The sequence below is a fragment of the Bradyrhizobium sp. USDA3516 genome, assembly GCF_057651995.1.
Genome location: NZ_JBYGYN010000005.1, coordinates 364,531 through 421,301, shown reverse-complemented (window position 1 = coordinate 421,301; position 56,771 = coordinate 364,531). Strand labels below are relative to the sequence as shown.

Sequence of the window (56,771 nt, the reverse complement as noted above, 5' to 3'; positions counted from 1 at the left end):
CCCGCGCCGGCCTGGGGCGAGAAGCCCGCCATCCCCGAAGCGAAATCGCAAGGCGCGATCCCGACCTTGAAGATGCCGACCGCACGCGGCTGGCGCGACGGACAGAAGCCGATCGCTGCACCCGGGCTCAAGGTCGATGCGTTCGCGACCGGCCTCGACCATCCGCGCTGGATCGAGGTGCTGCCCAATGGCGACGTGCTGATCGCGGAAGCAACCCAGATCGCAGGCGCCCCGCGCAGCGTGTTCCACTATGCGATGCAGGCAACGATGCGCCGCGCCGCCGCGCTCGGCGTCTCCGCCAACCGCATCACGCTGTTGCGCGACAAGGACGGCGACGGCGTCGCCGAAGTTCGCGGCGCCTTCATGGAGAACCTCAACCAGCCGTTCGGCATGGCCTTGGTCGGCGACACTTTTTACGTCGGCAACACCGACGGCGTGATGGCTTTCCCGTACGTTGCCGATGCGGATCGCATCACGGCGCCGGGCAAGCGGCTCACGACGTTCAAACCGGGCGGCCACTGGACGCGCAGCCTGCTCGCCAGTCCCGACGGCAAGAAGCTCTATGCCGGCGTCGGCTCGCTCAGCAACATCGCCGAGATGGGCATGGAGGTCGAGGAAGGCCGCGCCGCGGTCTACGAGCTCGATCTCGTTGCCGGCACGCATCGCATCTTTGCGGCCGGCCTGCGCAATCCCGTGGGCCTTGCCTGGGAGCCGACTACGAAAGTGCTCTGGACCGTCGTCAACGAGCGCGACGGTCTCGGCGACGAGACGCCGCCCGACTATCTCACCTCCGTGCGCGACGGCGGCTTCTACGGCTGGCCCTATTGCTACTGGGGCAAGACGGTGGACGACCGCGTGCCGCAGGATCCGGCGATGGTCGCCAAGGCAATTCAACCGGACTATGCGCTAGGCGGCCACACAGCCTCGCTCGGCCTGTGCTGGATGCCCGCAGGCACCCTGCCCGGCTTCGGCGAAGGCATGGTGATCGGCCAGCACGGCTCGTGGAATCGCAGCAAGCTGTCCGGCTACAAGCTGGTGTTCATCCCGTTCGCGAACGGCAAGCCGTCCGGCCCCTCGCACGATATCCTGTCGGGCTTCCTGTCGCCGGACGAGAAGGAATCCTACGGCCGTCCGGTCGGCGTCACGATCGGCCCCGACCAGAAGTCGCTGCTGATGGCCGACGACGTCGGCAACGTGATCTGGCGCGTGACAGGGGCGTAGGAGCTCACGTCCCGACGCAGAGCGTGGCACGCTGCTTGCGGAGCAGCGCGATCACCGACAGCGCGGTGATCAAACCGGTCTTGGGATTCTCGGACGGGATGTTCTCGATGCCCATCGAGAAGCGCGCCGAATCCGCCTCGACCTCGATGCGGTGAACGTTGCGCGTCACGGTCGGGTCGGCCCAAACCTGGATTTGGGTGCGATCAGGCCCGATGCCCGCCAGCGACAACGCAACCGCGACGTTGACGTTGGCCGGAAAGCCCTTCGCGGCTTCGCGCGCGCTGCCTTCGAACAGTTTCAGCGGCTCGCGCAGATTGTCGATGTCGATGTCGTTCTGGACGATGAACGGCGCGCCCTTCAAGCCGTCGATCGGCTTGCGCGTGACCATCTTCACGGAGTGGATGGTGCCGATCGCGGCGGCGTTGACGGCGTCGAGACCGATCAGCGCGCCGGTCGGCACGAGGATGCGGCCGCCATTGGCACGGGCGAGATCGACGAGATCGAAATTGTCGAGCAGGCCGCCGACGCTGACCACGACAGCGGCCTTGCCGCGCTTCACCGCCGGCTCGACGATCGCACGCAGCTGGCTGCTCGGCGCGCACTCGACGACGATCTCGGCGGCCTCGCCGAGCTGGTCGAGCGGCAGGATTTTCGGCGGGCGGCGCAAGCTGTCGATGAAGGTTTGGTGCTTGGAGGGATCCCGCACTGCCACGGCGGCGAGCGACAGGCCCTCGATGCCCTGATCGAGCGCGGTTGCAATCTTGGTACCGATCGAACCCAGCCCTGCAATGGCCACCCGCAATTCGCTCGACGCATTCCGATCCGTCATCACCATCCCTCTGTCCTGACCGATGTCATAGCCGCTCACGCCTCCCGCGCATAGCTGCGCAGGCGGGCTTCCAGAACCGCCAGCATGGCATCGCGGGCCGGATCGCGCGAGCCGCGCAGCCAGGCGGCGGCAAGCGGCAGCCGGCCGACCGGCCCGCTCTGCCTCGGCCGAAGCGGCACGAAGCGCACACCGGTCGCCGCCATCCGTGCGGTCCAGCGCGGCACGATGGCGACCCCGAGTTTCGTAGCGACGAGGTTGATGATGGTCTGCTTCTCGTCGGCGACCTGAACGACGCGCGGCGTCAGGCCGGCCTGCTCGAACAGCTTGACCGTGAGGTCGTGACTATGCGGCCGCGAGCGGCGGTCCGGCACCAGCATCGCCTCCTGGGCGATATCCGCCAGCGTGATCGCTTTGCGTCCGGCCAGCGCGTGCCGCCGCGGGAACGCGACGATCGCGCTCTCCTGAAGCAGGTCGCGGAATTCAAGCCGCTTGTCCGGCCGGTCAGGCGGACGCACGAAGGCAAGATCGAGCGCGCCGGTCAGAATCTTCGGCAGCAGCCGGACCGTCTTGTCTTCGAGGAGCTGCACCGCGATGTCAGGATGCCTGGCGCGGAAATCGCGCAGGAGCGGGGGCAACAGTCCCGCCGCCGCGCTGTCGATGGCACCGATCCGCAGCCGCCGCGGGGCCCCCGCGCGCGAGCGATTGCGGAGGTTGCTCTCGACCGCCTCGACCTTGGCGAGGATGGCGCGGGCATCGCGCAGCAGCGTCGCGCCGTCCTCAGTGAGCGACACCGCGCGCGTCGTCCGCGCGAACAGCCGCGCGCCCAGGTCTTCCTCCAGCAGCCGGATCTGGCGGCCGAGCGCAGAGGGCAGCATCTGAAGCTGCTGCGCCGCGCGGCCGAAATGCAGTTGCTCGGCCGTTGCCACGAAGCATCGGAGCTGGTGCAATTCCATTTTCGGAAAATCCTCTCGTCTCGCGGCGAGGATTGTATCATTTTTTTGTATAAACCAGCACCAATTGAATGTGCCCTGCACTCTCATCTAGATTCGCCGCCGACGCAGACGGTCAGACAGGCCGGCACTTTCTCAAACGGAGCCTCCCATGCGCACCCATTCGATCGCAGCCATTCCCGCCGACGGCATCGGCCCCGAGGTGATCTCGGCCGGTGTCCGCGTGCTGGAGGCACTGGCCAAGCGCAGCGGCGACCTCGCCTTCAACGTCAAGACGTTCGACTGGGGCTCGGACTATTACAAGAAGCACGGCGTGATGATGCCGGCCGACGGCCTCAACGAGCTGAAGAAGTTCGACGCGATCTATTTCGGCGCAGTCGGCGCCCCCGATGTGCCCGACCACATCACCCTATGGGGCCTGCGGCTGCCGATCTGCCAGGGTTTCGACCAATACGCCAATGTGCGGCCGACCAAGATCCTGCCGGGCGTCGCCTCGCCGCTGCGCAATGTCGGCGTCGGCGATCTCGACTGGGTGATCGTGCGCGAGAATTCGGAAGGCGAATATGCCGGCATGGGCGGCCGCGCCCACAAGGGCCTGCCGGAAGAGGTCGGCACCGAAGTCGCCATCTTCACCCGCGTCGGCGTCACGCGGATCATGCGCTATGCGTTCCAGCTCGCGCAGTCGCGCCCGCGCAAATTCCTGACTGTCGTGACCAAGTCGAACGCACAGCGCCACGGCATGGTGATGTGGGACGAGATCGCGGCCGAGGTCGCCGGCGAATTCCCCGACGTGACCTGGGACAAGATGCTGGTCGACGCCATGACGGTGCGCATGACGCTGCATCCGAAGAGCCTCGACACCATCGTCGCGACCAACCTGCACGCCGACATCCTCTCCGATCTCGCCGGCGCGCTGGCGGGAAGCCTTGGCGTCGCGCCGACCGGCAACATCGATCCGCAGCGCCGCTTCCCCTCGATGTTCGAGCCGATCCACGGCTCGGCCTTCGACATCACCGGCAAGGGCATCGCCAACCCGGTTGCGACGTTCTGGACCGGCGCGCAGATGCTCGAGCATCTCGGCGAGAAGGATGCCGCCTTACGCCTGATGACCGCCGTCGAGCGCGTCTGCGCCGCGGGCGTGCTGACGCCCGACGTCGGGGGCAAGGCGACCACGAAGGAAGTGACCGATGCCGTGATCGATGCGATTCACGGATCGAATGTGTAGCCGCAGGCGGGAGAGGCGAAAGCCCTACCTCCGCGCCGCCGGTGGCGCCGGCGGCGTGGCCATCGCGGCGGCCGGCTCGGGCGGTGTCAGGTGGCGAGGGACGATGATGGTCTGGCCCGGCGTCAGCTGCGCGTTCTCGGGCAGCGAGTTGCTCTGCGCGAGCGTCCACAGCGGCACGCGGTTGGCGGCGGCGATGCTCTCCATGGTGTCGCCGCGGCGCACCGGCACCCGCACGCCGCTGTCCCACAATTCGACCAGCGTATCCGCCGGCACGAGATAGCGCAGCGGCACGGCATCGACCTGCGTCTGCGGCGGAATGCGCGGCAGCTGCGTCACCATCTCGACGATCTGACGATGGATATCGTCGGACTTCTCGATGTTGATGTGGCTGACGCGCGCATTTTGCTTGAGGTCATAGCTGGCGTAATGGCCGCGGAAGCCCGGAACAGCCACGACGTCGCCGCCGCCGAGCACGCTGTCGGACAGGAAGATGTTGATGAAGCGCTCGACGTTGAGGGGCACATCGCCGGTCGCATGCGCGGGATCGATGGCGATGACGAGGCTGATCGGGACGTTCTCCTTGGCCGCCATCTCGGAGATGACGATCGAGCACAGCCCGCCCATGGAATGGCCGATCAGCACGATCGGGGCCGGCGATTCCTTATAGCTGGAGATGGCGCGATCGCCGATCCACCGGCAGATGGTGAATTCGTAGACGTTGGCCGAGAAGCCAGCCTTCGCTAGCTTCTCTTCGAGCCGATCCATGCCGGTCGAGAAGATCGGGCCCATGGCGCCGCGAAACAGGTAGATCTTCGGCGGCGGCAACGGCTCGAACGGCGGAGGCGGCGGCGCGGCGGGGGTCGCGGGTGCGGCGGCGGTGGCCTTGGACTTGGGCGGCGAAGCCGCGGCCGTGCCCGTGCCGAGGGCAAGCAGCACGACTGCTGCAAGCGCGACCAGTCGCCTCGAATGAATCATCAGTCCAGCAGTCCCACCACGGGAGGCAACGGCCTCCCCTGACGGGCTTAGTGACCACCGATTGGGTGGATTTTGGGGCACGGGGAACCGGCCGTCCCCCTACCCGGCGACCCTTCACGCTGACTCGCTCTGAAGCCGCCTTGCGACGATTGGTCTCAGACTGACCTCGCAAAGGACCTAAAGCGGCAGCATCCGGTTCAGCAAGTCGAGCAGCGTGCGCTGCTCGGCCTCGCTCAGTCGAGCCAACATCTTCCGATTATACGGCTCCGTCAGGCTTGCCCCGTCGTGAATGAGTTTTGCGCCCTTCGGCGTGAGCTTCAGCTCGACGGCGCGGCGATCGGACTTCGATCGGTTGCGCTTGATGAAGCCGGACGATTCGAGCCCGTTCAGGATCTTGATCAGGTTCGGCAGGCGCAGCCGAAGCAGGCTGGCAAGGCTGCTGGGGGGAACGCCCGGATTGTCGCGAATGACGACGAAGATCGCATAGGTCGCGGGCGTCAGGCCCAAGGCGGCGAACTCCTCATAGAACCCTTCGAAGAACTTCAGCTGCGCGAGGCGCAGCATGAAGCCGGGCGTGCGCTGGAGCGCGCGCAGGTCCAGCGAACTCTCCGGCGGCGATGCGGACTTTGCTCCGGGTCTGACGGTTTTCGGGCTCATGATCCTCAATCCGCGGCCACAGATCGGCCGAATTGACACTCTCAAAAATAGCTATAAAATATAACTATTATTCAGCGGCACCAAGACCGCGCATGGGAGGGACACAATGAACAGCAAATTCCTGCATAAATTATGCACGTTGGCGGTGGTGCTCACGGCCGCGCCGGCATTCGCCCAGGACGCCGTGAGGATCGGCATCCTGAACGACCAATCGGGTCCGTTCGCGAGTTATCAGGGCATCGGCTCGGTCGTCGCCGCCAAGATGGCCGTCGAAGACTATGGCGGAAGGGCTGCCGGCAAACCGGTGGAAGTCGTCGCGGCCGATCACCAGAACAAGACCGACATCGGGATCGGCATCGCCCGGCGCTGGTACGAGAACGAGAGCGTCGATGCGATCTTCGACATCCCGAACTCGTCGATCGCGCTCGCGGTGGCCGGCATGAGCGCCGAGAAGAACAAGGTGTTCGTCGGATCCGGCGCCGGCACGGTTCTGCTGACCGGCGAGAAATGCACGCCGAACACCGTGCACTGGACCTACGACACCTATTCCTACGGGCGCGGCCTCGGCAAAGCGATCGTGCAGCAGGGCGGCAAGAAGTGGTTCTTCATCACTGCGGACTATGCCTTCGGCCACGATCTGGAGAAGCAGGCTGCGGAGGCCGTGAAAGCCTCCGGCGGCGAGGTGCTCGGCAGCGTGCGGCATCCGCTGGGGACGGCTGATTACGCCTCATTCCTGCTCCAAGCCCAGGCGTCGGGCGCGGGCGTCATCGCATTCGCCAATGCAGGGGACGATACCATCACCTCGATGAAGCAGGCTGCCGAGTTCGGGCTGACGAAGGATCACAAGCTGGTCGGATTGATCCTCGGCATGAACGGCCTTCCCGCGCTTGGGCTCAAGTTTGCGCAGGGCGCGCAGATCATGAATCCGTTCTACTGGGATCTGACCGACGGCACGCGTGCTTTCGCGAAGCGCTTCGCCGAACGGATTCCCTCGAAGGCCTATCCGAACGACATGCAGGCCGGCGTCTATGCCTCGGTCATTCACTATCTCAAGGCCGTCGACAAGGCTGGCAGTGCCAAGGACGGCAAGGCCGTCGTCGCTGCGATGAAGGCGATGCCGACCGACGATCCGCTGTTCGGCAAGGGCTATATCCGCAAGGATGGACGCAAGATTCATCCGCTCTATCTTTTGCAGGTCAAGGCTCCCGATGAGTCGACCTCCACCTGGGATCTGCTGAAGGTCGTTGCCACGATCAAGGGCGAGGACGCGTTCCGGTCCGAGAGTGACGGTCAGTGCCCGCTCGCAAAGCAATAGCAGTTCGGAACTGACCATGAGCGGCGTTGCATCCAGTCCGGCCGATCCGTTCGCGCCCGGCTTCCTGACGGATCCCTATCCCGCCTATGAGGCGCTGCGCGCCATCGGGCCGGTGTTCGAGGTGGAGCGCTACGGCGTGTGGGCCATGGCCCGCTATGCCGAAGTCGAAGCGGCCCTGAAGGACTGGAAGACGTTCATCAGTGGCGAAGGTGTCGGCCTCCACGGCATGAACCCTGCGCTGCCAAAGCCGCTGACGCTGCAGATCGATCCGCCCGACCATGACAAGGGCCGCCGCGTGCTCGGCCGCACGCTATCTCCGGGCGTCGCAAGGAAGCTGCGCGAGACGTTCCAGCACGAGGCGGAGAAGAAGGTTTCGGAGCTGATCGACAAAGGCACGTTCGATGCCGTGACCGATCTCGCGGAAGCCTATCCGATGAAGGTGTTTCCGGACGCGATCGGCATCCGCCCCGATGGACGCGAGAAGCTGCTCGCCTGGAGCACGTTCGTATTCAACAGCTTCGGTCCGGAGAACGAGATCCTCGCGGCGTCGCGGCAGGACGGCCTCGCCGCGCAGAGCTGGATCATGGAATGTTGTGCGCGGGACGCGCTTCGGCCCGACAGCCTCGGCATGATGATCTACCAGGCGGCCGACGAGGGCGAGATCACCGAGCACGAGGCGACGCATCTGGTGCGGCCGTTCCTCACGGCGGGGATCGACACCACCGTCAACGGCATCGGCAACACCCTGCTCGCACTCGCCACCCATCCCGACGAGTACCGCAAGCTGCATCACAGGCCGGAATTGGCACGCAACGCTTTCGAGGAAGGTCTGCGCTACGATTCACCGGTGCAGACGTTCTTTCGCACCACCTCGCGCGATGTCGAGATCGGCGGCGACGTGATCCCGGCGCACCGCAAGGTGCTGCTGTTCATGGCCTCCGCCAATCGCGATCCCGCGCGCTGGGACAGAGCCGATCGCTTCGAGGTCGAGCGGCTCGCAACCGGCCATGTCGGCTTCGGCACCGGCATCCACGCCTGCGTCGGCCAGATGATCGCGCGTCTGGAGGGCGAATTGATCTTCGGCGAGCTCGCAAGGCGCGTGAAGACGATCGAGCTCACGGCAGAGCCGAAGCGCAGGCTCAACAATTCCTTGCGCGGGCTGGAGAGCATACCGATACGCGTGACGCCAGCCTAGGCGGCATCACGCGGGAGGATGCGCGACGACTCAGTTCCTCGCCGGCGCCGTCGCCGCCGCCGCGCGCGCGGGCCGCGGTGCGCCGGGCTCGGCAACGGGGACAGCCGGGGCGCGCGAGCGCATGATGGCGGCGTCGATCTCGGCGATGACGCGGCGCTGGATCGCCTCGTTCTTGTCGATCGAGATGTGGCCGACGCCGGTGCCGCGGACGTCGACATTGTCGAGCTTGCCGCGGAACCCGGCCGCGGCCCGCACCGGCTCGCCGGGGCCGTCACCGATATAGATGTTGATGTAGCGTTCCGCGCCGGTCGAGAGCTTGGTCTTGAACACGGAGTCGAGGCCGATCGCGAGCTTCACGGGCACGCCGAGCTGGTTCAGCTTGGCGATCATGTCGGGCAGCGCGGTCGCACCGGAGGAGTGGCCGACCAGGACGATGGTCTTGAGCCGGCCGGCCTTGTAGGCAGCCGCCGCTTCATCGGCGAGCGAGGACCAGGACACGAAATTGGCGACGGTCACGGGGATACCCTGCGCCTGGAGGCGGGCGCCGATCGTGTCGAGGCCGAGCGAGAAGATGTTGAGCACGCCGCGGAGCAGATAGACATGCGTGGTCGCGGCCGCAGCCTGGCTCGGCGCGGCCTTGGCGGTGGTCGGGCTGATGGCAACAGCTGACAGCAGGAGCAGGCCCACCGCCCACGCACGGAGGGCGGACAGCTGGCTGGCGCCCGCGGTGTGACGGCCGTTCGGTCTCATCGATGTTTTCCCTGGAGACAATACGCTTCGCGATTGGCCGGAATCGTAGCCACGGCGCGCTCGCAGACGCAACAAAGAGCCGCGTGAGCGACAATCTTAGCGGCAAGCCGTGACCATCGCGCAACACTTGCCCGGAACATGCCATTGAACCGCCCGTTTTGAGACCATTTTTCTCCGGGGAATTGCGGAGGGACAATGGCGTTCCTATTTCAGGGCTCCGCCGACCTGCCCCTCCTGGGTGGTCCGGCCCCCTCCCCAGCCTTTGCTCCTCAGCCTCGCGGCCATCATGTCTTCCATCATCTCCGTCGCCAATCTGTCGAAGACCTATGGGTCCGGCTTCAAGGCGCTCAACAACGTCAATCTCGACATCAAGCGCGGCGAAATTTTTGCGCTGCTCGGCCCCAACGGCGCCGGCAAGACCACGCTGATCTCGATCATCTGCGGCATCGCCAATCCGAGCGAGGGCCGCGTCCTGGTCGGCGGCGAGGACATCCAGACCTCCTACCGCAAGGCGCGCTCGCTGATCGGCCTCGTGCCGCAGGAATTGCACACCGACGCCTTCGAGAGCGTGTGGGCGACCGTGAGCTTCTCACGCGGCCTGTTCGGCAAGCCGAAGAACCCCGATCACATCGAGAAGGTGCTGAAGGACCTCTCGCTGTGGGACAAGAAGGACAACAAGATCATCACGCTCTCCGGCGGCATGAAGCGCCGCGTGATGATCGCCAAGGCCTTGTCGCACGAGCCGCAGATCCTGTTCCTGGACGAGCCGACCGCCGGCGTCGACGTCGAGCTGCGCAAGGGCATGTGGGAGGTGGTGCGCGGGCTTCAGCAGTCCGGCGTCACCATCATCCTCACCACGCATTACATCGAGGAAGCCGAGGAGATGGCCGACCGCATCGGCGTCATCAACAAGGGCGAGATCGTGCTGGTCGAGGACAAGACCACCTTGATGCAGAAGCTCGGCAAGAAGCGCCTGACGCTGCATCTGCAGAACAAGGTGACGGCGTTGCCGGAAAGCCTCAGCCATTACGAGCTCGAGCTCTGCGACGGCGGCGCGACGCTGGTCTACGATTACGACACCCAGGGCGAGCGCACCGGCATCACCAGCCTGCTCGGCGATTTGCGCGCCGCCGGCATCCGCTTCAACGACCTCGATACGACGCAATCATCGCTCGAGGACATCTTCGTCGACCTCGTGAGGACGTCATGAACCACCGCGCCATCCGAGCCATCTACCTGTTCGAAATGGCGCGCACCTGGCGCACGCTGCTGCAAAGCATCGTCTCGCCGGTGGTCTCGACCTCGCTCTATTTCGTGGTGTTCGGCGCCGCCATCGGCTCGCGCATCAGCCAAGTCGAGGGTGTCAGCTACGGCACCTTCATCGTGCCGGGCCTGATCATGCTCTCGGTGCTGACGCAGAGCATCGCCAACGCCTCCTTCGGCATCTACTTCCCGAAATTCACCGGCACGATCTACGAGATCCTGTCGGCGCCGATCTCCTACTACGAGATCGTGCTCGGCTATGTCGGCGCCGCCGCCACCAAGTCGATCATCCTGGGCCTGATCATCCTGGCGACCGCCGGCCTGTTCGTGCCGCTGCATATCCAGCATCCGGTCTGGATGCTGACCTTCCTGGTGCTGACGGCGGTGACGTTCAGCCTGTTCGGCTTCATCATCGGCATCTGGGCCGACGGCTTCGAGAAGCTGCAGATGATTCCGATGCTGGTGGTGACGCCGCTCACCTTCCTCGGCGGCAGCTTCTATTCCATCGACATGCTGCCGCCCGCCTGGCGCTCGGTCGCGCTGCTCAACCCGGTCGTCTATCTGATCTCGGGCTTCCGCTGGAGCTTCTACGAGATCGCCGACGTCAGCGTGTCCGTCAGCATCGGCATGACGCTGGCCTTCCTGGTGATCTGCCTGGTCGTGATCTGGTGGATTTTCCGGACCGGATACCGTCTCAAGAACTGATCGCGCGGCGCTCGCGAAAATGTCAGCGCCGCCGGCCGGCGCGGCACAAAGCGGCCTTGCTTACGCCCGGCGCCAGGTTAACGATGCGCAGGCTGGCCGCTGGAACCAACGCCGGGCTGCAGGCATAATGCACGCCGGGGGACGGAGAGTCGCGGCGCCAGCATGAACAGGCCGGAGGCCAGAAGTCAGATGCGTTCGTTTTTCATTGCATTTACATCCCTGATGCTTTTGAGCGCGGGCACCGCGCAGGCCAAGGTCGAGATCACCGTCGACAAGGATAACCAGCAGATGACCGTCGCCATCGACGGGGTCGCGCGTTACCACTGGCCGGTATCCACCGGCATCCCCTCGCGCGAGACGCCGAACGGCGCCTTCCGGGCCTTCCGCATGGAAGAGGATCACTACTCCAAGGAATTCGACGACGCGCCGATGCCGCACGCGATCTTCTTCACCAAGGTCGGGCACGCCATCCACGGCACGGACTCGGTCGGCCGGCTCGGCTCGCCGGCATCCCATGGCTGCGTGCGCCTGTCGCGCCAGAACGCCTCGACGCTCTTTGCGCTGGTGCAGCAGCAGGGCGTGCTCAACACCACGGTGACGCTGACCGGCTCGGCACAGGTGGCCCTGGCGCGCAATCCGCGCGGCCGTAACAACACTGCGGTGGCCCGCGCCCCGCAGCCGGCTGAAGACCAATACGCCACGACCGGCGCCCCGGCGAACCTGACGCCGCCGGCGCAGCGGCGCTACATGCCGCAGGACGACAATTATATCTATCCGGCCGACGGCAGCGACACCGGCGCGCGTTATCCGGCGCCGCGCTCGGCCAACCGCCCGCTTTACGACGCGCAGGTCTATCAGCAGCAGCCGCAGCCCTATTACGACCAGCACTACGGGTCGCAGGGCTATTATTATCAGCCGCAGCCACGGCAAGTTTACCAGCCGCGCGGATATTACTATCAGAACTGACGCGGCAACCACGAACCGCCTTAACCGTCGAGGCATCATGCCGTCACGTGCCACGACAATCCTGGCGCTGCTCTCGATTCTCGCTGCCGGACAAGCCATGGGATCTGATTTGGCCTTCGACCTCCAGGCACATCGCGGCGGGCGGGCGCTTTTGCCGGAAAACACCCTGCCCGCCTTCGCCCATGCGCTGACGATGGGCGTGGACACGCTGGAGCTCGACGTCGGCGTCACCGCCGACGGCGAAGTCATCGTCGCGCATGAGCGCGGGCTCAATCCCGATCTCGCACGGCGACCCGATGGGGCCTACGTCGCTCCGCCCGGCACGCCTTTCGTCAAGCTGCGGCTCGACGAGGTCAGGACCTATGACGTCGGCCGGATCCGCCCCGACAGCGCCTACTCGCGACAATTCCCCGACCAACGTGCGCTGCCGGAGACGCGCATTCCCACCTTGCGCGAGCTGTTCGCGCTGGTGCGCAAGTCCGGCAACACGCGGGTAGGCTTCAACATCGAAACCAAGATCGATCCGAACCATGCGGATGAGACGCTGGATCCGCAGGCCTTCGTCGCAAAGCTGCTCGGGTTGATCGAGTCGGAAGGATTCTCCGACCGCGTCATGATCCAGTCGTTCGACTGGCGGACCCTGCTGCTCGTCCAGCAGCAGGCGCCGAAGATCCCAACCGTGTACCTGACGATCCAGCGCTGCCTGGCTCCGACGGTGACGCTCGACAAGGCGACAAACTGGACGGCGGGCTTCAGCCCGGCCGATCACGGCGGCTCGCTGCCGCGGACGATCAAAGCTGCGGGCGGGGCGACCTGGTCACCCTATTTCGGCGACGTGACGGCGGCGCTGGTTACCGAGGCCCATGCGCTCGGGCTGCGCGTCGTGGTTTGGACGGTGAACAAGCGTGAAGACATGGCGCGGATGATCGAGATCGGCGTCGACGGCATCATTTCGGACCGACCGGACCTGCTGCGGCAGGTCGCCGGCGAGAAGGGGTTTGCGCTGCCGACGGGGACGCCGGTCGAGCCGTAGGACCGGTCTCGTGTCCCGGACGCGGCGCGGCATGAAATGACGCGACGCAGAGCCGGGACCCAGAATTGTGGGCCCCGGCTCTGCAGCGCACCGCTGAAGAGCGCTGCGCTGCGTCCGGGGCACGAGACTCTTCGTAACGTCCCCTACTCGCCGTCCTTCCAACGCCGATACAGCGCACCCAGGATGTTGGAATAGTCGTCGGTCCAGACCCGCGCCCTGTCGTCGGCTTCGGTCTGCTCCCATTGCTTGGAGGATGCGAGCTTGCCGATGTCGGCCTCCTCGCGCGCGGAGATGACGACGTCGGTCGAGAAGATGTAGTCGGAATCGCGACCCGAATCCTCGTTGAAGACCCAGCTCTTGAGATCGTTGGCGTCGGCAATGCCGACGACCACGGTTTCGAGATCGAGATGCCGGTTGGAGACGTGCATCACCACGGCACCGTGCGGCGCGAGCTTGTCCTTGTAGATCTTCATCGCCTCTTCGGTCGCAAGGTGGATCGGGATCGCATCGGACGAATAGGCATCGACGATGATGAGATCGTAGGCGCCGTCGCGCTCCTTGGCGAAGGTGAGACGCGCATCGCCGATGACGGGCTTCATGTCCGGCATGCAGCTCGAGATGTAGCGGAAATTCCTGGGGTCGCGCGCCGCATCGACCATGGACTGGTCGATCTCGAAGAAGGTCCAGTCCTCCCCCGGCTCGGCGGCGCAGGCGAGCGTGCCGGAGCCGACGCCGATCGCGGCGACCTTCAGCGGCGCGCCCTTGCGCTCGCGGATCGCGCTGACGGCCTGACCGATGCCCCCGTCCTTGTGATAATAGGTGATCGGCTCGGGCCGGCCGGTCACAGGCGTGCCGTCATTGTTGCGGAAACGCTCGGCGCCATGGATGGTGGTGCCGTGCATCAGCACATGAAAATAGCCGCCGGGCGTCACCACGATCTTGTGCACGCCGAAGAAGCTGCGCACGGTGGTGACGCGGCCGTCGTCCGCGGGATAGGCGCGGATCAACACCAGCGCGAGCGCGACGGTGGCGAAGATCTTCCAGCGGTCGGCGTTGAGGACCAGCGCGAGCAGCGCGGCCAGAGCGCCGACGCTGCCTGCGACCCAGACGCGATGATCCTCGAACCAGGTCGTGAGGTCGCCTGTCGTATAGGCGGGAGCCACGAGCGCCACCGCCAGCGCGGCGAGCGCCAGCCAGTACCATCGGGCGATGCCCGCAAAGCGTTCGTTCGCGGATGGACGGCACAGCGCGGCGAGCGCGATCAGGATCGGATATTCGGCGATCCACGAGAAGGTATAGGGCGCAACCAGCCCTGCGAACAAGCCGCCGACCATGCCGCCGAACGACAGCGCGACATAGAAGCCGGTAAGGTATTTGGCAGCAGGCCGCGTCCGGGCCAGCTCGCCGTGGCAGGCCATGGCGATGACAAAGAAGCAGAGTTGATGCCCGCCGAGCGTCAGCAGCAGGTTCTGCTCGCCACCATAGGCCAGCAGAAGCACCACACCGGCAATCGCCACCGGCTGGAGCATCAGCATCCACTTGTGCGGCAGCAGCGGTCGCGACTGGAACACGACGACCCATGTCAGCAGATACAGTGACAGCGGCAGCACCCAGAGCAGCGGCGCCGCGGCGACATCGGTGGAGATGTGCGCGGTCACCGCAATGAGCAGACCGGACGGTACGGCCGCGAGGAAGATCCAGCGCAGCCGCGTCAAGAGACTGGGCGCCGGCGTGTCCACGTCCTCGGCCCTCGCATCCATCGCCACTACCAGCTTCGGCGAACGCAAAAGCAGCACGCCGCAAGCACCGATCAGCAGGATCAGGAGAGCGTAACCCGCGGTCCAGAACCGGTTCTGCATCTGCAGCGTGAACATCGGCTCCAGCAGGAACGGATAGGACAGCAGCGCGAGGAAGCTGCCGATGTTGGAGGAGGCATAGAGGAAATAGGGATCATGGCCGGCCGGATGGCCGGTGCGGACGAACCAGGCCTGCAGCAGCGGATTGTTGGCGGCGAGCGCGAAGAACGGCAACCCGATCGAGACCGCGAACAGGCCGAGCAGCCAGAAAGCGTAGCCCGAAGCCGGCGGCTCGCCATAGGCGGAGGCGATGCCGAGCGGCAGCGTGGCGAAGGCGGCGAGCAGCAGCACCAGATGCACCGCGACGGGGACGATCCGGTTCCGCGCCTGCATCAGCAGATGCGCATAGGCATAGCCGGCCAGCAGCAGCGACTGGAAGAACACCATGGCCACCGACCACACCGCCGGCGAGCCGCCGAGCCGCGGCAGCACCATCTTGGTGAACAGCGGCTGCACCGAGAACAGCAGCAGAGCGCTGACGAAGATCGCAGCAGTGTAGACCGTCAGCAGCAGCCGGTTACGCGACGACGACGGCTGCTCCGTGGCGGCGGGTTGCACGATCGAATCCATGGAAGCTCCGGCTCAAACCCCGGCGGGCGCCGGACCGCGCGCAATGGAGCACAAGGCGCCTGCACGGGCAATAAAGTGTGGCGTGATGTTGCAGCAGGCGATGCTTGATATAAGAGGGTCGTTCCGGGGCGATGCAAAGCATCGAGCCCGGAACCTCGAGATTCCGGGTTCTCGCTTCGCGAGCCCCGGAATGACAGCAGACCGGGCCTTGAATCCTTCATGACCGATACCGACGTCATCATCATCGGCGCGGGCCACAACGGCCTCACCTGCGCGGCCTATCTCGCGATGGCGGGCCTGCGCGTGCGCGTGGTCGAACGGCGCGAGGTGGTCGGCGGTGCCGCGGTGACGGAGGAGTTTCACCCCGGCTTTCGCAATTCTGTCGCCGCCTACACCGTAAGCCTGCTCAATCCGCAGGTGATCCGTGACCTCAGGCTCGCCGAGCAAGGTCTGCGCATCGTCGAGCGGCGTGCGCAGAATTTTCTGCCCGCGCCGGATGGCAGCTATCTCCTCACCGGCGAGGGACGGACGAAAGCCTCGGTGGCGCGGCTCAGCGCGCATGATGCCGAAGCCCTCGACGGCTTCGCGCGCGAGCTGGAAGACATCGCCGACGTGCTCAGGCGGTTCGTGCTGCGCGCGCCTCCGAACCTGCTCGACGGTTTTGGCACCAACGCGATCCGGGAGGCCGTGAACGCTTTGCAGAGCGCCAACATTCTGCGTGGCCTGACGCTGGAACAGAGCCGCAGCCTGCTTGATCTGTTCACCCGCTCGGCCGGCGAGATACTGGATGAACGTTTCGAGCACGATCTGGTCAAGGCGCTGTTCGGCTTCGACGCCATCGTCGGCAATTATGCCAGCCCCTACGCCGCCGGCTCGGCCTATGTGATGCTGCATCACGCGTTCGGGGAGGTGAACGGCAAGAAGGGCGTGTGGGGCCACGCCATCGGCGGCATGGGCGCGATCACGCAGGCGATGGCGCGCGCGGCACGCGACCGCGGCGTCGTGATCGACACGGAAGCAGGCGTGCGCAAGATCATCGTCGAGCGCGATCGCGCCGTCGGCGTCGTGCTGGAGAACGGCTCTTCCATCCGCGCGAAATATGTCGCGGCCAATGTCAATCCGAAGCTGCTCTACACGCGCCTGATCGCAGCCGATGCTGTGCCTGCGGACTTCCTCGCCCGCATACGGCATTGGAAGAACGGCTCCGGCACCTTCCGCATGAACGTGGCGCTCGACCGCCTGCCCTCCTTCACGGCGCTCTCAGGCGAGGGCGATCACCTCACCTCCGGCATCATCCTGGCGCCGAGTCTCGGCTATATGGACCGCGCCTGGGGCGACGCGCGCGCGCAGGGCTGGAGCCGCGAGCCCGTGGTGGAAATGCTGATCCCCTCGACGCTCGACGACACCCTGGCCCCGGCCGGCAAGCATGTCGCGAGCCTGTTCTGCCAGCATGTCGCCCCGGAGCTTTCCGGTGGCAGGTCCTGGGACGACCATCGCGACGAGGTCGCCGATCTCATGATCGCGACGGTGGATAAGTACGCCCCGGGCTTCGCGGCGAGCGTGCTCGGCCGCCAGATCCTGTCTCCACTCGATCTCGAGCGGCAATTCGGGCTGCTCGGCGGCGACATCTTCCACGGCGCGCTGACATTGAACCAGCTGTTCTCGGCGCGGCCGATGCTGGGCCACGCCGATTATCGCGGGCCGCTGAGAGGCCTCTACCACTGCGGCTCGGGCGCCCATCCCGGCGGCGGCGTCACCGGCGCGCCCGGCCACAACGCCGCGCAGGCGATCCTGCGCGACCATCGCTCGTTGTTCGGAAGCCGTGGATAAGGCTGTGGATTGGCTGTGGACAGGCTGTCGAAAGGCCTGTGAGGATGCCTGCGAGACGGGGAGGAGCGGTCCTGGGGAAAGCCGGTGGAAAATCGGCGGGGCGATTGCGGGAAAAGTGGTGGATAAGGTCCGGACAAGCGGGCGGATAAGCTGTGAAGTCGGGCGACAAAAACGACTTCGCCCGCCAAGGAAAGCCCCAGCCCCAGCGGGCGATGATCACAAACAGCTTTTGAAGAAAGCCGGCGGAAATTACTTCAAGGAGGTGCTAATCGAACTGAACTTCTCGTTCATGGTGGTGCCCAGGCCGTTCACCACGGTGATGATCGCCAGGGCGATACCCGCGGCGATTAGGCCATATTCGATCGCGGTTGCACCGGCCTCATCCGACCAGAACTTCTGAATCATGCGCTTCAAGTTTCACCTCCGTTCAATTCCAAGCTGTGTTGATTTGCTTGTACATCCGCAAATGTACGTGGCACACGCTACAGGTGCGTTAATGGGGGAAGCTCAACTTATCCGGAAACGGCACCTCAAAAGTTCCAAAAATTGAACCCGACGGAACCCTAAATGGAGCTCTCTCCCACCCATCGCGCCAGCTTTTCGATCGGCAGCGAAGCCGACGCCAAGCGCGTCGTCGACGTGCTCACCGAGGTGTTTTTCGACGGCGATGCGGCGGTCGCCGCGTTCGAACGGCCCGATGGACGGTGGGACGTCACGTTGCATTTCGCCGATCCGCCAGATCAGGCATGGCTGCGCGAACTCATTGTTAGTTCAGCAGGAAATGAGATCGCCGCAACGCTCGTCTTCGACACCGTCGAAGCCAAGGACTGGGTCAAGGCCAGCCTTGAAGATCTCGTCCCGGTCCCGGCCGGCCGCTTCGTCGTGCACGGCAGCCACGATCGCGACCGTGTGGCGCCGAACAAGCTCGCCATCGAGATCGAGGCGGCGCTTGCCTTCGGCACCGGTCACCATGGCACGACGCGCGGCTGTTTACTTCTGCTTGACCATGTCTTGAAGAGTTCCCGCCCGGGGAACCTGCTCGATCTCGGCACCGGTACGGGCGTGCTGGCGATCGCGGCGGCGAAGGCGCTGCATCGCGCGGTGCTGGCTTCCGACATCGATCCGCCATCGGTACGGGTGGCGGCCGAGAACGCCAGGCTGAACGAGGTCGGCCACCATGTGCGGGTGATCCGCGCCACCGGCTTTGCCGCGCCGGATTTTGCGCGCGCAGGCCCGTTCGACCTGGTGCTCGCCAATATCCTCGCCAATCCGTTGCGGCAATTGGCCGGCCCGATGCTGCGGCACCTTGCTCCCGGCGCCCGCGTCATCCTCTCCGGCCTCCTGACGCACCAGGCGCCCGCCGTGATCGCAGCCTACCGCGCGCGCGGCCTCGTGCCGGTGAAGCATCTGCGCATCGAGGGGTGGAGCAGCCTGTTGCTGAGGAAGGTGGGGTAAAGCGCGTCCGCGGCGCGGTGCGCTCCCTCGCCGCGCGCTACTCCGCCGGCCTCTCGTCGCGGCGTGACGTGCGTTGCCGCTGCAAGGCGCGTTTGGCGCGGCGCTCGGCGAAGCGGTCGATCAGCTGGCTGATGAGGCCGCGCGGCTTCTTCGGTGCCGTCGCTGTCGGGGTACGGCGCGCCGGCGGCGAAATCTTCTCAAAGGTGAACGCTGGCATCGTGTGTCCCCTCGCCGTTGAGATGAACCACCCGCTCGAATTTCCCTGTTATCCGGACGAAGCGCAACTGCCGCATCCTTTACTCCACTCAATTCGAATGGAACTATTCAAGCACAGTCCATGCCAGATGCGACGCAAATGCGTCTACATTGCGGATCGATCCCCATGATCCTAAAGTGATCCACCATGTTCGAAGCGCACTTCCAGACATTCGAGGAGCCGGAGGCCGGCGTCGCCTTGGCGGCGCGACTGGCCGCACTTCGCGAAGAGCTTGCCCGTCGCAAGCTGACCGGCTTCGTCGTGCCACGTGCCGATCAGCAGCAGAACGAATATGTGCCGCCATCGGAAGAGCGGCTCGCCTGGCTGACCGGCTTTACCGGCTCGGCGGGCCTGGCAATGGTTCTGCCGCACGAGGCTGCACTGTTCGTCGACGGCCGCTACACGCTGCAAGCGGCCAAGCAGGCCGACGCCAAGGCGTGGGCGGTGGAATCGCTGATCGACCCGCCGCCGGAGAGCTGGGTGGCGGCGCATCTGAAAGCCGGCGACCGCCTCGGATTTGATCCGTGGCTGCACACTTTTTCGGCAGCCGAACGGCTGGCCGCAGCCTGTGCCAAGGCCGGGGCCGAGCTGGTCGCCGTCGACAGCAATCCGATCGACGCGATCTGGCAGGACCGGCCGCAGCCACCGCTCGCCCCCGTCGCGGTGCACAGCCTCCAGCATGCCGGTGTCCCTGAAGCGGAGAAGCTGACGCAGATCAGGGCCGAGATCGCCAAGCTCGGCGCCGACGCCTTGGTGCTGTCGGACAGCCACGCCGTGGCCTGGACCTTCAACATCCGCGGCGCCGACGTCGCCCATACGCCGCTGCCGCTATCCTACGCGCTGGTGCCGAAGGACGGCCGCCCCACCATCTTCATCGACCATCGCAAGCTCTCCAACCTCACACGCGACCATCTCGAGCAGTCCGCCGACGTGCGCGAACCGGAGGCAATGGCGCCGACGCTGATGGCGCTGGCCAAGAGCGGTGGATCGATCGCGCTCGACAACGCAACAGCGGCCGACGCACTCAGCCGGCTGATCACCGGCGCCGGCGGCAAGCCGGTGCGCGGCAGCGATCCGGTCGCACTGCTCAAGGCGGTCAAAAACGCGACCGAGATCAAGGGCACCAAGACGGCTCATTTGCGCGACGCCGTGGCGCTGGCACGCTTCCTCGCATGGATCGATCGCGAGGCGCCAAGCGGCAAGCTCACCGAGATCGACGCGGTCGAGGCGCTGGAAACCTTCCGCCGCGACACCGGCGCGCTCAAGGACGTCTCGTTCCCGACCATCTCCGGCACCGGCCCGAACGGCGCCATCGTGCATTACCGCGTCACCCGCAAGAGCAACCGGCGGATCGCGCCCGGCGATCTCCTGCTGATCGATTCCGGCGCGCAATATGAAGACGGCACCACCGACGTCACGCGCACCATGGCGGTCGGCGAGCCGACGGATGAGATGCGCGACCGTTTCACCCGGGTGCTGCGCGGCCACATCGCGATCGCGCGCGCCGTGTTTCCGGACGGCACCACGGGCGCGCAACTCGACACGCTGGCGCGGCAATATCTCTGGGCCGCCGGGCTCGATTTCGAGCACGGCACCGGCCACGGCGTCGGCAGCTATCTCTCGGTGCACGAAGGACCGGCGCGTATTTCGAAGCTCGGCACCACGCCGCTGAAGCGCGGCATGATCCTGTCCAACGAGCCCGGCTATTACAAGACCGATGGCTTCGGCATCCGCATCGAGAATCTCGAGCTGGTCGTCGCCGCCGACATCAAGGGTGCCGAGAAGCCGATGAACGCGTTCGAGACGCTGACCTTCGCGCCGATCGACCGCCGCCTGATCGATGTCGCAATGCTGAGCGGCGACGAGCTCGATTGGCTGAACGCGTATCACGCGCGCGTCCGGGACCAGGTGAGGCCGGCGCTGGACGAGGCGACGAAGACCTGGCTCGATCAGGCGACGGCGGAGCTGAAGGCGTAGGCTCGTCGCTGCGCATAGCGCCACGCGGTTTGCGCAAGGCTCTTTCCTCATTAGAGCTGTCATGCCCCGCGAAGACGGGGGCATCCAGTACGCTGCACCATCTCGGCTCAATCACTCCCGGTCCGGGATACTGGATTCCCCGCCTTCGCGGGGAATGACACCTACTTTGTGACAAGAGCAACGCGCCCAATCGGTCGCCCTCGTGCCCTCATCATAACCGTCCCGAAACCCGAATAGCCGCATTCCGAATCGCCGATATCGGTCTTGCGTGAGCGCGCTACAGTCGATTCGAATTCGAACGATGGACCAGATATGCACGGCATGATCAGCAAGCCGCCGGACATGGCCGGCAACCTCGCGACGTCTCGTCTGGTGCTGTTGCTGCTGGTCGTGATGACCGGGGTCGCCCCGATCTCGCTCTACATCCTGGTTCCCGCACTGCCGGTGCTGGCGACGGATTTCGGCAGCGACATCTCGATCGCGCAGATGACGGTGTCGCTCTACATGGTCGGCATCGCGCTGTCGCAGCTGATCATGGGTCCGCTGTCGGACCGGTTCGGCCGGCGTCCGGTGCTGCTTGGAGGACTTGCACTGATGGTGGCGGCCAGCGTCGCCTGCATCTTCGCGCAGACCCTGCCGCAGCTGATCGCCGCACGGTTCTTCCAGGCGCTCGGCGGGGCATCCGGCATGGTGATCAGCCGGGCCATCATCCGCGACATCTACGAGCGCGACCGCGTCGCCTCGATGATCAGCCTCGTGGTCGCGGCGCTGATGATCGGGCAGATGGTCTCGCCACTCACCGGCGGTCTGATCGAAACCGCGTTCGGCTGGCGCGCGATCTTCTACGCCATCACCATCGCCGCCGTCGTCGTTGCCGTCGGGATCGCCTTGGCGCTGCCCGAGACGCGCCGGAGCCGCGCCGCCGGCAGCGGCTTCCGCGGCGATCTCGGCATGCTGATCCGCAATCGCGCCTTCGTCGGCTATGTGATGTGCCAGGTGCTCGCGTCCCAGATCATCTTCACCTTCGCCGGCGGCGGTCCCTACATCGTGGTGACGCAGATGGGCCGCAGCAGCGCCGAATACGGCGCCTGGTTCGCGACGACGGGTTTTGCGTTTCTGGTCGGCAACCTGCTCTGCGTGCGCTTTGCGCCGCGCTACTCGCTGGAGAAGCTGATCTGGTTCGGGCTCGCCCTGCAGCTCTGCGGCAGTTTTGCGAACCTGCTCTGGAGCTTCGCCGGCTGGAACCAGGCGCCCGCCTGGCTGTTCGGCACCCATATGATCGTGATGGCCGGCAATGCCTTCGTGATGGCGAATTCCGCCGCAGGCGCCATCAGCATCCGTCCCGAAGCCGCCGGCACCGCCTCGGGCGCGATGGGCTTCCTGCAGCAGGGCATTGGCGCGCTGATGTCGCAGTTCGGCGCCTATCTCGGCGGCCACTCGGCAACCACGCTGCCGCTGACCTCCGCGGTTCTCGCGATCTCGATCCTTTGCGCCTGCGTGATGATGTTCGTCGTGCCCCGCCGCGAGGCGGTCGCGAGCGAGGCGCTGATCGGGCAGGCCGAAGAGGACGAGACGGGGATGATGTGAGGGGCGCTGCGCGTTCCAATCCGCCTTTGCAAAGCTGAAACGAAAGAGGCGGGGCTGGGCCCCGCCTCTTTCAACTCAAGTCTGCGCTTTGGCCTACGCCTGGCTCGCGACCGCCTTGCCGAGCGCGGCCTGCGCCGCCGCAAGCCGTGCGATCGGCACGCGGTAGGGCGAGCAGGAGACGTAGTCGAGACCGATATGGTGGCAGAAGGCGACGGAGGCGGGATCGCCGCCGTGCTCGCCGCAGATTCCGACCTTGAGCGACGTGCGGGTCTTGCGGCCGCGGGCGACGCCGATCTTGACCAGCTCGCCGACGCCTTCCTGATCGAGCGAGATGAAGGGATCGACCGTGAGGATGCCCTTCGCAACGTAGGGACCGAGGAAGCTCGCCGCGTCGTCGCGGCTGATGCCGTAGGTCGTCTGCGTCAGGTCGTTGGTGCCGAACGAGAAGAACTCGGCCGACTGCGCGATCTCGCCCGCGAGCAGGCAGGCGCGCGGCAGCTCGATCATGGTGCCGACCTGATAGGCCAGCTTGGTGTTGGTCTCGCGCATCACCGCCTGAGCGGTGGCATCGATCCGTGCCTTGACCAGGTCGAGCTCGGCCTTGGTCGCGATCAGCGGCACCATCACCTCGAGGCCGACAGCCTTGCCCGTGCGCTTCTGCGCCTCGACCGCCGCCTCGAAGATCGCGCGGGCCTGCATCTCGGCGATCTCGGGGTATGCGATCGCGATGCGGCAACCGCGGAAGCCGAGCATCGGGTTGAACTCCGAGAGCTCGCGGGCACGGTCGGCGAGGCGCCGCGGGTCGGTGTTCATGGCGCGCGCCACTTCCTCGACCTCGGCATGGGTGTGCGGCAGGAACTCGTGCAGCGGCGGGTCGAGCAGGCGGATCGTGACGGGCAGGCCCTTCATGATCTCGAACAGCTCGACGAAGTCGGCGCGCTGCATCGGCAGCAGCTTGGCCAGCGCGGCGCGGCGCGACTGTTCGTCCTCGGACAGGATCATCTCGCGCACCGTGCGGATGCGCGTCTCCTCGAAGAACATGTGCTCGGTGCGGCAGAGGCCAATGCCTTCCGCGCCGAACTTGATGGCGGTGCGCGCGTCATCGGGCGTGTCGCCATTGACGCGGACGCCGATCTTGCGGACTTGGTCGGCCCAGTTCATCAGCGTGCCGAACTCGCCGGAGAGCTCCGGCTCGATCATCGGCATGCGGCCAGCGAGCACCTGGCCGAGCGAGCCGTCGATGGTGATGACGTCGCCGGTCTTGAATGTGCGCGAACCAATGCTCATGGTGCCGCGGCCGTAATCGACGCGGATGGTGCCGCAGCCGGAGACGCAGGGCTTGCCCATGCCGCGCGCGACCACCGCCGCGTGCGAGGTCATGCCGCCGCGGGTGGTCAAAATGCCTTCGGCGGCGTGCATGCCGTGGATGTCTTCCGGACTGGTCTCGATGCGGACCAGAATGACCTTGCGCCCGTCGCCCTGAAGCTTGGCCGCCTCGTCCGAGGAGAACACGATCTCGCCGGAGGCCGCGCCCGGCGACGCCGGCAGGCCGGTCGCGATCACGTCGCGCTTGGCGTTGGGATCGATGGTCGGATGCAGCAGCTGATCGAGCGAGGCCGGATCGATCCGCGTCACCGCTTCCTTCTTCGAGATCAGGCCCTCATTGGCAAGCTCGACCGCGATGCGCAGCGCCGCCTTGGCGGTGCGCTTGCCGCCGCGGGTCTGGAGCATCCAGAGCTTGCCCTGCTCGACCGTGAACTCCATGTCCTGCATGTCGCGGTAGTGCTTCTCGAGCAGCGTGTAGATCCGCGTCAGTTCCTTGAAGGCTTCCGGCATCGCCGCTTCCATCGACGCCTTGTCGGAGCCGGACTCCTTGCGCGCCTCCTCGGTGATGTCCTGCGGCGTGCGGATGCCCGCGACCACGTCCTCGCCTTGCGCGTTGATCAGGAACTCGCCGTAGAGCTTGCTCTCGCCGGTCGAGGGGTTGCGGGTGAAGGCAACGCCGGTGGCCGATGTCTCGCCCATGTTGCCGAACACCATGGCCTGCACGTTGACCGCGGTGCCCCAGGATTCCGGAATGTCGTGCAGCTTGCGATAGGTCACCGCGCGCGCGTTCATCCAGGATGAGAACACCGCGCCGATCGCGCCCCAGAGCTGGTCGTGCGGGTCCTGCGGGAATTCCTTGCCGGTCTCGCGTGCCACCGCGTCCTTGTACTTGCCGACCAGTTCGACCCAATCCTCGGCCGACAGATCGGTGTCGAGCGTGTAGCCCTGGCTGTCCTTGAAGGTGTCGAGGATCTCCTCGAAATGATGATGCTCGAAGCCGAGCACCACGTCGGAATACATCGTGATGAAGCGGCGATAGCTGTCATAGGCGAAGCGGCGGTCGCCCGACAGCTCGGCCAGCGCTTCCACGGTCTGGTCGTTGAGGCCGAGATTGAGCACGGTGTCCATCATGCCCGGCATCGAGGCGCGCGCGCCGGAGCGCACCGAGACGAGCAGCGGGTTCCTGGTGTCGCCGAACACCTTGCCGGTCAACTTGCCGACATAGTCGAGCGCCTTCTCAACCTGGGGCTTCAGCTCCTTCGGATAGGTCTTGTCGTGCTCGTAGAAATAGGTGCAGACCGAGGTCGGGATGGTGAAGCCCGGAGGCACCGGCAGGCCGAGATTGGCCATCTCGGCGAGGTTGGCGCCCTTGCCGCCGAGCAGGTCGCGCATTTCCGTCCGGCCCTCGGCCTTGCCGTCACCGAACGTGTACACCCATTTGCCGGCCTTGGCCGCTGCCGGCGCCGCCTTGGCGGGCGCAGCCTTCTTCGGCGCGGGCTTCGCCGCGACCTTCGGCGGAGCCGCCTTGGTCATTGCCTTTGCCGCCGGCTTTGCAGTGGGTTTGGCGACCGGCTTCGGCGCGCTCTTGGCCAGCGCCTTGCGGGCCGCCGGCGCGGCCTTCGACTTGGCGGAGGGCTTTGATTTCGCTGCAGTTTTAGAAGGCTTCGAGGCGGCTTTGGCCATAGCTTGCACACAACCTGCGAGAGGAATGGGAAATCGCGGGCCTTACACCATTTTGGGCGGGCCCGCGCAAGACGGACAGTTCCGAAAAGTGAAACCGCCTAGAAGCGGAGCCACTTCAGGAGCCCGAGCCCGATCGCGCCGTTGACGATGAGGAAGATCGCGACGATGAGGTTGAGGAGCCGCGGCATGATCAGGATGAGCACGCCCGCAATCAACGACAGGATCGGCGAAATGTGGGCGACGGTGATGTGCATGAACTATCTTTCTGTGAGGTGAGGCCTGTGAGGTGAGGCGAATCGCGCGCGGGATCATAACCGCCCGGGTTCCGGGAGTAGAGATGCGCAGGAGCTGATCCGAGTTCCCACCTCACGAAAACTGCCCGAAATTGCCGCTGTTACGGCAGGCCTTTTGCCGGAACATTGGCTCGAGGCACGCATTGGCAACCGGTCGCGCCGCTGGCGCGTCCGCAGAATCACGTCGAAGGAGTTGTCCATGCGGAACAGGATTTTTGCTCTCGCAGCGCTCGCGACCGCGATCGGCGCGCCCCTTGCGGCGCAGGCGCAAAGCACTGTCACGATCGGGCGCGCGCCCGCTGTGGTCGACGGCGCGCCGACGATTGCCGTCGAACAGCGGCCCGCCTTCCGCGAATATGTCGTCGAACAACGTGTGCCGGCCTTCCGCATTCCAGATCGCGTCGTGGTCGGCGCCACCTTACCCGAAGTCGGCGTCACCTATTATGACGTGCCGCAGCGTTTCGGCGCCACGACCTATCGCTACACCGTCGTGAACGGCGAAACCGTGCTGGTCGAGCCGCGCTCGCGTCGCATCGTCGAAGTGCTGGACTAAGAACGCTGCTGCTCCATTCGATGTCCGGCGCGTCAAATCAGGCTGGCGCGAGCAGTGTTAATCGGACATCAGGCCCCGCCCGGTCCTCCCCCCGCCGGGCGGGGCTTTTTTGTCTCGTGTCCCGGACAAGGCGCAACGCCTAAGCGTTGCGAGGCAGAGCCGGGACCCAGGCGTTCCGAACACGCGGCAGCATGGGCCCCGGCTCTGCAGCGCACCGCTAAGAGGCGCTGCGCTGCGTCCGGGGCACGGAGCGCCAGATCGACAGCCTCAATCTTGGATCTTCGAGAAATCCGCCACCGCGCGCGTGGCGCTGCGGATCTCGTTGAGCAGTTTCAGGCGGTTCTCGCGCACCTTCGGATCGTCGTCGTTGACGCGCACCTTGTCGAAGAACGCATCGACCGGCGGGCGCAGCTTGGCAAGCGCGCTCATCGCGGCGGCGAAGTCTTCCTTGGCGACGGCAGCGCTGGCTTCCGCCTTGACCTCACCGATTGCCTTGGCCAGTGCCTTCTCCTCCGCGAGGCTGTAGAGCACGGCGTCGGGCGCGCCGTCGAAGCTGCGCTTGTCCTTTTTCTCCTCGATCGAGAGGATGTTGCTGGCGCGCTTGGTGCCGGCGAGCAGGTTCTTGCCGTCGTCAGTATCGAGGAATTTTCCGAGCGCCTCGACGCGGCGGACGATCATCAGGAGATCATCCTGGCCGCCGAGCGCGAACACCGCGTCGACAAGATCGTGGCGTGCGCCCTGCTCGCGAAGCTGGACCTTGAGGCGATCGGCGAAGAAGGCCAGCAGATCGCTCGGAAGCTTCGAGGCATCGGCCGGCTTCACCGACAAGCCGGCGAGCGCTGATCCCGCCACCTTTATGAGCGACAGACGCAGCGCGTTCTCGGCAATCAATCGGATCACACCGAGCGCTGCGCGACGCAATGCATAAGGGTCTTTGCTCCCCGTCGGCTTCTCGTCGATCGCCCAGAACCCAACCAGGGTATCGATCTTGTCCGCGAGCGCCACCACGACGCTGACCGGATCGGTCGGAACGCGATCGGCAGGGCCTTGCGGCTTGTAGTGTTCCTCGCAGGCGGCGGCGACGGAGGCGTCCACGCCCTGCGCCAGCGCGTAGTACTTGCCCATGAGGCCCTGCACTTCGGGGAATTCGCCGACGACCTCCGTCAGCAAGTCGGCCTTGGCGAGATGCGCCGCACGCGTGGCCTTGGCGACATCGGCACCAACCAGCGGCGCGATCTCGGCGGCGAGCCGCTCGATCCGCTTGATGCGCTCGGCCTGCGTTCCGAGCTTCTCGTGAAACACGATCTGCTCGAACTTCGGCAGCCGGTCCTCGAGCCTGGTCTTGAGATCGGTCTCGTAGAAGAACTTCGCATCGCTCAGGCGCGCACGGATGACGCGCTCGTTGCCGGCGATGATGGTTTTGCCGCCGTCGGTCGCCTCGATATTGGCGACCAGGATGAACTTACTCGCGAGCTTGCCCGTCTTGGGGTCGCGCACGACAAAGCACTTCTGGTTGTTGCGGATGGTGGCGCGGATGACTTCATCGGGAGTCTTCAAGAACTCCGGCTCGAACGAGCCCATCAGCACGACGGGCCATTCGACGAGGCCGGCGACCTCGTCGAGCAGGTTCTGGTCCTCGACCAGCTCGAAACCTTGCGCGAAGGCGAGCTGCTTGGCGTCGGTGAGGATCGCGTCCTTGCGGCGCTCGGGGTCGAGCACGACTTTTGCGGCAAGAAGCTTCGCCTCGTAGTCCTCGAAGCGGCGCACCTGGATAGGCGCCGGCGCGAGAAAGCGGTGGCCGTAGGTGATCCGGCCGCTCTCGATGCCGTCGACCTCGAACTTCACGACATCGGGCTCTTCGGTCTCGAGGCCGAAGGTCGCGGTGATCGCGTGCAGCGGACGCACCCAGTTCAGCGAGCCCGGCTTGCCCGAGCGCGCGCCCCAGCGCATCGATTTCGGCCAGGGGAAGGTGCGGATGATGACGGGCAGGATTTCCGCGAGCACGTCGATCGCATCGCGACCCGGCTTCTCGATCAAGCCGATGTAGAAATCGCCCTTGGGGTCGCGCTGGATTTTGGCTTCGTCCAGCGACTTCAGACCGGTTGCCTTGAGGAAGCCCTGCACGGCCGCATCGGGCGCGCCGACCTTCGGGCCACGGCGTTCGGTCTTCAGATCAGGCTGGCGCGCGGGGATGCCGTGCACGGTGAGCGCAAGGCGACGGGGCGTCGCAAACGCCTTCGCGCCCTCGTAAACCAGGCCTTCGGCAACCAGCTTGTCGGTGACCATGCGGCGCAGATCGTCGGCCGCCTTTCCTTGCATGCGCGCGGGGATTTCTTCCGAGAACAGTTCAAGCAAAAGATCGGGCATCAGGCCGCTCCGCCCGCTTCAGTGTGGATCCAGGCCTCGCCGCAGGCTTTTGCCAGCTCGCGCACGCGCAGGATGTAGCTCTGCCGCTCGGTCACGGAGATCACGCCGCGGGCATCGAGCAGGTTGAAGACGTGGCTCGCCTTGATGCACTGGTCGTAAGCCGGCAGCGCCATCAGATGCTGTTTCCGGTTGCCGCCTTCGCGCCAGCCTGCGTCGAGATATTTCCTGCAGGCCGCCTCCGCCATCTTGAACTGCTCGAACAGCATCGCGGTGTCAGCGACTTCGAAATTGTGCCGTGAATATTCCTGCTCGGCCTGCAGGAACACGTCGCCATAGGTGACCTTCTGATCACCGTCGCGCCCATTGAAATTGAGGTCGTAGACGCGGTCGACGCCCTGCACATACATCGCGAGGCGCTCGAGCCCGTAGGTGAGCTCGCCCGCGACCGGCGCGCATTCAAAGCCGGCGACCTGCTGAAAGTAAGTGAACTGGCTGACCTCCATGCCGTCGCACCAGCATTCCCACCCGAGGCCCCAGGCGCCCAGGGTCGGGCTCTCCCAGTCGTCCTCGACGAAGCGGATGTCGTGCACGGCGGAATCGATGCCGATCGCGGCGAGCGACTTCAGGTACAGCTCCTGAAGGTTCGGCGGCGACGGCTTCATGATCACCTGGAACTGGTAATAATGCTGCATCCGGTTCGGGTTCTCGCCGTAGCGGCCGTCCTTGGGCCGCCGGGAGGGCTGCACATAGGCGGCGTTCCAGGGCTTTGGCCCGAGCGCGCGCAGCGTGGTCGCCGGATGGAAGGTGCCTGCGCCCATCTCCATGTCGTAGGGCTGCAGGATCACGCAGCCCTGCTCGGCCCAGAACCGCTGGAGCGCGAGGATGAAGCCCTGGAACGAGCGTTCCGGGCGCATATGGGCGGGCAATGAGGCGTCCATCGTCAGATCAGGCTCTCGCGGGGGGTTTTGAATCGCGCGGGACCGTATCGACGGCGGGGATGGGAATCAAGGCGAAGGGGGCCGGAAACGGCCGTCATTCCGGGGCGCCCGCAGGGCGAGCCCGGAATCCATTGCGCCGCTCGCTCCGTGGTTCGATGGATTCCGGGTTCTCGCTTCGCGAGCCCCGGAATGACGAACGCATGGAGGTGTGCCCTAACCCGGGCGGTAAGCTCCGGTCACCGGGTCACGCTTGAGTGTCTTCATATCCCCCGCAGGAGCGGCCTCGGTGACGCGCGACAGGCGCATCTCCTCCAGCTCCTGGTTTTGATCCGGACAGCGGTCTTGTAGGCCCAGCGGACCACGGCAAGCCCGCCCAGGACGCCCGCGAAAGCGACGAACGGCGGCATCGGTCGATCCTTATTCATGCTCAGCCCCCACGCCCATTGTCGCGCAGTCGGAGCTGCGCCGCAATTGGCCCGCAAAGGACCAAATGGCGCGGCAGTGCGAACGCTAGAACCCGAATTTCGCCCAGATCGCCCGTGTTTCGACCGCCGAGATCAGCTCGTCCGGCAGCCCGGCCATTGATTCCAAAGCCGAAAGCTGCCCCGCGCCGGGCGATTTCCGGCCCAAAAGGCCGGAGAGCAGCCCGGTCGGCTGCGCGATCACGGGGGTGAGAACCTTCTCGCCGTAGCGGGCACGAAGAGTTGAGCGGAGATCGCCGATGCTGTCTGCGAGCCCCAGTTCGATGGCGCTTTCGCCGGCCCAGTATTCGCCCGTGAACAGCGTGTCGTCGGCTCCCTTCAGCCGGGCGCCACGGCTCTCCTTGACCAGCGCGATGAAGATCTGGTGGATCTCGCGCTGGATCGCCTTCAATCGCGCGACGTCGTCGGGGTTCTCCGGAAGGAACGGGTCGAGCATCGCCTTGTGCTCGCCCGACGTGTAGAGGCGCCGCTCGATGCCGAGCCGCCTGATCGCCTCCTGGAAACCGAAACTGCCGCCGACCACGCCGATCGAGCCGAGGATCGAGGAGGGATCGCAGATGATCTCGTCGCCGGCGCAGGCGATCATGTAGCCGCCCGAGGCCGCGACGTCCTCGACGAACACGAGCACGGGCAGCTTCTTCTCCGCGGCGAGCTGCTTGATGCGCAAGAAGATCTGGCGCGACTGCACCGGCGAGCCGCCGGGCGAGTTGATCACCAACGCCACCGCCTTGGCGTGTCGATAGGAAAATGCGCGCTCGAGCACCCGCGCGACGCCGGCAAGCGTCAGGCCCGGACGCAGCGGCGTCACCGCACCGATTACACCCGACAGCCGCACCACCGGCACGACCGCCGTGCCGGGACGAAACCGCGCCGGCAGATACTGCATGAGCTTGTCGGCCAGGCCGGAACTCTCACGATCGTTCAATTGTTCGGCCATGGCCTTACCTCTGATTAACCATTTCTTATCACGCGAGTGTCATTGAAAGTGCCTGGAATGTGTTTTGCAGAATCCGCGTTGGAAGGCTGCAATAGGCAGCGGAAGGAAACGCCATGAAGATCTATCTGCTGTTGCTGCTGATCGGTGCGCTCTTCACCGCTATCCGCTTTACGGCCCCGCAAGAGCAGCAGACGGAATCGCTTTCGCAGTAAGCCGTCACGGCCTCGCCAGCGGCAACGCCGCCCTCCCCTCCAGAATATCCCTCATCTCTTTTTTAGGCCCGTTTAACGCGTCGTTGAGCATGAGGCCCGGCAGCAATCGCGTCGGTGCCCGGCCGCCTTTGACTGCGCGCACCAGCACGCGGATCGCGGGCTTCCCCGCTTCGCCATGAACCGGCAGGATCGCAAGGCTGCCGAAGCCGCGTGATAGCGCTGCCATGACGTCGCCAATTCCATCCGCGCGCCAGATCAGGGTCAGCACGCCGCTCGATCGGAGAAGGCGCCGGGCTGCATGCACCCACGCATGCAGCGTCTCCTCCCTCGCCACATGCGCGGTGTGGCGCGCCTGATCGGGTGAGCCGCGATGGCGTGCGGGGTCGTTGAAGGGCGGGTTCATCAATACGGCGTCGGCGCTGTCGGGCAGGAGTCCGTTTGCTGCAAATGCCTGCGCGTCGGCGGTGACGTCGAGCACGATGGCCTCGGCAGCAATCGTGTTCGCCGCGGCGTTGGCCCGCGCGAGCTCAGCCAGTTCCGGATCGATCTCGACGAGGCTCAGCCAGATCCCGGCGACGCGCCGCGCCAGCGCAAGCCCTGCCGTGCCGACGCCGGCGCCAAGCTCGACCACGCGGTCACCCGCCTTCGCGTCGGTCGCCGCTGCGAGCAGGACGGCGTCGTGCCCGGCGCGGTGGCCTGACCGCTTCTGCATCAAGCGCAACTGCCCGCCGAGAAACGCGTCCTCGGTCATATCCGCAGCCTCAATCATCGCCGCGCAGTTCGTGGCTGAGGCCGGCCTCGGTGAGGAGCGCCCTCGCCTCCGCGGCGTCGTCCTCATGAACCAGGATCCGCCGCGGCAAGATGCCGAGCGAGCCCTCGATGATGCTCATGTTCTGGTCCAGCACCAGATGATGGATGTTGGCGCCGTCGAGCAGCGCGCCAATCGCCGACACCAGCACCATATCGTTGGTCCGAACCAATTCACGCAAAACGGAGGTCTCCTGCCTGAAAGTGGCTAACGCGGCAAATGTCAATGGTTCCGCGGCCCTTGCCGCATCCGCCGTCAGTTTCTATTGTATTTCCATCAGAATAGCCCTTCCGGGGCAAATATTGGAGACCGGCGTGGCCGTCATCGTACCTTTCGAAACCCCCGGCGCGTCGATCGAAGAGCTGGTTGCCCTTGTCGCTCCCGATATGGAGCGCGTCAATGCCACGATCCTGTCGCGGACCGGCTCCGACGTGACCATGATCCCGGAAGTGGCCAACCACCTGATCTCCTCGGGCGGCAAGCGCCTGCGCCCGATGCTGACGCTCGCCATGGCCAACCTCGCCGGCTACGCCGGTGACGGCCATATCAAGTTAGCTGCCAGCGTCGAGTTCATGCACACCGCGACGCTCCTGCACGACGACGTGGTCGACGAGAGCGAGATGCGCCGCGGCAAGCTCTCGGCCCGCATGCTCTGGGGCAACGAGGCGAGCGTGCTGGTCGGCGACTTCCTGCTCGGCCAGGCCTTCCGCATGATGGTCGAGGTCGGCTCGCTGCGTGCGCTCGACATCCTCTCCGCGGCCGCCGCCACCATCGCCGAGGGCGAGGTGATGCAGCTTGCGGCCGCCAAGAACACCGCGACCACGGAGGATGAATATCTCGCCGTGATCCGCGGCAAGACCGCCGAATTGTTCGCCGCCGCCTGCGAGGTCGGCCCCGTGATCGCGAACCGCCCGAAGGCGGAGCAGACCGCCTGCCGCTCGGTCGGCATGAATCTCGGCATCGCCTTCCAGCTCGTCGACGACGTGCTGGACTATGGCGGCAAGAGCGCCAAGCTCGGCAAGAACACCGGCGATGATTTCCGCGAAGGCAAGATCACGCTGCCCGTCGTGCTCGCCTTCCGCCGCGGCAACGACACCGAGCGCGCGTTCTGGATCCGGGCGCTCGAGCGCGGCGAGATCGGCGATTCCGATCTCGATCACGCCATCGGCCTGATGAACAAGCACCGCGCGCTCGAGGACACGCTGATCCGCGCCCAGCACTACGGCGCCATGGCCGTGGATGCGCTGGCGCTGTTCCCGCCCTCGCCGATGAAGAGCGCGCTGGAGCAGGTCGTGGCGTTCTGCTTGGCACGGTCGCATTAGGCGACTGACGCTCACGCTTTGCGCGCTCTCTCCACCCGTCATTGCGAGCGTAGCGCAGCGATCCGGAATCCCGCCGCGGAGACGGTCTCGACTGCTTCGCTACGCTCGCAATGACGGAGTACGCCGCGACGGTACCGCTCGCTCTCGTGTCCCGGACGCGCTGCAGCGTGAAACGCTGCTGCGCAGGGCCGGACCCATGCGACATCCGCAATCATGATCAACATGGGCCCCGGCTCTGCAGCGCACCGCTAGGAGGCGCTGCGCTGCGTCCGGGGCACGAGAGCGCGCTTCATCTCACCAGCAGAACCCAGCCTCATCCGCTCTACATGCCTCTCCATGCAGTCACTTGCATTTTGCAAGTTACTGCCCTACCTTGCCCGCCATGCAGCCCAAATCCCCTTCCATCCTGGAATGCCCGGTCGGCCGCGCGGTGGAGACGGTCGGCGAATGGTGGAGCATCCTGATCCTGCGCGATGCGTTTCAGGGGGCGACGAAATTCGACGAGTTCTCGCAAAGCCTCGGCATCGCGCCGAACATCCTGTCGCGGCGGCTCGCGCATCTCACCGCAAGCGGCATGTTCGTGCGCCGCCGCTATCAGGAGCGCCCGCCGCGCTACGAATATGTGCTGACGGACAAGGCGCGGGATTTCTTCCCCGTGATCGCGACACTGCTCGCCTGGGGCAACAAGCATCTCGCGCCGAAAGGCGAATCCATCCTGCTGGCGAACCGGAGCGACGTCCGCCCGATCGAGCCGATTGTGGTCGATGCCGCCGACAAGCGCCCGATCACGCTGGCCAATGCGGTGGTCGTCGCAGGTCCCCGCGCCAGCCGCGGCATGCGCGCACGGCTTGCTTCGCTCAAGGCCATGAACCCGGCCGTGGCGCCGGCTGGAGACTGACATGCGTCGTATCGTGGTGACGGGAATGGGCGCGGTGTCGCCGCTTGGCTGCGGCGTGGAACTGACGTGGCGGCGGCTGCTGGCCGGACAAAGCGGGCTGCGCCCGTTGCCGAAATGGGCAGAGGCGCTGCCGGCGCGCATCGCAGGCCTCGTGCCCGACAAGGCCGATGATGCCGAAGGCGGCTTTGACCCGGCGCAGGCTGCCGCGCCGAAGGACCAGCGCAAGATGGACCGCTTCATCCTGTTCGCTCTGCTCGCCACGGCGGAAGCCGTCGCACAGGCGAAATGGATGCCGCAGGACGCTGCCGCGCTCGAGCGCACCGCGACCATCATCGCTTCCGGCGTCGGCGGCTTTCCCGCCATGGCGGAGGCGGTGCGCATCACCGCGCAACGCGGCGCGCGGCGGCTCTCGCCGTTCACGATCCCCTCTTTCCTTGCCAATCTCGCCGCCGGCCACGTCTCGATCAAGTACGGCTACAAGGGCGCATTGGGCACCCCGGTCACGGCCTGCGCCGCCGGCGTGCAGGCGATCGGCGATGCCGCGCGCCTGATCCGGTCAGGCGAAGCTGATGTTGCGATCTGCGGCGGCGCGGAGGCCTGCATCGACATCGTCAGCCTCGGCGGCTTTGCGGCGGCGCGTGCCCTGTCGAGCGGCTTCAACGACGAGCCCGCGCGCGCCTCGCGTCCGTTCGATCGCAACCGCGACGGTTTCGTGATGGGCGAAGGCGCCGGCATCCTGGTGATCGAGGCGCTGGAGCATGCGCAGGCGCGCGGCGCGACGCCGATCGCCGAGATCGTTGGCTACGGCACGACCGCGGACGCCTATCACATGACATCAGGACCGCCCGATGGGGACGGTGCCCGCCGCGCCATGGAGATCGCACTTCGGCAGGCCAAGCTTGCGCCCGCGGATGTGCAGCACCTGAACGCGCACGCGACCTCGACACCGGCCGGCGACGAGAGCGAGCTCGGCGCCATCGCCGCGCTGTTCGGCCGCAACCGCGCCATTGCCGTGAGCGCGACCAAATCGGCCACGGGGCACCTGCTCGGCGCCGCCGGCGGGCTGGAAGCGATCTTCACCGTGCTCGCGTTGCGCGACCAGATCGCGCCGCCCACGCTCAATCTCGAAAACCCCGATGCGGGCGCTGAAGGCATCGATATTGTCGCAGGTAGCGCGCGGCCGATGCCGATGCAGCATGCCATCTCCAACGGGTTCGGCTTCGGCGGAGTGAATGCCAGCGTGATCTTGCGTCGGCTGGGCTAAGCAAGAGGCCTTGCAATCGCCGCTCGCTCCGCTACGAAAACGGGATGATCGAAACCAATTTCTGGCTGTTCCTGGCCGCAGCCCTCCTCATTGCCGCCATTCCCGGCCCCGGCATCTTTTACGTCGCGGCGCGAACCTTGTCGGAGGGGCGTGGCAGCGGCTTCGCCTCGACCGCGGGCACGGCGCTGGGCGGCCTGGTTCACGTCGTGGCGGGCAGCCTCGGCATCTCCGCCATCATCCTGGCCAGCGCGGAGCTGTTTGCCGCCGTGAAATTCGTCGGCGCGCTCTATCTGGTCTGGCTCGGCATCAAGACCTTTCGCAGCGCCGGCAACAACCTGTCGTTCGGGAGCGAGCCGATCGGCGACAAGCGCGCGTTCCGCGACGGCGTGCTGGTCGAAGCGCTCAATCCGAAGACCGCGGCGTTCTTCCTCGCCTTCATTCCTCAGTTTCTCGATCCGTCGGACTCGAACCCGACTCTGCAATTCATCCTGCTGGGTACGATTTCGGTGGCGCTGAACACCCTCGCCGATGTCGTGGTGGTGCTGATGGCCTCGGCGACGCGCGCGCAACTGACCGGACGGCCGCTTCTGATGCGTCGCCTCACGCAGGGCTCCGGCGTCTTCATCGCCGGTCTCGGCCTCTCGCTCGCTTTGGCGCGGCGGCCGGCAAATGGCTAGCGCCCCGCAAAGCCGCTTCTATGAATCGCACGGCCTGCGGCTGCACTACGCCGACTGGGGCAACGAGGGCGCACCCGTCGCCGTCCTGGTGCACGGTGGCCGCGATCATTGCCGAAGCTGGGATCACATCGCGCGTTCGCTGCAACCGCATCTTCGCGTCGTCGCGCCCGACCTGCGCGGTCACGGCGAGTCCGACTGGACGAGAGGCGGCAGCTACGCGCTGACGGAATACGTGTACGATCTCGCGCAGCTGGTTCGCACCTTGGCCACGCCTCAGATCACTCTCATCGGCCATTCGATGGGCGGCATGGTGAGCCTGATCTTTTCGGGCGCATTCCCCGAACAGGTCACGAGGCTCGTCGTCCTCGACGGCGTGACCATGTTGCCCGATACACCGAAGCCGGCGGCGCATGAGCGCATCGGCAAATGGGTCGGCCAGCTCGACAGACTGCACGACCGCACCCCGCGCCGCTATGCGACGCTCGAAGACGCCGCCGCGCAGATGATGCTGCACAACAAGCGTCTCGCGCGCGACCTCGCGCTGCATCTCGCCAGGCATGGCGCACGGCAGAACGAGGACGGCAGCTACAGCTGGAAGTTCGATCCCTATCAGCGCGCCTCTGCGCCACACCGGCTCTGGCCCGACGATCACATTGAGCTGTGGTCGCGGATCGCGTGTCCGACTCTGCTGCTCAATGCCGGCGAAAGCTTTCTGGCGGGCGCCAGGGCCGCCGGCCTGGAGCGATACTTCCAGAACGCGCGCGTCAATACCATCGCCGGGGCAGGACACTGGCTGCAGCACGACAAGCCGCAGGAGGTGTTGGGTGAGATCCGGAAGTTTCTGGGATTGGCTGAGGACAGCGCGGGTTAGCACAACTCTATCCACGTCATTGCGAGCGCAGCGAAGCAATCCAGACCGTCACCGCTAAGAGATTTCCGGATTGCTTCGCTGCGCTCGCAATGACGATTAGAACTAGCTCAACGTGCCCGCATGCACCCACCAGCCGGGGTGATCGCGCCGGATCTTCTCGGCCGCGGCATGTGCCTCCGCAGGCGCGCCGTAGATCGCAAAACACGTCGCGCCCGAGCCGGACATGCGTGCGAGCTTGACGCCGGCGGAATCGCGCAAGGCGTCCAGCACCTCGCCGATCACAGGCTCGATGCGCAGCGCGGGCGCTTCGAGATCGTTGGCGACGGTGTCGAGAACCTCGACCCAATCGGAAATCGAGCCGCCTTCGCCGGGCCAGGCCGGCGCGCGAATGACGTCGGTAACGCCGACCAGGAGCTCGCCACTGCGCAGGCCCAGCGCCTGGAACACGTCCTTGGTCGCAACCGGCACGCGCGGATTGACCATGACGCAAGGCATGCTCGGCAGCGCGAGCGGCAGCAGCTGCTCGCCGACGCCGGTCATGTCGCAGGCGCGCGAGAGGAGGCACACCGGCACGTCGGCGCCGGTCGCGAGCGCGACCTTCTGAATGCGGGGATCATCGAGCGACAAATCGTTGATACGCGCCAGGAGCCGCAGCGCGGCCGCGGCGTCCGCCGAACCGCCGCCGATACCGGCAGCGACGGGGAGCACCTTGTCGAGCGCGAAGGCGCCCAGCTTCAGTCCAGGGATGGCCTCGGCAAGCAACTTGGCGGCCTTGAGCACGAGATTGTCGGCGGTGTCGCCGCAGGCGGCAGCCAGCGGCCCGGTCGTGGTGAGCTTCAGCTCCCCGCCCGGCTCCAGCGCGAGCCGGTCGGCGCAGTCGGCAAACGCGACCACGCTTTCGAGATCATGATAACCATCGGCACGACGGCCGACGACGCGAAGGCTCAAATTGACCTTCGCCCGCCCCTCTTCAATCAACGCCGACATTGGCGATCAGCCCCCAAAGACTCACTTGTTTGCGCATGATCTGATCGGAAAACCGCTACACGCTTTGCGCTAACGCGGCCCTTCGGGTCCGGATCATGCGCTCTCTTAGCCGCCCTTGCCGTCGTCCTTCTTCTTCTCGGCCTGCGCCGCAGAAGAGTTCGAATTGTCGTCGGGGAGGCCATTGGCGATCTTGGCCTCGATCTTCGGCAGCTCTTCCGGCTCGGGCTTGAGATCGCGCGCATGCGACCACTGGAATTTTGCCTCCAGCGTACGGCCGACGCGCCAATAGGCGTCGCCGAGGTGGTCGTTGATGGTGGGATCCTCGGGCTTGAGATCGATCGCGCGCTCGAGGTTCTTCACCGCCTCCTCGAAATTGCCGATGCGGTAATAGGCCCAGCCGAGGGAATCGACGATGTAGCCGTCGTCGGGACGCTGCTCGACGGCCCGCTTGATCATCTTCATGCCTTCGTCGAGATTCACGCCCTGGTCGATCCAGGAATAGCCGAGATAGTTGAGAACGTGCGGCTGGTCGGGCTGCAGCTCCAGCGCCTTCTTCATGTCGGCCTCGGCCTTGGCCCATTGCTTGGAGCGCTCCTGGCAGATACCGCGATAATAGTACCAGACGCTGTTGGCCTTGTCGTTGCCGGGCGGCAGCACCTCGATGCCTCGCGAATAGGTCGCGCCGCAATCGCCGAACCGCTTGCGGCCTCGCTCGATGTTGCCGAGCGCCATGATGGCTTCGAGGTCCTTGGGATCCTCCGTCGTGACGCCCTTGAGGATCTTGATCGCCTCGTCGGTGCGGTCGGCGGAATCGAGATCGATGGCGAGCTGAATCTGCGCATTGCGCTTGAGCGGCGAGTTCGCGGGCACGCGCTCGTAGACCTTGATCGCCATCTTCGGCCGCTTGACGGATTCGTAGAGATCGGCGAGCGACAGCAGCGCCAGCGGATGGCTCGGCTGCAGGTAGAGCGAGAGCTGGAGATAGACCAGCGCCAGATCCTCGCCGCCGCGTCGGGTCAGCGTCGCGCCGATGCCGTAGAGCGCTTCGGCGGCGCCGGCCTGCGCGGAATCGACCAGCGGCGGCATCTTCTTGCCGGCCTTGGTCTCGCGCAGGCCTTCCTGGATCAGCGGATGGCGTGCGAGCTTCTTGTCGAAGGCCTGGTAGATATTGGTGGCCGCGGCGGAATCCTTGTTGCGCGACAGCCAGCGCGCATAGGCCTCGGTCACGCGCAGCATGGAATCGTCGAGCTTGTAGGCGCGCTCGAAGCGCGCGCCGGCGTCCTTCTCCTTGCCGGAGAGCTCCAGGATCATGCCGGTGTGGAGGTCCTTGAACAGCGGATACCATTCCGGACCTGTCAGCTTGTCGATGGTGGCGACACCACCCTTGGCATCGCCCGCGCCATAGGCGGCCCAGCCCGACAGCAGCGTGGCGACGAGGTCGGTGATCGGACCACGGATCGACTGGTTGATGTTGGTCTGCGCCGCGACGTACTTCTTCAGCTTGAGATCGTGCACGCCGACGACGAGACGGGCAACGCGGTTGGTCTTGTCGATGGTGAGAATGCGCTCGGCGAGCTTGACCGCCTCGTCGATATCGCCGTCGGCGACCGACGAGATGAAAGCACGGTCGAGCAATTCGTTGTTCTTGGGATCGGTGCGGAGCGCCGAACGGTAGAATGCGGCGGCCGAGGCCGCGTCGCGCTCGACGCTGGCATGGCGGGCGGCGAGATAGCTGCCGGCACCGGTGAGCGACTTCAGATCGTTTCGCGTCGGAAACTGCGCCGCCGTGTTCTCCGGGTGATCCGGCGTCTGCGCCAGGACCGCGCCGGGGACCGTCGCGATCGCGGTGCCCATGAGGGCGATGGCGGCAGCAGTCCAGCGGTTGAAACGATTTGAAGACATCAGGGCTCGCCTTGAGTTGGTGGTGCCTGGGGCAGAAGGCCGTATCGCAAGCGAACGCAGCCGGTGACATCCGGGCCCGGAACCGTCAGGCCGACAATGCCGCTTTTGGCGCTTCGCCGCAAGGATTCGGACCCGAGAAGATCCCCTCCGCACGCCCAAACCGGCTCATTGAAACCGCGCCAGCGCCCCAAGACGCCGCCACTATGGCCTTATCGTGGCCGCGGCGGGTCGCCGCAGCTTGATCCTCACGGGAACGTGCGCCTGGTCACCCGTGCGATGCGCCCCTCACATCGCCTCGTAGTTCGGGCCGCCGCCGCCCTCGGGGGGAACCCAGGTGATGTTGCCGTTGGGATCCTTCACGTCGCAGGTCTTGCAGTGGACGCAGTTCTGGGCGTTGATCTGGAAGCGCGGGCCGGAGCCCTCCTCGATCCATTCATAGACGCCGGCTGGGCAATAGCGGTTCGAGGGGCCGGCATAGACGTCGTGCTCGGAGCTCCTCTGGAGGTTCATGTCGGTGACCTTCAGATGGATCGGCTGGTCCTCCTCGTGATTGGTGTTGGACAAGAACACCGAGGACAGCTTGTCGAATGTGATCTTGCCGTCGGGCTTCGGGTAGTTCCTGGGCGCGTGGTTCTTGGCCGGATCGAGAGTGGCGCGGTCGGGCTTGGCGTGCGACTGCGTGCCGAACAGGGAGGCGCCGAACAGCGTATTGCACCACATGTCGAAGCCGCCGAGCGCGACGCCGAGCACGGTGCCGAACTTCGACCACAGCGGCTTGACGTTGCGAACCAGGAACAGGTCTTTGCCGACGGACGAGGAGCGCCAGGCATTCTCGTATTCGACGAGCTCGTCATTGGCGCGGTCGGCGGCGAGCGCGGCCGCAACGTGTTCGGCAGCCAGCATGCCGGTGCCCATCGCATTGTGCACGCCCTTGATGCGCGGCACGTTGACGAAGCCGGCCGCGCAGCCGATCAGCGCGCCGCCGGGGAAGCTCAGCTTCGGCACCGACTGATAGCCGCCCTCGGTGATCGCACGAGCCCCGTAAGCGAGCCGCTTGGCGCCCTCGAAGGTGCCACGGATCGAGGGATGGGTCTTGAAGCGCTGGAATTCATCGAACGGGGACAGATAGGGATCGTCGTAGTTCAGATGCACGACGAAGCCGACGGCGACGAGATTGTCATCATAATGATAGAGGAACGAGCCGCCACCGGTCTTGAGGTCAAGCGGCCAGCCGAATGAATGCTGGATCAAGCCCTTCTGGTGCTTGGCGGGATCGATCTGCCAGACTTCCTTGAGCCCGATGCCGAATTTCGGCGGCTCGCTCTTGGCGTCGAGCGCGAACTTGTTGATGAGCTGCTTGGTCAGGCTGCCACGGGCGCCTTCGGCGAACAGCGTGTACTTGCCGAGCAATTCCATGCCGCGGGTGAAGGAATCCTTCGGCTTGCCGTCGCGGCCGATGCCCATGTCGCCGGTTGCGATGCCCTTGACCTTGCCTTCCTCGTCATAAAGCACTTCCGCCGCCGCAAAGCCCGGATAGATCTCGACGCCGAGCGCCTCGGCCTTGCGCGCCAGCCAGCGGCAGACATTGCCGAGCGAGCCGATGTAGCAGTGGTGGTTGTGCATCAGCGGCGGCATGATGAAGGCCGGCAGCTTGATCGCGCCGCCGCCGGTCATCCAGTAGAAGCGGTCGTCCTTGACCTGCGTCTTCAGCGGGCAGTCGGCATCCTCGCGCCAGTCCGGGATCAGCTTGTCGAGGCCTGCGGGATCGATCACGGCGCCCGAGAGGATGTGCGCACCAACCTCGGAGCCCTTCTCCACCACGACGACGTTGAGCTCGGCGTTGAGCTGCTTCAGCCGGATCGCGGCCGACAGACCCGACGGGCCGGCGCCGACGATGACGACGTCGAATTCCATGGATTCGCGCGGGGGAAGTTCTTCGGTGCTCATTTGATCTCAGCCCTTGAGACGGTCCTTGGTCGTTTGCGCCCTCTTGTTTCCGATTTTTCCGGGTAGGACAACCTCGGAATCGCGTTCCGCCGGGATGCAAGGCGGTCCAAGGTGATATAAAAGTCAGACTTTCCATGATCCCCGAACCCGCACCCACCGTCCGAGAGCTGCTCGCCTTCTACCTGGAGGCCGGTGTCGACTGCGCGCTTGCGGAGGAACCGATAGACCGCCTGGCGGAAATCGATGCGCCGCCACCCAGCCCGCGCGCGGCCCCGCCAGCCGAAGCGCCGCGCCCGGTCGCCGCGCCCGCGGTCATGCGCGGCGAAGCCGCACCTGCACCGGACGTCGCCATCGCCTCGGCACGCGAGGCCGCGCGCACCGCGCCGACCCTGGAGGCACTGCGCGAGCTGATGCAGAACTTCGATGGCTGCGCGTTGAAGCACACCGCGACGCGGCTGGTGTTCGCCGACGGCAACCCGCAGGCGCGCATCATGTTCGTCGGCGAGGCGCCCGGACGCGACGAGGACATCGAGGGACTGCCCTTCGTCGGGCGCAGCGGCAAGCTGCTCGATCTGATGTTAGGAGCCATCGGCCTCAACCGCACCACCGCCTATATCGCCAACGTCATTCCCTGGCGGCCGCCCGGCAACCGCACGCCGACGCCGCAGGAGACGCAAATCTGCCTGCCCTTCATCCAGCGCCAGATCGAGCTGGTGAACCCCGACGTGCTGGTGACGCTCGGCAATCCCTCGACACAGACGCTGCTGTCGACCCGCGAAGGCATCATGCGCACGCGCGGGCGCTGGTTCGACTACGACACCGGCCAGCGCACCATTCGCGCGCTGCCGACGTTCCATCCGGCCTATCTGCTCCGCTCGCCATCGTACAAGCGATTGGCCTGGCAGGATTTGCGGGCGATCGCGAAGGCTCTGGCGGGATAGATCTCGTAGGGTGGGCAAAGGCGCACTTGCGCCGTGCCCACCATCGCTCCGGGTCATTGATGCGTGGTGGGCACGCTCCGCTTTGCCCACCCTACGGCGGCGGCGTCTGTCGCTACGTCCCCTTCGGCCGCACGATGGCCCAGCCGATGCGCAAGAGCTGCTGGCGGCCGGTCACCAGCCATTCAAAGGCGCGCGGGACTTCCGGCACGATGCCGGGAAAGCGCTTGACGATCTCCGGCGGCGGCGTGCCGGCTGTATCGGAAGCGCGCCAGACCACGACGCCGCCGGTCTCGCTGAACTTGGTCTGGTTCATCCACGGCGTCCGCGCGGGGGCGGCGTCGATGAACAGATGCGGCCGGCCCGAATGCAGCGCGATCAGGCTGGCGAGCTGGGTCTCGCCGGCGACGGCGCGCAGGCGATGGTTGGTGCGGCGGGCGAAGCTCTCGTCGAAGAAATCCGAGATCGCGCGCGCCGGCATCGAGGTCGCAATCTCGCCAGTGCCTGTCCAGGGTATGAACAGGACGGCGAGCACCACGCCGGCGGCCGGCGCGGCGACGGCGGCGGCCCACACAATACGCAGCATGCGCGCGCGGCGCATCGCAATGAGATCGCCGGCCGCGACGACCACGGCAAGTCCCGACATGATCAGCACGACGCCGGGACCGCCGACGACGGACTCGAGCCCGAGCAGGCCGGAGATCAACACAGCGCCGAGCGGCAGAGCGAACGCGAAGAAATAGACGAAGTTGCGCGCGAGCGGCTCGACCGGCGGGCGGTAGATGATCGGCGGCTCCTCGCCCTTGCCGGCGACAACCCCGGTGTTGAGAAAGGTCAGCGCCGGGATCGCAGCCGCCCCGAGCACGAGGCCGCCGAGCAGCCAGGCCGCATGCAGCGCGCGGTCGTTGAGCTCGGCGACCGGCGGCAAGCCCGGCAGCGTCAGCGTCTCGGCACGCATCAAAAAGACCGCATAGGGCAGCGCCAGCACGGCGACGACGATCAGCGCAAACAGCGGATCGAGCCCGCGCAACGTCCGGCGGCCGCCGGCGGTCGAGACCGCGAAGACGACGATGAGCAGCAGCAGAAAGATCGCGGCCGGCGTCGTCAGCAGCAGCAGGCCGGCTTCGATCGACCAGGCAAACCAGGCATTGCCGCGGCGCTGGCCGATGATCTGCCAGGAGTGCAGCAGCAAGAGCGCCCAGAGCGGCCGCGCCAGGATCAACGGGCCGAAGTCCAGCGCCGATGAGGAGAAGGCCAGCACCGTCATGGTCAGGAGCACGGCGAGCACCGCCTGCTGCGAGCCGACCACGGCACGGGAGAGATGATAGAGCGCGATGAAGGTCGCGATCTCGCAGAGCTGGGCGAGCACATAGACGCCGAACATGTGGCCGCCGGCGGCGCGATAAGCGATGTCGGCGAGCCAGACCGCAAGCGGCGGGCCGAGATCGGTGCCAACTTGGTATTCCCTGCCGAAGGCCAGAAGGGTCGCGAGATTGCCGGGCGGGCTGCGGTAGACCACCAGCGCCACGAACAGCCACATCAAAGCCTGCAGCAGCACGGCAATCCAAACGATCAGCCGCGGCCGGGCGCGAATGAGCTCGATGACCAGGGAGGTAAACCGCATGCAACGTCCGAAGGTGCAGCCAACCCGTCCAGCCGGCCCTATTCGCTCACGTCTGTTTTGATAAAGGGCGCTGCGCGTCGTGGCAACTTCGGTTTGCTCGTCATGCCCGGCTTGTCCCGCCTGCGCGGCCGAAGCCGCTTCGGCGAGGCGAAGGCCCGGGCATCCACGTTCTTCGTGCCGCTGGCAAGACCTGGATGGCCGGGTCAAGCCCGGCCGTGACGGATGGGAAAGCTGCAGGAGGATCGCTAGAGATTTACTGACGCATCGATCTCGACGCTCGCCTCCAGCTGCACCTCGACCTCGGTCACCGAGAACAGGTCCTGCACCGGCTCGACGGTCCAGGGCATGTGCTTGGCGCGGGCGGCGGCGACGGGGGCGAAGAAGCTGCGGTGGTGGATGGAGGGGCCGAGGCGATCGAGCGCATCGAGATGCTCGGGGACGGCGTAGCCCTTGTGCTGCTCGAAGCCGTAGCCGGGGCAGTCCTGCGCCAGCGCGCACATCAGCCGGTCCCGGGTGACCTTGGCGACGATGGAGGCCGCGGCGATCGAGAGCACGATGCCGTCGCCGCCGATCACGGCCTCGCAATCGCAATTCGTATCGAGCCGGTCGCGGCCGTCGACGAAGACGTGGCGGGGCGCCTCCGGCAGGGCCATTACGGCGCGCTTCAGCGCCCACAGCGAGGCGCGCAGGATGTTGTCGCGGTCGATTCGCGCCGGCGAGGCAACGGCGACCGAGACCTGCGCGGTGGCGCAGATCTTGTCGAACAGCTTTTCGCGCTCCTCGGCGGTCAGGCGCTTGGAATCGTCGATGCCGCGGGGAATCCGGTCGGGATCGAGAATCACCGCGGCAGCCACCACGGGACCTGCGAGCGGGCCGCGGCCGGCCTCGTCGCAGCCCGCGACCGGCCAGACGCCGCGCTTGATCAGCGCGCGCTCGCGGCGGAAGCTGGGGGGCGCAACGGCGATGATGCCCTTCTTGCCGGCAGGAACCTTCGCAGCGTCAGCTGCAGAGATCTTGGCCGCCTTGGCGGGCGCAGCCTTGTTCGCGGCCTTCTTCTTCGGCGCGTCTTTGGCTGGGGTCTTGGCGGACTTGTCCCGAATCATGGCCGGGATCGTGCGCCAGGGGGCTTTGGCAGCGCAACCCGGAACCCAGGATATTCCCGTTATTCAGGCCGGCCGCACTGCCGCGCCGCCCCTCAGAACAGGCTGAGCTGGTCGCCGTTCCGCTTCGGCCGCGCGAAGTGATCCGTCGTCAGCTTGGAGCGCCGCTTGTTGAGGCCGAGCCTCTCGCAGGCGATCTCAAAGCGCCGGCCGATGGTCCAGGCCATCGGTCCGGTGCCCTTCATCCGCTCGCCCCATTTGGCGTCGTAGTCGCGCCCGCCGCGCATGTCGCGGATCAAGGTGAAGACGTGGCGATAGCGGTCCGGATAGTTCGCCATCAGCCATTCGCGGAAGAGATCGCGCACTTCCAGCGGCAGCCGCAGCAGCACATAGGCGGCTTCCTTGACGCCAGCATGGGCGGCGGCATCGAGGATGCGCTCGATCTCGGAATCGTTCAGTGCCGGGATCACTGGCGCGACCATCACCGTGGTGGGAATGCCGGCCTCCGAGAGCTGCTTCAGCGCCTCCAGCCGCTTCGGCGGCGTCGAGGCCCGCGGCTCCATGGTGCGCGCCAGCTTCGGATCGAGCGAGGTGACCGAGATCGCGACCTTGGCGAGGTTGCGCTTGGCCATCCGCTGGAGAATGTCGATGTCGCGGAGCACCAGGGCCGACTTGGTGACGATGCCGACCGGATGCGAGGTGCGCTCCAGCACTTCCAAAATGCCGCGCATGATTTTGCGCTCGCGCTCGATCGGCTGGTAGGGATCGGTATTGGTGCCGATCGCGATCATCCGCGGCTCGTAGCCGGGCGCCGCAAGCTCCTTCTCGAGCAGCGAGGGCGCGTCGGGCTTGGCGAACAGCTTCGATTCGAAGTCGAGCCCGGGCGACAGGCCGAGATAGGCATGGGTCGGTCGCGCGAAGCAATAGACGCAGCCGTGCTCGCAGCCGCGATACGGATTGATCGAGCGGTCGAAGCCGATGTCGGGGGAATCGTTGCGGGTGATCACCTTGCGCGAGGTGTCGATGGCGACACTGGTCTTGAACGGCGGCAGTTCGTCCAGGCTCTGCCAGCCGTCATCGAACGCGACGCGCGCCTCGGCCTCGTAGCGGCCGCTGGCATTGGATTGTGCGCCCCGCCCGCGCCTGCGCGCGCGGTCGATGGCGACGCCCAGCTCGGGGAAATCCGAAGGCGCACCCGCCGGCTCGGAGGGCGCCGTGACCGGCGGGTGCTTGAGAGCATGAGAGGATGCTGGACTCATGCAGCCAAGATAGCACGACATAGGAACAAATCAAGAACGCAAACCAAAAACGTGAAAACAACCCCATGCACAGTAGAGCTGCCCAAACTTCGCGCGTCCGCCTTTGACCTCACGCAACACGGCCGTCACGACCGTCCCGTTTCATGGCGGGCGGATCGATCGCCCCGGAACCGGGTTGGTGACGATCGCGAAGTGAAGGTCGGCAGGAACATGACAATCCAACAAAAAACGGCCGAAGCGAGCAGCGACCTCGATCTGCTCGATCGCTATTGGCGCGCCGCCAATTACCTCTCGGTCGGGCAAATCTACCTGCTCGACAATCCGCTGCTGCGCGAGAAGCTGCGGCCCGAGCACATCAAGCCGCGTCTGCTGGGTCATTGGGGCACGACGCCGGGCCTGAACTTCATCTACGCCCATCTCAACCGCGTCATCCGCGCGCTCGATGTCAGCGTGATCTATGTCTGCGGTCCCGGCCATGGCGGCCCGGGCATGGTCGCCAACACCTATCTCGAAGGCAGCTACAGCGAAATCTATCCCGATATCGCCCGCGATGCGGATGGATTGCGCAAGCTGTTTCGGCAGTTCTCCTTCCCCGGCGGTATCCCGAGCCACGCCGCGCCGGAAACGCCGGGCTCGATCCACGAAGGCGGCGAGCTCGGCTACGCGCTGGTGCACGCCTATGGCGCGGCATTCGACAATCCGGATTTGATCGTCGCCTGCGTGGTCGGCGACGGCGAGGCCGAGACCGGGCCGCTGGCCGCGTCCTGGCACTCGAACAAGTTCCTGAACCCCGCCCATGACGGCGCGGTGCTGCCGATCCTGCATCTCAACGGCTACAAGATCGCAAATCCCACCGTGCTGGGACGGATGAAAGATGCGGAGATCCGCGACCTCTTCCGCGGGTTCGGCCACGAGCCGCTGTTCGTCACGGGCGACGATCCCAAATTGATGCACCAAGCCATGGCCGATGCGCTCGACGTCGCATTCGCCAGCATCCGCTCGATCCAGCAACACGCCCGCGACGGCCGCGAAAGCGTCGAGCGGCCGCGCTGGCCGATGATCGTGCTGCGCAGCCCGAAGGGCTGGACCGGCCCGAAAGAGGTCGACGGCAAGAAGGTCGAGGGCTTTTGGCGCGCGCATCAAGTGCCGGTCGCAGGCTGCCGCGAGAACCCGGCGCATCTCAAGGTGCTCGAAGACTGGATGCGCAGTTACGAGCCGGAAAAGCTGTTCGATGGCAACGGCGCGCTGATGGCCGAGCTTCAGGCGCTCGCGCCCGAAGGCGTCAGGCGCATGGGCACCAATCCGCATGCCAATGGCGGCCTTTTGAAGAAGGAGCTGAAGCTGCCGGACTTCCGCCGCTTCGCGATCGACGTGCCGCAGCCCGGCGAGGTCGTGGCGGAAGCGACGCGCGAGCTCGGCAAATTCCTGCGCGACGTCATTCGCCTGAACGCGGACGCGCGCAATTTCCGCATCATGGGCCCGGACGAGACGGCATCGAACCGGTTAGATGCCGTGTTCGAAGCCACCGAACGCGTCTGGATGGAGCCGACCGAGCCTTATGACGTGCATCTCGCCCAGGACGGCCGCGTCATGGAAGTGCTGAGCGAGCATCTCTGCCAGGGCTGGCTGGAGGGCTACCTGCTCACCGGACGGCACGGCTTCTTCTCCTGCTACGAGGCCTTCATCCACATCGTGGATTCCATGTTCAACCAGCACGCCAAATGGCTGAAGGTGACGCGGGAGCTGCCGTGGCGGCGTCCGATCGCCTCGCTCAACTATCTCCTGACCTCGCATGTCTGGCGCCAGGACCACAACGGCTTCAGCCATCAGGACCCCGGTTTCGTCGATCTCGTCGCCAACAAGAAGGCCGACATCGTCCGCATCTACTTCCCGACGGATGCCAACACGCTGCTGTGGATCGCCGACCATGCCTTACGCACCTACAACCGCATCAACGTGATCGTCGCCGGCAAGCAGCCGGCGCCGCAATGGCTGTCGATGCAGGACGCGGCGACGCATTGCGACGCCGGCATCGGCATCTGGACCTGGGCGGGAACGGAGGACGGAAAGGGCGAGCCCGACGTCGTGATGGCCTGCGCCGGCGACGTGCCGACGCTGGAGACGCTCGCCGCCGTCGACCTCCTGCGCAAGGCGCTGCCGGACTTGAAGATCCGCATCGTCAACGTGGTCGACATCATGACGCTGCAGCCGCGCGAGCAGCATCCGCACGGCCTGTCCGACCGCGACTTCGACGGCCTGTTCACGCGCGACAAGCCTGTGATCTTCGCCTATCACGGCTATCCCTATCTCATTCACAGGCTGACCTATAATCGCACCAACCATGCCGGCATGCATGTGCGCGGCTTTGTCGAGGAGGGCACCACGACGACGCCCTTCGACATGGTCGTGCTCAACGGGCTCGACCGCTACCACCTCGCGATCGAGGCGATCGAACGCGTGCCGGGACTTGCGGCCAAGGCTGCGCGGGTGAAGCAGCAGTTCCGCGACAGGCTGATCGAGCACTCCCGCTATGTCCGCGAACACGGCGAGGACATGCCTGAGATCCGCGACTGGGTCTGGCAGAACAGCGCCGGCGGCAGCATGCCGACTGAGGCCGGCGACTAGCGATGCCGGATACGGTCCTCGTCCTCAACTCGGGGTCGTCGAGCATCAAGTTCGGCCTGTTCGATATCGCGGCGGCCGAGCCTGCCCTGCTGTGCAAGGGCCTGCTGGACGAGCACGAGGCCAAACCCCGGCTGGTGGTGAAGGGCCCTGCAGGCGAAGCCCCGTTCGAAACAAGCAAGCAGGCGTCTGACGAAGCCGGCGGCCATCTGTTCGCGGACGTGCTCGGCTTCCTCGAGGGCCGGTTCGGTGGACACAGCCTGCGCGCCGTCGGCCACCGTATCGTTCACGGCGGGCCGGATCATTCAGGCCCGGTGGTCCTGACCGACGACATCATTGCGCAGCTTGAGGCGTTGACGCCGCTCGCGCCGCTGCACCAGCCGCGCTGCCTCGCGCCGGTGCGCACGCTGGCGGCGATCCGGCCCGGACTGACGCAGATCGCGTGTTTCGACACCGCCTTCCACCACGGCCTCGCGCCGCCGGCGAGCCGCTTCGCCATTCCCAGGCGATTCGCGGCGCGTGGGATCAGGCGCTACGGCTTTCACGGCCTCTCGTTCGAATATGTCGCCGGGCGCCTGGCCGAGATCGCGCCGGAGCTCGCGGCCAAGCGCACTGTCATCGCACATCTCGGCAATGGCGCCAGCCTCTGCGCCTTGCGCGATGGCCGCAGCATCGACACCACGATGGGGCTGACGCCGCTCGACGGCCTCGTGATGGGCACGCGTTGCGGTGCGATCGATCCGGGCGTGCTGCTCTATCTGCAACAGCACGAGAACATGTCGGCCCGGGAGGTTCAGCACCTGCTCTATCACGAGTCAGGCCTGTTCGGCGTCTCCGGCATATCCGCGGACATGCGCACGCTGCTGGCGAGCCACGAGGCTGCGGCGCGTGAGGCCGTGGATCTCTTCACCTTCCGTGCGGCGCAGCAGGTCGCGATGATGGCAACAACGCTCGGCGGTCTGGACTGCCTGATCTTCACCGGCGGCATCGGCGAGCATGCCAAGGAAATTCGCAGCGCGATCGGCGAGCGTCTCGCCTGGATGGGTGTGCGCATCGATGCCGCAAGCAACGATGCCGCGCGCGAGCGCATCGACAGCAACGACAGCATGGTCGCGGTCTTCGTCATTCCGACCGGCGAAGAGATCATGATCGCGCGCCATTGCACTGATCTGATCCGCGGACGCCACGTCACGTGACATTTTTATGAATGATCTGCCGCAATGCTGCCGCCGCGTCTTCGCGGCATAGAGACGGCATCAATCCCGGTTGCGGACAGATCATGAAAACCCAGATCATCGAAGAGCTCGGACAGGGCAGCATCCTGCTGCCCGCACTGGTGGCCGATGGGCTCGCCGCCAACGACCGCATCAAGGTGCGGATGAGCGCATTGCAGGCCGCCGCCCAGCACGCGCAGGACCCCAGCCGGCCCGCGAATGACCTCGGCGTCGAAAGCCAGACCGCAGGCATCGCGCCTGCCGCAATCGCGGCGTTGATTGCCGGCGCGCATCTGATCGGACAGGGCCGGCTCGCGGCGCCCGACCTCGCGAAGCTGATGCAGGAGATTTCCGACGATGCAGCGACCATGGTGCGGGCCGTCGTCGCCGGTGCGGGAAGCGAAGGCGAGCGGGCGCAGGCGCGGCTCGAGACGATCCGCGCAGCCGGCCTGCTCGATGCCAGGGGCGAGATCGAGCTCTCCCGCATCGCGCGCCTGACCGGCGTCGCCGACGCAGGTGGCGACAGCCTGCATCGCCTGGTCATGGATCTGCACAAGCAGCTCAACAGGCTTGCGGCGAGCTGCTCGGAAGAAGCGCTCGACGGCGCCCATGTCTTCGGCCTGCACGGCGAGGACCGGGCTGCCGTTGCGGCCTTCATGAAGGGCCTGAACGCGACGCGTGGCCTGAAGTTCAATCATCCCGGCCTCGACACCATGGCCACGCGCGCCGGCGGCCGGCTGCTGATCCAGAACGACATCGGCACGACGGACGCGCATGTCGTGGTGATCGCGGTGAAGAAGAACGCGGTGACCGTCACCTACACCGACGTGCATCTGGCTCGGGCGAAGTTCTTCATCTCGCTGTTCGACTCCTTCGAGGCGACCTGGAGTGGGCTCGACCGTCACACAGCCGCCGGCCTCGGCGAGGACAATTCCTTCTACCTCGTCACCGGGCAGTATCAGGGCGAGCAGGCCGCCGACCGCAACGAATTCCTCGCGGCGCTCGGTGCCGCATTGGTGTTCCTCATCGACTGGAACAAGGCGCGCAAGCTGCTCCGGACCTGGGTCGCCAAGGACGATGCGGCCCGCATCCTGGAATGGGCGGCGCGTCATCGGATCGGCCATCGCGGCTTCCTCGAACTTGGTGGCAACGATCTCTTGAGCTCGGCCGTCCGGAACGCCGCACCGACGCGGATCGGCTTCGGCGAGCGGCTCGACCAGGCGCTCGGCCGCAACGCGGCGATCGACTTCCTGAAGGCATCCCTGCGCGCCTCCACCGAGGCCCTGCTTGCGGGCCGCTCGGTGCGGACGGTGCGCGACCAGATCGAAGCCGACCTGATGCGGCACCTCGACCGTGTCGACGGGGCACTGCTCGCAGCGGTGCTGCGCCAGATCGGTCTCGCCCACGATCTCGTCGCGGCGATCTCGCGCCATATCGCGGCGTTGCGGGCGGGTCAGCCCGCCGACGGCAAGCTGCTGACCCAACGCTGCGGCGCGATCGAGCAGAAGGCCGACCGCATCGCGCTCGAGAGCCGCAACGAGGTCGACCGCCTCAATGCCCGCCCCGTGATCGGCCAATTGGTCGACCGCGCCGAGGAGGCGATCGACGAACTGGAGCAGGCCGCGTTCATCGCCTCGCTGATGCCGGACATGACCGATCCGTCCCTGCTGGCAGCGCTGGCCGAGCTCTGCGCCGTAGCGGAGACCGCGACCGAAGTGGCCGCGAGTGGCGTTGCCGCCGCCATCGACGTGCCGGAAGGACGGCGGGCCGATTCAGAGGACGCACTCTCCGCCGTGACCCGCCTGATCGATGCCGAACACGCCGCCGATAGCCGCGAACGCGCGACGACCGCACTGGTCTTCGGGGGCGGTCTCGACGTCGCGACCTCGCTGTCGGTCATCGAACTCGCCCGCGCCGTCGAGCGCGCCACCGACCGCTTCGCGGCGTTCGGACATCTGCTTCGCCGCCACATCATGATCGATCTCGCAGCCTGAGGACATCGCCATGCATATCGTGCGTATCGGCGCCGGCGCCGACGAAGTGCGGCCCGCCGAAGAGATCGGGGCCAAGGCCGCCAATCTCGCCCGCATGGCCGCGCTCGGCCTGCCGGTGCCGCCGGCCTTCGTGCTTCCGGTCAAGCTCTGCGCCGACATCATCGCCGGCCATGCGCATGCCACGCGGAACCTGCGCGATGGCCTGCACGAGGGGATCTCGTTCCTGGAGAGCGCCACCGGCAAGCGCTTCGGGGACCGGCGCCAGCCGCTGCTGGTCTCGGTGCGCTCCGGCGCGGCGCGATCGATGCCGGGCATGCTCGACACCGTTCTCAATGTCGGCTGCACGCCAGATGCCGTGCACGGCCTGATCCGTGCGACCGGACGGCCGCGGCTCGCCTGGGATTGCCGGCGCCGCTTCCTGGAGAGCTTCGGCGAGACCGTGCTCGAGCTCGACCAGGCTGCGTTTGCCGGATGTATCGCGGAGCGCGTCGCAGCCGAACACGCCGGCAGCGACCGCGAGCTCGACAGCGAGGCGCTCGAGCGGCTCGCCGGCCGCGAGCAGGCGCTGATCGAGGAGCGCGCCGATGGCCTGCCGGAGGACGCCTTCGCGCAGTTGGAGGCGGCGGCCCAGGCGGTCTATCGCTCCTGGATCAGCGAGCGTGCGATGACTTATCGAAGCCTTCAGCACCTCGAAACGCTCGAGGGCACCGCCGTCACCGTGCAGGCGATGGTGTACGGCAATGGTGGTCTTGCCTCCGGCGCGGGCGTGGCCTTCTCGCGCGATCCCTCGACCGGCGCGCCGCGCCCGATGATCGACCTCGTGCTGGATGCGCAGGGCGAGGACGTCGTGTCCGGGCGACGCGCGCCCGACACGACTGAAGCGATCGCCCGCGAGCTGCCGAAGCTCGGATCCGAACTCGGCGATGTCCTGAAGCGGCTCGAGCACGCGTTCGCCGACGTCCAGAACGTCGAGTTCACGGTCGAGAACGGCAGGCTCTGGATCCTCCAGACCCGGACGGCCAAGCGCACGCCGCGGGCCGCCGCCAGGATCGCGATCGACCTCGTGCATGAAGGCCTGATCTCGAAAGACGAGGCATTGGAGCGGCTGGCCGAGATCGACCTCGCTTCACTCGCCGAAACCAGGTTGGTGTCCACCGGCAAGCCCGCGACGACCGGCATCGGCGCGTCCGGCGGCATCGGCATCGGACGGGCGGCGTTCTCGTCCGAAAGCGCCCAGCGCCTCTCGGCGGCGGGCGAGCCGGTGATCCTGCTGCGTCCCGATACCAGCATCGCCGACGTCGCCGGCTTCGCGCTTGCCGCCGGCATCGTCACGTCGGTCGGCGCGCGCACCTCGCATGCGGCCCTGGTGGCGCGGCAGATGGGCAAGCCGTGCGTGGTCGGCTGCCGTGAGCTGAAGATCGATCCTGCCGCGAAGCAGGCCCGGCTCGGCAATCTCGCACTTGCCGAAGGCGAGTGGATCACGATCGAGGGCGACGCGGGCGAGCTCTATCTCGGACGCTGCGAGACGATCCGGACACGGCCCGAGGCGGAGCTTGCCGAGATCGCGGCGTGGCAGGCGCAATCCGGCCAATATGACAGGCACGCCGCCGTGCCTTAGAGCGCGATGAGATTTGGATGAATCTTCACTGCGCTCCGGGTTTTTGTCTACGCATGATCTTTCCGGAAAACCGCTTCGCACTTTTCCGGATCACACTTAGTGACCGCGGCCGGTCAGGAGCTGAAAAGTCCCCATCGCGACCTCGATCAGGATCAGCACCACCACCGCAATCTCCAGGCGGAGCGAGCGCTGGGTGTCGATGATGTCGGTCAGCGCGTTGGCGGTCTCCGACACCGCGGTGAGCTTGCGCTCGAGCGTGTCGAGGCGCTCCTTCAGCTCGTACTCGTCCTCGAGACGGGAATAGAGCCGGTCGAGCTCGGGCTTCTCCCAGAGCACGTCGGGCTTCTCCGCCACCGCGACGCGGCCGGCAACGCGCTGCTGTACCAGCAGCGCGTTGCCGATCAATTGCAGGATGCCCTTGCGCCGTTGCGGCGTGCGGCCGTGTTCGGCGAGCTCACGTGCAAACGGCTCTATGACGTCGAACACCGCCGCGACGCGGCGCTCGTCGCGCGCCAGCGACGTGCTCTTGGCGAGCGCATCGGCAACCAGCAGCAACCGGTCGTCGGAGAACTTGGCGAGGCAGATCGGCCCGCCCGGCTGGATCGTCTCGCCCGCTTCCTCGTTGCAGAGCTCCGCCTGCGCGATCTCCTCCTCGTACGGGCTGAGCTCTCCGGTCACGCGTGATTTCAGGTTGTCGACGAGAACCTTCTCCTCGGACGGCAACAGCCCGATCAGCACGACGACCCCGTAGCGAAAGATCACGGCAAGACCGGAATGGACGCGGAACGCGGCCGGCGTCGAGGACACCAGCGTGCCGATCTCGAGGCCAGACGCATTGATGCGGTCGCCTAGCATCAATGCCCGGATCCGCAAGGTCGGCGCGGCCTCCTGCTTCGGCGATTTTGGTGCCGTGCCAACGGCGAGGTGATCGGCATTCATGCAAGGTCTCTCCCGGGCAGCGAAACGTCGCCACGAAGCATTCGGGGTTAGTACCGTCAGGATCGGCTTGTGCCGAAACATTCGGCAATATGAACAGCCGTGCCCGACACATTTGTCCGCGAATGAACCTACGGCGGTTTACCATCGCACGCCGAAGCGCCGTCCGAAAGTTGCACTCGGCAGCGCGACGGGTTTATGACAGCATCATGCAACGCTACGCTTCTCCCGAAGTGCGGACCCTGAAGCCTCAATCATGCTGAGCGTCATCATTCCGACCGAAGGTGTCGAACAGACGGCGGTTGCGACCCTCGCTGCGCTGGTCCCCGGCGCCGCCGCCGGCGTGATCCGGGAAGTGCTTCTGGTCGACGGCACGCGCAACGGCGTCATCGAGCGCGTTGCCGACGTCGCAGGCTGCCGTTTCATCGGCTTCGACGGGCATTCGCAAGGCGCTGCGCTCGCCGCTGGCGCGCGCCAGGCCCGATCGCCCTGGCTGATGTTCCTGCCTGCGGGCGCCGTGCTGGAAACCGGCTGGATCGACGAAACCACCCAGTTCATCCAGGCCGTCGCCACCAGCGGCCGGGATCGGGCGGCGGTGTTCCGCTATGCCCGTTCGCCCTACGCAAATACCTCAGTGCGCGACGTTCTCTGGGCGGTGGCGCGCAGGCTCGTCGGTCCGCTCGGCGATCAAGGGCTGCTGATCGCGCGTGATCATTACGAGCGGATCGGCGGTTACCCGCCGCACGCCCGGCATTCCGAGGCGCGGCTGCTGCGGCGGCTCGGCCGGTCGTCCCGGACCATGCTGCGCAGCCGGATCGTCATGGTCGGCTGAAGCGCCGAGATGGTTGCCAACGTCAATCAATTAATTGACAATGGCAAATATCGAGGTGATTCATGCTGTCGAAAGCTTCGCCGTCAAGTCCCGTGGCCCAACAGGCTGCCGACGACCATGTCGCAGCAGTCCGTGCCTTCAACCGCTTCTACACCCGCAAGCTCGGTGTGCTCGACCAGCACCTCGGCAAGAGCCCGTTCTCGCTCAGCGAGGCGCGGGTGCTGTACGAGCTCGCCCATCGCGACGACCTTGCGGCAAAAGAGATCGGACACGAGCTCGGTCTCGATCCCGGCTATCTCAGCCGCATCGTCCAGAGCTTCGACGAGAAGGGTCTGATCACGCGAAAGCCGCTGCCCGCGGACCGCAGGCAATACCAGCTCAGCCTCACCGCCAAGGGCCGGCAGGCGTTCGCCAAGCTGAACCAGAGCTCGCAAAACGAGGTTGCCGCGATGCTGGCTCAGCTTTCGCCCGGCGATGCGACCCGGCTCACGCAGGCCATGGCGACCATCGAGGCCGTGCTGGAGCAACGCCGAAGCCCGCCCGCTTCTTTCA

General features: G+C 66.0%; 47 protein-coding genes and 1 pseudogene (2 of these 48 only partly in view). 25 read left to right on the top strand and 23 right to left on the bottom strand.

Annotated features, from left to right (window positions below; genetic code table 11):
• Positions 1-1,221: the 3' portion of a PQQ-dependent sugar dehydrogenase gene (locus AC24YW_RS18975; RefSeq protein WP_487484136.1), read on the top strand. It extends 84 nt beyond the left edge of the window; only the last 1,221 of its 1,305 coding nucleotides appear in the window; its start codon lies off the left edge, out of view; its stop codon occupies positions 1,219-1,221.
• A gap of 4 nt (positions 1,222-1,225) precedes the next feature.
• On the opposite strand, the gene AC24YW_RS18970 is transcribed toward AC24YW_RS18975, so the two are convergent.
• Entirely contained in the window at positions 1,226-2,050 is an 825-nt protein-coding gene (locus tag AC24YW_RS18970; RefSeq protein WP_487484135.1) for an aspartate dehydrogenase, read from the bottom strand.
• A gap of 35 nt (positions 2,051-2,085) precedes the next feature.
• On the bottom strand, positions 2,086-3,003 hold the full coding sequence (locus AC24YW_RS18965) for a LysR family transcriptional regulator (protein ID WP_487484134.1): 918 nt from the start codon (positions 3,001-3,003) through the stop codon (positions 2,086-2,088).
• Between the two features lie 148 nt (positions 3,004-3,151).
• On the opposite strand from AC24YW_RS18965, the gene AC24YW_RS18960 reads away from it, so the two are divergent.
• Positions 3,152-4,225 (top strand): tartrate dehydrogenase, encoded by a 1,074-nt coding sequence (locus AC24YW_RS18960; protein ID WP_487484133.1) that lies wholly within the window; start codon positions 3,152-3,154, stop codon positions 4,223-4,225.
• Positions 4,226-4,249: 24 nt separating this feature from the next.
• Here the strand turns inward: AC24YW_RS18960 and AC24YW_RS18955 are convergent, their stop codons facing one another.
• Together AC24YW_RS18955 and AC24YW_RS18950 are read right to left on the bottom strand one after the other, a co-directional pair.
• Entirely contained in the window at positions 4,250-5,200 is a 951-nt protein-coding gene (locus tag AC24YW_RS18955) for a LysM peptidoglycan-binding domain-containing protein (RefSeq protein ID WP_487484132.1), read from the bottom strand.
• A gap of 177 nt (positions 5,201-5,377) precedes the next feature.
• Positions 5,378-5,857, bottom strand: coding sequence for a MarR family winged helix-turn-helix transcriptional regulator (locus AC24YW_RS18950; protein ID WP_487484131.1), 480 nt, complete (start codon positions 5,855-5,857; stop codon positions 5,378-5,380).
• Between the two features lie 106 nt (positions 5,858-5,963).
• Between AC24YW_RS18950 and AC24YW_RS18945 the strand changes: the two genes are divergently transcribed.
• Together AC24YW_RS18945 and AC24YW_RS18940 are read left to right on the top strand one after the other, a co-directional pair.
• Complete coding sequence (locus AC24YW_RS18945) at positions 5,964-7,172, top strand: ABC transporter substrate-binding protein (RefSeq protein WP_487484130.1); 1,209 nt, start codon at positions 5,964-5,966, stop codon at positions 7,170-7,172.
• Positions 7,173-7,188: 16 nt separating this feature from the next.
• A complete protein-coding gene (locus AC24YW_RS18940; protein WP_487484129.1) occupies positions 7,189-8,367 on the top strand; it encodes a cytochrome P450 in 1,179 nt (392 codons plus the stop codon).
• A 30-nt stretch (positions 8,368-8,397) separates the two neighbouring features.
• On the opposite strand, the gene AC24YW_RS18935 is transcribed toward AC24YW_RS18940, so the two are convergent.
• Positions 8,398-9,117, bottom strand: coding sequence for a hypothetical protein (locus AC24YW_RS18935; protein WP_487484128.1), 720 nt, complete (start codon positions 9,115-9,117; stop codon positions 8,398-8,400).
• Between the two features lie 286 nt (positions 9,118-9,403).
• Here AC24YW_RS18935 and AC24YW_RS18930 point away from each other — a divergent pair, with 286 nt between their 5' ends.
• The 4 genes from AC24YW_RS18930 to AC24YW_RS18915 all read left to right on the top strand — a co-directional run bounded on the left by AC24YW_RS18930 (position 9,404) and on the right by AC24YW_RS18915 (position 13,084).
• On the top strand, positions 9,404-10,327 hold the full coding sequence (locus tag AC24YW_RS18930; RefSeq protein ID WP_487484127.1) for an ABC transporter ATP-binding protein: 924 nt from the start codon (positions 9,404-9,406) through the stop codon (positions 10,325-10,327).
• Positions 10,324-11,085: an ABC transporter permease gene (locus tag AC24YW_RS18925; protein ID WP_487484126.1), complete on the top strand. Its 762-nt coding sequence runs from the start codon at positions 10,324-10,326 to the stop codon at positions 11,083-11,085. Before AC24YW_RS18930 ends, AC24YW_RS18925 begins: the two co-directional genes overlap by 4 nt.
• A gap of 189 nt (positions 11,086-11,274) precedes the next feature.
• Positions 11,275-12,051, top strand: a complete 777-nt coding sequence (locus AC24YW_RS18920) for a L,D-transpeptidase (protein WP_487484125.1) — start codon at positions 11,275-11,277, stop codon at positions 12,049-12,051.
• A gap of 97 nt (positions 12,052-12,148) precedes the next feature.
• Positions 12,149-13,084: a glycerophosphodiester phosphodiesterase gene (locus AC24YW_RS18915; RefSeq protein ID WP_487484124.1), complete on the top strand. Its 936-nt coding sequence runs from the start codon at positions 12,149-12,151 to the stop codon at positions 13,082-13,084.
• A 143-nt stretch (positions 13,085-13,227) separates the two neighbouring features.
• On the opposite strand, the gene AC24YW_RS18910 is transcribed toward AC24YW_RS18915, so the two are convergent.
• A complete protein-coding gene (locus AC24YW_RS18910) occupies positions 13,228-15,510 on the bottom strand; it encodes a fused MFS/spermidine synthase (RefSeq protein ID WP_487484123.1) in 2,283 nt (760 codons plus the stop codon).
• Between the two features lie 219 nt (positions 15,511-15,729).
• Here AC24YW_RS18910 and AC24YW_RS18905 point away from each other — a divergent pair, with 219 nt between their 5' ends.
• Positions 15,730-17,340 (top strand): phytoene desaturase family protein, encoded by a 1,611-nt coding sequence (locus tag AC24YW_RS18905; RefSeq protein ID WP_487484122.1) that lies wholly within the window; start codon positions 15,730-15,732, stop codon positions 17,338-17,340.
• Between the two features lie 249 nt (positions 17,341-17,589).
• On the opposite strand, the gene AC24YW_RS18900 is transcribed toward AC24YW_RS18905, so the two are convergent.
• Positions 17,590-17,745, bottom strand: a complete 156-nt coding sequence (locus AC24YW_RS18900) for a Flp family type IVb pilin (protein ID WP_487484233.1) — start codon at positions 17,743-17,745, stop codon at positions 17,590-17,592.
• Between the two features lie 162 nt (positions 17,746-17,907).
• On the opposite strand from AC24YW_RS18900, the gene AC24YW_RS18895 reads away from it, so the two are divergent.
• On the top strand, positions 17,908-18,795 hold the full coding sequence (locus AC24YW_RS18895) for a 50S ribosomal protein L11 methyltransferase (RefSeq protein ID WP_487484121.1): 888 nt from the start codon (positions 17,908-17,910) through the stop codon (positions 18,793-18,795).
• A 37-nt stretch (positions 18,796-18,832) separates the two neighbouring features.
• On the opposite strand, the gene AC24YW_RS18890 is transcribed toward AC24YW_RS18895, so the two are convergent.
• Positions 18,833-19,012: a hypothetical protein gene (locus AC24YW_RS18890; RefSeq protein ID WP_487484120.1), complete on the bottom strand. Its 180-nt coding sequence runs from the start codon at positions 19,010-19,012 to the stop codon at positions 18,833-18,835.
• Between the two features lie 186 nt (positions 19,013-19,198).
• Between AC24YW_RS18890 and AC24YW_RS18885 the strand changes: the two genes are divergently transcribed.
• Entirely contained in the window at positions 19,199-21,028 is a 1,830-nt protein-coding gene (locus tag AC24YW_RS18885; protein ID WP_487484119.1) for a M24 family metallopeptidase, read from the top strand.
• 312 nt (positions 21,029-21,340) lie between these two features.
• Entirely contained in the window at positions 21,341-22,615 is a 1,275-nt protein-coding gene (locus AC24YW_RS18880) for a multidrug effflux MFS transporter (RefSeq protein ID WP_487484118.1), read from the top strand.
• A gap of 93 nt (positions 22,616-22,708) precedes the next feature.
• Here AC24YW_RS18880 and ppdK read toward each other — a convergent pair whose 3' ends face one another.
• Positions 22,709-25,624 carry a pyruvate, phosphate dikinase gene (gene ppdK, locus AC24YW_RS18875; protein WP_487484117.1) on the bottom strand — a complete coding sequence of 972 codons (2,916 nt, stop codon included), beginning with the start codon at positions 25,622-25,624 and terminating at the stop codon, positions 22,709-22,711.
• A 98-nt stretch (positions 25,625-25,722) separates the two neighbouring features.
• On the bottom strand, positions 25,723-25,878 hold the full coding sequence (locus AC24YW_RS18870) for a DUF3096 domain-containing protein (protein WP_008562090.1): 156 nt from the start codon (positions 25,876-25,878) through the stop codon (positions 25,723-25,725).
• 238 nt (positions 25,879-26,116) lie between these two features.
• On the opposite strand from AC24YW_RS18870, the gene AC24YW_RS18865 reads away from it, so the two are divergent.
• Entirely contained in the window at positions 26,117-26,470 is a 354-nt protein-coding gene (locus AC24YW_RS18865) for a DUF1236 domain-containing protein (protein WP_487484116.1), read from the top strand.
• A 267-nt stretch (positions 26,471-26,737) separates the two neighbouring features.
• On the opposite strand, the gene glyS is transcribed toward AC24YW_RS18865, so the two are convergent.
• The 6 genes and pseudogenes from glyS to AC24YW_RS18835 form a co-directional block, all read right to left on the bottom strand.
• Complete coding sequence (gene glyS, locus AC24YW_RS18860) at positions 26,738-28,837, bottom strand: glycine--tRNA ligase subunit beta (RefSeq protein ID WP_487484115.1); 2,100 nt, start codon at positions 28,835-28,837, stop codon at positions 26,738-26,740.
• A complete protein-coding gene (locus AC24YW_RS18855; RefSeq protein ID WP_487484114.1) occupies positions 28,837-29,775 on the bottom strand; it encodes a glycine--tRNA ligase subunit alpha in 939 nt (312 codons plus the stop codon). The genes glyS and AC24YW_RS18855 overlap by 1 nt, the downstream gene beginning before the upstream one ends.
• A gap of 213 nt (positions 29,776-29,988) precedes the next feature.
• A pseudogene (locus AC24YW_RS18850) lies at positions 29,989-30,182 on the bottom strand (hypothetical protein).
• Positions 30,183-30,285: 103 nt separating this feature from the next.
• Complete coding sequence (locus AC24YW_RS18845; protein WP_487484113.1) at positions 30,286-31,194, bottom strand: S49 family peptidase; 909 nt, start codon at positions 31,192-31,194, stop codon at positions 30,286-30,288.
• A 216-nt stretch (positions 31,195-31,410) separates the two neighbouring features.
• On the bottom strand, positions 31,411-32,175 hold the full coding sequence (locus tag AC24YW_RS18840; RefSeq protein WP_487484112.1) for a tRNA1(Val) (adenine(37)-N6)-methyltransferase: 765 nt from the start codon (positions 32,173-32,175) through the stop codon (positions 31,411-31,413).
• Positions 32,168-32,395, bottom strand: a complete 228-nt coding sequence (locus tag AC24YW_RS18835; protein ID WP_439373790.1) for a putative signal transducing protein — start codon at positions 32,393-32,395, stop codon at positions 32,168-32,170. Before AC24YW_RS18835 ends, AC24YW_RS18840 begins: the two co-directional genes overlap by 8 nt.
• A 133-nt stretch (positions 32,396-32,528) precedes the next feature.
• On the opposite strand from AC24YW_RS18835, the gene AC24YW_RS18830 reads away from it, so the two are divergent.
• From AC24YW_RS18830 to AC24YW_RS18810, 5 genes are all read left to right on the top strand, one after another.
• Positions 32,529-33,536, top strand: a complete 1,008-nt coding sequence (locus tag AC24YW_RS18830; RefSeq protein ID WP_487484111.1) for a polyprenyl synthetase family protein — start codon at positions 32,529-32,531, stop codon at positions 33,534-33,536.
• Positions 33,537-33,918: 382 nt separating this feature from the next.
• Complete coding sequence (locus AC24YW_RS18825) at positions 33,919-34,434, top strand: winged helix-turn-helix transcriptional regulator (protein WP_487484110.1); 516 nt, start codon at positions 33,919-33,921, stop codon at positions 34,432-34,434.
• A 1-nt stretch (position 34,435) separates the two neighbouring features.
• Positions 34,436-35,698 carry a beta-ketoacyl-ACP synthase II gene (gene fabF, locus AC24YW_RS18820; RefSeq protein WP_487484109.1) on the top strand — a complete coding sequence of 421 codons (1,263 nt, stop codon included), beginning with the start codon at positions 34,436-34,438 and terminating at the stop codon, positions 35,696-35,698.
• 44 nt (positions 35,699-35,742) lie between these two features.
• Entirely contained in the window at positions 35,743-36,375 is a 633-nt protein-coding gene (locus AC24YW_RS18815) for a LysE family translocator (RefSeq protein WP_487484108.1), read from the top strand.
• Positions 36,368-37,246: an alpha/beta fold hydrolase gene (locus AC24YW_RS18810; RefSeq protein WP_487484107.1), complete on the top strand. Its 879-nt coding sequence runs from the start codon at positions 36,368-36,370 to the stop codon at positions 37,244-37,246. Before AC24YW_RS18815 ends, AC24YW_RS18810 begins: the two co-directional genes overlap by 8 nt.
• Positions 37,247-37,348: 102 nt before the next feature.
• Here the strand turns inward: AC24YW_RS18810 and AC24YW_RS18805 are convergent, their stop codons facing one another.
• The 3 genes from AC24YW_RS18805 to AC24YW_RS18795 form a co-directional block, all read right to left on the bottom strand.
• Positions 37,349-38,233: a 4-(cytidine 5'-diphospho)-2-C-methyl-D-erythritol kinase gene (locus tag AC24YW_RS18805; protein WP_487484106.1), complete on the bottom strand. Its 885-nt coding sequence runs from the start codon at positions 38,231-38,233 to the stop codon at positions 37,349-37,351.
• Positions 38,234-38,338: 105 nt separating this feature from the next.
• On the bottom strand, positions 38,339-40,135 hold the full coding sequence (locus tag AC24YW_RS18800; RefSeq protein ID WP_487484105.1) for a tetratricopeptide repeat protein: 1,797 nt from the start codon (positions 40,133-40,135) through the stop codon (positions 38,339-38,341).
• Between the two features lie 285 nt (positions 40,136-40,420).
• On the bottom strand, positions 40,421-42,082 hold the full coding sequence (locus tag AC24YW_RS18795; protein ID WP_487484104.1) for an electron transfer flavoprotein-ubiquinone oxidoreductase: 1,662 nt from the start codon (positions 42,080-42,082) through the stop codon (positions 40,421-40,423).
• Between the two features lie 134 nt (positions 42,083-42,216).
• Here AC24YW_RS18795 and AC24YW_RS18790 point away from each other — a divergent pair, with 134 nt between their 5' ends.
• Positions 42,217-43,023, top strand: coding sequence for a uracil-DNA glycosylase (locus tag AC24YW_RS18790; RefSeq protein WP_487484103.1), 807 nt, complete (start codon positions 42,217-42,219; stop codon positions 43,021-43,023).
• A gap of 112 nt (positions 43,024-43,135) precedes the next feature.
• Here AC24YW_RS18790 and AC24YW_RS18785 read toward each other — a convergent pair whose 3' ends face one another.
• The 3 genes from AC24YW_RS18785 to AC24YW_RS18775 all read right to left on the bottom strand — a co-directional run bounded on the left by AC24YW_RS18785 (position 43,136) and on the right by AC24YW_RS18775 (position 47,003).
• Positions 43,136-44,644, bottom strand: a complete 1,509-nt coding sequence (locus tag AC24YW_RS18785; protein WP_487484102.1) for a glycosyltransferase family 39 protein — start codon at positions 44,642-44,644, stop codon at positions 43,136-43,138.
• Between the two features lie 245 nt (positions 44,645-44,889).
• Complete coding sequence (gene rnhB, locus AC24YW_RS18780; protein ID WP_487484101.1) at positions 44,890-45,747, bottom strand: ribonuclease HII; 858 nt, start codon at positions 45,745-45,747, stop codon at positions 44,890-44,892.
• Between the two features lie 92 nt (positions 45,748-45,839).
• A complete protein-coding gene (locus AC24YW_RS18775; RefSeq protein WP_487484100.1) occupies positions 45,840-47,003 on the bottom strand; it encodes a PA0069 family radical SAM protein in 1,164 nt (387 codons plus the stop codon).
• Between the two features lie 210 nt (positions 47,004-47,213).
• On the opposite strand from AC24YW_RS18775, the gene AC24YW_RS18770 reads away from it, so the two are divergent.
• From AC24YW_RS18770 to AC24YW_RS18755, 4 genes are all read left to right on the top strand, one after another.
• Positions 47,214-49,628, top strand: a complete 2,415-nt coding sequence (locus AC24YW_RS18770) for a phosphoketolase family protein (protein WP_487484099.1) — start codon at positions 47,214-47,216, stop codon at positions 49,626-49,628.
• Positions 49,629-49,630: 2 nt separating this feature from the next.
• The gene (locus AC24YW_RS18765; protein WP_487484098.1) at positions 49,631-50,821 is read left to right on the top strand and encodes an acetate/propionate family kinase; all 1,191 of its coding nucleotides are present in this window, start codon (positions 49,631-49,633) and stop codon (positions 50,819-50,821) included.
• An 83-nt stretch (positions 50,822-50,904) separates the two neighbouring features.
• A complete protein-coding gene (locus AC24YW_RS18760) occupies positions 50,905-52,833 on the top strand; it encodes a hypothetical protein (RefSeq protein WP_487484097.1) in 1,929 nt (642 codons plus the stop codon).
• A gap of 10 nt (positions 52,834-52,843) precedes the next feature.
• The gene (locus tag AC24YW_RS18755) at positions 52,844-54,451 is read left to right on the top strand and encodes a PEP/pyruvate-binding domain-containing protein (RefSeq protein WP_487484096.1); all 1,608 of its coding nucleotides are present in this window, start codon (positions 52,844-52,846) and stop codon (positions 54,449-54,451) included.
• A 96-nt stretch (positions 54,452-54,547) separates the two neighbouring features.
• Here AC24YW_RS18755 and AC24YW_RS18750 read toward each other — a convergent pair whose 3' ends face one another.
• Complete coding sequence (locus tag AC24YW_RS18750) at positions 54,548-55,390, bottom strand: RMD1 family protein (RefSeq protein WP_487484095.1); 843 nt, start codon at positions 55,388-55,390, stop codon at positions 54,548-54,550.
• A 253-nt stretch (positions 55,391-55,643) separates the two neighbouring features.
• Between AC24YW_RS18750 and AC24YW_RS18745 the strand changes: the two genes are divergently transcribed.
• Entirely contained in the window at positions 55,644-56,219 is a 576-nt protein-coding gene (locus AC24YW_RS18745; protein WP_487484094.1) for a glycosyltransferase family protein, read from the top strand.
• Between the two features lie 62 nt (positions 56,220-56,281).
• On the top strand, positions 56,282-56,771 hold the 5' portion of the coding sequence (locus AC24YW_RS18740; protein WP_487484093.1) for a bifunctional helix-turn-helix transcriptional regulator/GNAT family N-acetyltransferase. It continues 470 nt past the right edge of the window; 490 of the gene's 960 nt are visible here — the first part of the coding sequence; the start codon lies at positions 56,282-56,284; the stop codon falls past the right edge of the window.

What these genes read in the sequence shown, in the direction of transcription:
- AC24YW_RS18930 (WP_487484127.1), top strand. Translation starts at nt 9,404, where the DNA reads ATGTCTTCCATCATCTCCGTCGCCAATCTGTCGAAGACCTATGGGTCC.
- AC24YW_RS18775 (WP_487484100.1), bottom strand. Translation starts at nt 47,003, where the DNA reads ATGAGTCCAGCATCCTCTCATGCTCTCAAGCACCCGCCGGTCACGGCG.
- AC24YW_RS18895 (WP_487484121.1), top strand. Translation starts at nt 17,908, where the DNA reads ATGGAGCTCTCTCCCACCCATCGCGCCAGCTTTTCGATCGGCAGCGAA.
- AC24YW_RS18940 (WP_487484129.1), top strand. Translation starts at nt 7,189, where the DNA reads ATGAGCGGCGTTGCATCCAGTCCGGCCGATCCGTTCGCGCCCGGCTTC.
- AC24YW_RS18960 (WP_487484133.1), top strand. Translation starts at nt 3,152, where the DNA reads ATGCGCACCCATTCGATCGCAGCCATTCCCGCCGACGGCATCGGCCCC.
- AC24YW_RS18800 (WP_487484105.1), bottom strand. Translation starts at nt 40,135, where the DNA reads ATGTCTTCAAATCGTTTCAACCGCTGGACTGCTGCCGCCATCGCCCTC.
- AC24YW_RS18885 (WP_487484119.1), top strand. Translation starts at nt 19,199, where the DNA reads ATGTTCGAAGCGCACTTCCAGACATTCGAGGAGCCGGAGGCCGGCGTC.
- AC24YW_RS18870 (WP_008562090.1), bottom strand. Translation starts at nt 25,878, where the DNA reads ATGCACATCACCGTCGCCCACATTTCGCCGATCCTGTCGTTGATTGCG.
- AC24YW_RS18920 (WP_487484125.1), top strand. Translation starts at nt 11,275, where the DNA reads ATGCGTTCGTTTTTCATTGCATTTACATCCCTGATGCTTTTGAGCGCG.
- AC24YW_RS18970 (WP_487484135.1), bottom strand. Translation starts at nt 2,050, where the DNA reads ATGACGGATCGGAATGCGTCGAGCGAATTGCGGGTGGCCATTGCAGGG.
- AC24YW_RS18790 (WP_487484103.1), top strand. Translation starts at nt 42,217, where the DNA reads ATGATCCCCGAACCCGCACCCACCGTCCGAGAGCTGCTCGCCTTCTAC.
- AC24YW_RS18825 (WP_487484110.1), top strand. Translation starts at nt 33,919, where the DNA reads ATGCAGCCCAAATCCCCTTCCATCCTGGAATGCCCGGTCGGCCGCGCG.
- AC24YW_RS18900 (WP_487484233.1), bottom strand. Translation starts at nt 17,745, where the DNA reads ATGATTCAGAAGTTCTGGTCGGATGAGGCCGGTGCAACCGCGATCGAA.
- AC24YW_RS18890 (WP_487484120.1), bottom strand. Translation starts at nt 19,012, where the DNA reads ATGCCAGCGTTCACCTTTGAGAAGATTTCGCCGCCGGCGCGCCGTACC.
- AC24YW_RS18950 (WP_487484131.1), bottom strand. Translation starts at nt 5,857, where the DNA reads ATGAGCCCGAAAACCGTCAGACCCGGAGCAAAGTCCGCATCGCCGCCG.
- AC24YW_RS18840 (WP_487484112.1), bottom strand. Translation starts at nt 32,175, where the DNA reads ATGATTGAGGCTGCGGATATGACCGAGGACGCGTTTCTCGGCGGGCAG.
- AC24YW_RS18805 (WP_487484106.1), bottom strand. Translation starts at nt 38,233, where the DNA reads ATGTCGGCGTTGATTGAAGAGGGGCGGGCGAAGGTCAATTTGAGCCTT.
- rnhB (WP_487484101.1), bottom strand. Translation starts at nt 45,747, where the DNA reads ATGATTCGGGACAAGTCCGCCAAGACCCCAGCCAAAGACGCGCCGAAG.
- AC24YW_RS18760 (WP_487484097.1), top strand. Translation starts at nt 50,905, where the DNA reads ATGAAAACCCAGATCATCGAAGAGCTCGGACAGGGCAGCATCCTGCTG.
- AC24YW_RS18945 (WP_487484130.1), top strand. Translation starts at nt 5,964, where the DNA reads ATGAACAGCAAATTCCTGCATAAATTATGCACGTTGGCGGTGGTGCTC.
- AC24YW_RS18855 (WP_487484114.1), bottom strand. Translation starts at nt 29,775, where the DNA reads ATGGACGCCTCATTGCCCGCCCATATGCGCCCGGAACGCTCGTTCCAG.
- AC24YW_RS18815 (WP_487484108.1), top strand. Translation starts at nt 35,743, where the DNA reads ATGATCGAAACCAATTTCTGGCTGTTCCTGGCCGCAGCCCTCCTCATT.
- AC24YW_RS18965 (WP_487484134.1), bottom strand. Translation starts at nt 3,003, where the DNA reads ATGGAATTGCACCAGCTCCGATGCTTCGTGGCAACGGCCGAGCAACTG.
- AC24YW_RS18745 (WP_487484094.1), top strand. Translation starts at nt 55,644, where the DNA reads ATGCTGAGCGTCATCATTCCGACCGAAGGTGTCGAACAGACGGCGGTT.
- AC24YW_RS18865 (WP_487484116.1), top strand. Translation starts at nt 26,117, where the DNA reads ATGCGGAACAGGATTTTTGCTCTCGCAGCGCTCGCGACCGCGATCGGC.
- AC24YW_RS18770 (WP_487484099.1), top strand. Translation starts at nt 47,214, where the DNA reads ATGACAATCCAACAAAAAACGGCCGAAGCGAGCAGCGACCTCGATCTG.
- AC24YW_RS18795 (WP_487484104.1), bottom strand. Translation starts at nt 42,082, where the DNA reads ATGAGCACCGAAGAACTTCCCCCGCGCGAATCCATGGAATTCGACGTC.
- AC24YW_RS18845 (WP_487484113.1), bottom strand. Translation starts at nt 31,194, where the DNA reads ATGGCCGAACAATTGAACGATCGTGAGAGTTCCGGCCTGGCCGACAAG.
- AC24YW_RS18755 (WP_487484096.1), top strand. Translation starts at nt 52,844, where the DNA reads ATGCATATCGTGCGTATCGGCGCCGGCGCCGACGAAGTGCGGCCCGCC.
- AC24YW_RS18925 (WP_487484126.1), top strand. Translation starts at nt 10,324, where the DNA reads ATGAACCACCGCGCCATCCGAGCCATCTACCTGTTCGAAATGGCGCGC.
- AC24YW_RS18955 (WP_487484132.1), bottom strand. Translation starts at nt 5,200, where the DNA reads ATGATTCATTCGAGGCGACTGGTCGCGCTTGCAGCAGTCGTGCTGCTT.
- glyS (WP_487484115.1), bottom strand. Translation starts at nt 28,837, where the DNA reads ATGCCCGATCTTTTGCTTGAACTGTTCTCGGAAGAAATCCCCGCGCGC.
- fabF (WP_487484109.1), top strand. Translation starts at nt 34,436, where the DNA reads ATGCGTCGTATCGTGGTGACGGGAATGGGCGCGGTGTCGCCGCTTGGC.
- AC24YW_RS18905 (WP_487484122.1), top strand. Translation starts at nt 15,730, where the DNA reads ATGACCGATACCGACGTCATCATCATCGGCGCGGGCCACAACGGCCTC.
- AC24YW_RS18765 (WP_487484098.1), top strand. Translation starts at nt 49,631, where the DNA reads ATGCCGGATACGGTCCTCGTCCTCAACTCGGGGTCGTCGAGCATCAAG.
- AC24YW_RS18785 (WP_487484102.1), bottom strand. Translation starts at nt 44,644, where the DNA reads ATGCGGTTTACCTCCCTGGTCATCGAGCTCATTCGCGCCCGGCCGCGG.
- ppdK (WP_487484117.1), bottom strand. Translation starts at nt 25,624, where the DNA reads ATGGCCAAAGCCGCCTCGAAGCCTTCTAAAACTGCAGCGAAATCAAAG.
- AC24YW_RS18935 (WP_487484128.1), bottom strand. Translation starts at nt 9,117, where the DNA reads ATGAGACCGAACGGCCGTCACACCGCGGGCGCCAGCCAGCTGTCCGCC.
- AC24YW_RS18750 (WP_487484095.1), bottom strand. Translation starts at nt 55,390, where the DNA reads ATGAATGCCGATCACCTCGCCGTTGGCACGGCACCAAAATCGCCGAAG.
- AC24YW_RS18910 (WP_487484123.1), bottom strand. Translation starts at nt 15,510, where the DNA reads ATGGATTCGATCGTGCAACCCGCCGCCACGGAGCAGCCGTCGTCGTCG.
- AC24YW_RS18810 (WP_487484107.1), top strand. Translation starts at nt 36,368, where the DNA reads ATGGCTAGCGCCCCGCAAAGCCGCTTCTATGAATCGCACGGCCTGCGG.
- AC24YW_RS18880 (WP_487484118.1), top strand. Translation starts at nt 21,341, where the DNA reads ATGCACGGCATGATCAGCAAGCCGCCGGACATGGCCGGCAACCTCGCG.
- AC24YW_RS18915 (WP_487484124.1), top strand. Translation starts at nt 12,149, where the DNA reads ATGGGATCTGATTTGGCCTTCGACCTCCAGGCACATCGCGGCGGGCGG.